The organism is Streptomyces sp. NPDC001339 (genome assembly GCF_042895955.1).
In the GTDB taxonomy this organism is placed as follows: Bacteria; Actinomycetota; Actinomycetes; order Streptomycetales; family Streptomycetaceae; genus Streptomyces.
Window position 1 is genome coordinate 57672 of sequence record NZ_JBIAWT010000001.1, and the last position, 57671, is coordinate 115342.

A 57671-nucleotide genomic window follows, 5' to 3' on the forward strand; every position below is an offset into this window, starting at 1 on the left:
GCAGCCACTCGGCGAACTCCTCGTGCGCGAAGCGGTATCCGGGGCCGGCGGCGACCAGCAGCCCCTCGGCGAGTACCGCGGCGGCCCAGCCGGAGCCGGCCGGGAAGACCTCCTCGAAGGCGGTACGGTCCAGCGCGCCGGCGCCGGAGCCCAGGCAGCGGCGGGCGGCCTCGTGGACCTGGCCGGCGACCTGGGCGGCGAGCCGGCGTACCGCGGTCCCGCGGGGCCCGGGGCGGTGGGCGGCCGCGATCCGCCGGGCGACGCGCAGGCACATCAGGCCGAGGTAGGCGTCGAAGATCTCGTGGCGGTCCGGACTGCCGAGGACCGGCGGCCCCTCGGCGGCCCGCCCGTCCCCGTCGCCTCCTCCGTCATCCCCTCCGTAATCCCCTCTGTCATTCCCTCCGTCATCCCCTCCGTCGTCCTCCATGAGCGCCGCCCGGACCTCCGCGAGCAGCCGCAGGGCCAGAGGATGGCGGGCGTCCGGCGCGGCCGGCGCACCGGACGGCAGCCCGTAGCGGCGGCGGGCGAGCTCCGCCGCCGCCTCGGGCAGCTCTCCGATGCCGGCGCAGGCGGGCAGGCCGGGCAGCGGGCGGTGCGGCTGGTGCAGCAGCCCGGGCGGGAAGAGCGGGCCGGCCTGCTCCCAGTACGAGGGGCGGCAGGCGAGGACCAGCCGTACGCCGGCGGTGCGCAGCCAGTCGGCGGTGGCGGCGGTCCAGGCGGCCAGCCGTTCGCGCCGCGCCAGGTCCGCCGGCATCTCCTCGGGCGCGTCGAGGAGGACGAGCAGCGGACGGCCGGTCGCGGTCGCCAGCCGGGCCACGGCGTCGGGGGTGAGGTCCGCCGGGTCGCCGGCGGTCCGGCCGGCCGCGGCGAGGGTGCGGCCCGCGGAGCGCAGTGCGCGCCCGACGGCGGCGCGTACCCCGTCGTCGTCGGCCCGCAGCTCCGCGCCGCGCAGCCGGACGGCGGGCCCCGCGTCCGGGCCCGTGGCGCGCCGGGCCGTGAGCCGGGCCAGTTCGGTGCTGCGTCCGGTGCCCGGCTCCCCCACCAGAGCCAGCACGCCGGGCCCATGGCCGTCCGTGAAAGAGGTGAACTCCGCTGCCACATCGGGCCGTTCGACCGCTTCGGGGCCTCGGGGGGACCGCTCGGCCGGGCCGGCGAAGACCGCGGTGAGCCGTAGCGCTCCGGCCGGATTCAGCTCGCCGCCGTACGCGGGGACGGTCCGGGCGTTGTGCTCCAGCAGCGCGGCGAGCGCGCCCCCGGGCGCGGCCTCGGCGACCGCGCGCAGCGGGACGGCGAAGCCGCCCGCCCGGCGCCCGGAGTGCAGTGCGGTGCCCAGGACGCCGAGGACGGTGCCGGTGCGGGCGTCCAGTACCGGGCCGCCGACCGCCGGGCCGCCCAGCCGCAGCGCCTCCCGGCCGCCGGCGCAGAGGCCCAGCTCCAGTGTCTCGTCGAGGAGGTGGACGCGGTCGGTGGCCGTGTACGTCACGCCGGAGGCGGGTCCGGTGACCGTGCCGTCCAGCCAGCCGCCGGCCCAGATCCGGGCGGCGGTGCCCGGGGCGGGGCGGCCGGTGGCGACGGGCAGCGGTACCAGCCGGCGCAGCCGGTGGTCGTCGGTCCGTACGAGGGCGAGCCCGGTCTCCGGAAGGGGCGTGATCGCGGTGGGCTCCGCCGGTCGGCCCCACCCGGCGGCCCCGGAGACGCTTCCGCTCGCGGCCATCGGCTGCAGCATCAGCCGCTCCGCTCCGTCCACCGCCTCGTGACTGGTGACGATCGTGCCGTCGTGGTCCGCGAGGAACCCCGTGCCGCGCGTGCGACCTGCCAGATCGCGGATGCGCACCAGCGCCGCGTCCGCATCGGCGTCCAGCAACGCCATTGCCGATCCTCCCCGCCTGTGCCGTCCTCCGACGGTAGGCAGGTGGTGATCGTTACGGGAGAGGACCCTGGTAACGCGCCCCCGTCCGCGCCTTGATTCACTCCGAGCGCCTCACCGAATGAGTGAAAGCTCCAGGCCCGCTGGATAGAGATCCAGCGGAGGGGGATGGTGGAGCGCGGACCGCCGCTCCGCTCGCGCCGGGCGGCCCGCGTTCCACCACCCTCAGACGAGGGCCCAGGGGGTGTCTCCCCGGGGCCTCAGACGGCGAAGACCGCCAGGCTCTTGGCCTTGCCGCCCTGGTTCTCCACCAGCGCCAGGAACGCGCCGTCCGGCCCGAAGGCCGCGACGGGGCCGTCGCCCTCGAAGCGCGGTATGGCGATCCGCGCGCCGTTCAGCAGCAGCCGGGCCTGTGCCTCGGTGACGTCCCAGCGGGTGAACGCCGCGTCGGCGGCCTCCCCGACGGGCATGACGGGCAGCCCGCCGCCCTCGGGGTCGTCCACCGCGGCCTGCAGCTGCTCCAGGGTGCGCGCCCGGTCCAGCTTGTACGGGCCGACGCGGGTACGGCGCAGCGCGGTGAGGTGCCCGCCGACGCCGAGCCCGGCGCCCAGGTCGCGGGCGAGGGCGCGGATGTACGTACCGGAGGAGCATTCGACGGAGACGAGCAGGTCGGTCACCGGGGTGCCGTCCTCGGCCTCGGTCTCCTGGACGGAGTGCACCGCGAACGAGGAGACGGTCACCGGGCGGGCCGGGATCTCCACGTCCTCGCCCTTGCGGACCCGCGCGTAGGACCGCTTGCCGTCGATCTTGATGGCGCTGACCTTGGACGGGACCTGCATGATCGCGCCGGTCAGCTGTGCGACGCCGGCGTCGATGTCCTCGCGGGCGAGGCCGTGCGCCGCCTTGGCCTCGGTGATCTCGCCCTCGGCGTCGTCGGTGATCGTCGTCTGGCCGAGCCGGATCGTGCCGACGTACTCCTTCTCCGTCAGCGCCAGGTGGCCGAGGAGTTTGGTGGCCCGCTCCAGGCCCAGGACGAGCACGCCGGTGGCCATCGGGTCGAGGGTGCCGGCATGCCCGACCCGGCGGGTACGGGCCATCCCGCGCATCTTCGCCACCACGTCGTGCGAAGTGAAGCCGGACGGCTTGTCGACGATGACAAGACCGCCCGGCTTGTTGCTTTGCTGCCGCTTCATGCTCCCGCTCGGCCCTCGTCCTCTGCCTCGTCGGCGTCTTCGCCCGGCTTGCGGTACGGGTCGGCGTCGCCGGCGTACTGGGCGCCCGAGGAGACCTCGCGCACCTTGGCGTCCGAGGCCCGCGCCTTGTCGAGCAGGTCCTCGATCGTCTTGGCGTTCTCCGGCAGGGCGTCCGCGACGAACGCCAGCGTCGGCGTGAACTTGGTGCCGGCCGCGGCGCCGACCGCGGAGCGCAGGATGCCCTTGGCGCTCTCCAGGCCGGCGGCGGCGCTGGCGCGGTCCTCGTCGTCGCCGTAGACCGTGTAGAAGACCGTAGCCTCCCGCAGGTCGCCGGTGACCCGGGTGTCCGTGATGGTCACATGCGAACCGAGCCGCGGGTCCTTGATTCCGCGCTGCAGCTTCTGGGCGACCACCTCCCGGATGAGGTCCGCCAGCTTCTTCGCCCGCGCATTGTCGGCCACTGGTCCTTCTCCTTCTTGTCTTTCACGATTGTGCTTCCACCGGCGGTGACGTGCCCCGTCATCAGGTCAGTCGTCGTCGCCGTGCAGCCGCCGGTGTACCGACAGCAGCTCCACTTCGGGCCGTGCGGCGACCAGGCGCTCGCAGCGGTCCATGACTTCGGTGAGGTGTCCCGTGTCCCCGGACACCACCGCCAGGCCGATCCTGGCCCTGCGGTAGAGGTCCTGGTCCCCGACCTCCGCGACGCTCACCGCGAACTTGCGGTGCAGCTCGGCGACGAGCGGGCGGACGACGGAGCGCTTCTCCTTCAGCGACCGTACGTCGCCGAGGAGCAGGTCGAAGGACAGTGTCCCTACGTACATGCAAAAACAGGTCAAGCCACCTGTGGGGCCTTAGGTGTACGTGTCATTTCGAACCGTACACGCAACGGCCGGGGCCGATCGACGGAGTTTTTCACCCCGCCGACCGGCCCCGACCAGAGGTGCGTGATCAGCCGCGCGGCTTCTCCCGCATCTCGTACGTCGCGATGACGTCGTCGACCTTGATGTCGTTGAAGTTGCCGAGGTTGATACCGCCCTCGAACCCTTCGCGGATCTCGGTGACGTCGTCCTTGAAGCGGCGCAGGCCCTCGATGTTGAGGTTCTCCGCGACCACCTTGCCGTCGCGGATGAGGCGGGCCTTGGTGTTCCGCTTGACCTCGCCGGAGCGGATGATGACACCCGCGATGTTGCCCAGCTTGGACGACTTGAAGACCTCGCGGATCTCCGCCGTACCGAGCTCGACCTCCTCGTACTCCGGCTTGAGCATGCCCTTGAGGGCCGCCTCGATCTCCTCGATCGCCTGGTAGATGACCGAGTAGTAGCGGACGTCGACGCCCTCGCGCTCGGCCATCTGCGTGGCGCGGCCCTCGGCCCGCACGTTGAAGCCGATGACGATCGCGTCGGAGCCGGACGCCAGGTTGATGTCGGACTCCGTGACCGCACCGACGCCGCGGTGCAGCACGCGGATGTCGACCTCTTCGCCGACGTCGAGCTGGAGCAGCGAGGACTCCAGGGCCTCGACGGAACCAGAAGCGTCACCCTTGATGATGAGGTTGAGCTGCTGGACCTCGCCGGCCTTGAGCACCTTGTCCAGGTCCTCCAGGGAGACCCGGCGGGTGCGCTTGGCGAAGGCGGCGTTGCGCTCGCGCGCCGCGCGCTTCTCGGCGATCTGGCGGGCCGTACGGTCCTCGTCGACCACCAGGAAGTTGTCGCCGGCGCCCGGGACGTTGGTCAGACCCAGCACCAGGACCGGGGTCGACGGACCCGCTTCCTCGACGGGGTTGCCCTTGTCGTCGAGCATCGCGCGGACCCGGCCGTAGGCGTCGCCGACGACCATCGTCTCGCCGACGCGGAGGGTACCGCGCTGGACGAGGACGGTGGCCACGGCACCGCGGCCGCGGTCGAGGTGGGCCTCGATCGCGATGCCCTGCGCGTCCTGCTCCGCGTTGGCGCGCAGGTCGAGCGCGGCGTCCGCGGTGAGGACGACGGCCTCGAGCAGCTGCTCGATGTTGGTGCCCTGGCGGGCGGAGATGTCGACGAACATGGTGTCGCCGCCGTACTCCTCGGCCACCAGGCCGTACTCGGTCAGCTGACCGCGCACCTTGGTCGGGTCGGCGCCCTCGACGTCGATCTTGTTGACCGCGACCACGATCGGCACATCGGCCGCCTTGGCGTGGTTCAGAGCCTCGATCGTCTGCGGCATGACACCGTCGTTGGCCGCCACCACGAGGATCGCGATGTCGGTCGACTTGGCACCACGGGCACGCATGGCGGTGAACGCCTCGTGACCCGGGGTGTCGATGAAGGTGATCGCACGGTCTTCGTCGTTGACGTTGGTCGTGACCTGGTACGCACCGATGTGCTGCGTGATACCGCCGGCCTCGCCCGCGACCACGTTGGTCTTGCGGATGGCGTCCAGCAGTCGGGTCTTACCGTGGTCGACGTGACCCATGACGGTCACCACCGGCGGACGGGAGACGAGCATCTCCTCGCCGCCCTCGTTCTCGCCGAACTCGATGTCGAAGGACTCGAGCAGCTCGCGGTCCTCCTCCTCCGGGCTGACGATCTCGACGACGTAGTTCATCTCGTCGGCGAGCAGCTGCAGCGTCTCGTCGGAGACCGACTGGGTCGCAGTGACCATCTCGCCCAGGTTCAGCATGACCTGGACCAGCGACGCCGGGTTGGCGTTGATCTTCTCCGCGAAGTCCGTCAGCGAGGCACCGCGCGACAGGCGAACCGTCGCACCGTTGCCGCGCGGCAGCATGATGCCGCCGACCGACGGGGCCTGCATGGCCTCGTACTCCTGACGGCGCTGCCGCTTCGACTTGCGGCCACGACGCGCCGGACCGCCGGGACGGCCGAACGCACCCTGCGTGCCACCACGGGCACCGGGGCCGCCGGGACGGCCACCGAAGCCGGGACGGCCGCCGCCGAAGCCACCGCCACCACCGGGGGCGCCGCCGCCACCGGGACGACCGGCGAAACCGCCGCCGCCACCCGGACGACCGCCGCCGCCACCGGGACGACCGGCGAAGCCACCGCCGCCACCCGGACGACCGCCGCCGCCACCGGGACGACCGGCACCGCCGGGACCACGACCGCCGCCACCGGGGCCCGGACGCGGGCCGGCAGCCGGACGCTGCGGCATCATGCCCGGGTTCGGACGGTTACCGCCGCCGGGACGCGGGCCGCCGCCACCGGGAGCCGCACCCTGCGGACGGGGCATGCCGCCGGGGGTCGGACGCGGGCCCTGGCCCTGCGGACGGGGGCCGCCCTGGCCGCCGCCCTGCGGACGCGGCGCACCGGGACCGCCCTGGCCGCCGGGGCGCGGAGCGCCACCGGGCCGGGGGGCCTGCGGACGGGCCATGCCCGTGGAGCCGCTGGAGGTGAAGGGGTTGTTGCCCGGACGCGGACCGGACGGCCGCGCACCAGGACGCGGGCCCGGACGCTCGCCGCCGGAACGCGGGGCACCGCCACGGCCCTGACCGCCCTGGGCGGGGCCGCCGGGACGGGCGCCGGGGCGCGGAGCCGGACGCTCGGCGCCGGGGCGGGGAGCCGACGGAGCCGCGGGCGCGGACGGCGGGGCCTGGAACTCGGGCTGCGCGGGGGCGGCCGGAGCGGGCTTGGGGGCCGCGGGGCGCGCCGGGGCGGGGCGCGGGCCCGGGGTGGGACCGGCGGCGGGAGTGCTCTTGGGGGCCACCGGGGTCACCGGGGCCTCGGGGGTCGCCGGAGCCGCGGGGCCCGGCTTGGGGGCGCCCGGCTTCGGGGCAGCCGGACGGGCCGCCTGCGCCGGAGAGGGCGCCGACGGCTTCGCGGGGGCCGACTTGCGCGGCGCCGCGGGCTTCCCGGCGGCGCGGCCGCCGCCGCTGCCTGCCTGGAAAGCGTCGGTCAGCTTGCGAACAACCGGCGCCTCGATCGTCGAGGACGCCGAACGGACGAATTCACCAAGTTCTTGGAGCTTGGCCATGACGACCTTGCTCTCAACGCCGAACTCCTTGGCGAGTTCGTATACCCGGACCTTAGCCACTTCGCTCCTTCTGGTCCGGGGTGTCCACCGGACCGTCGCTACTTCATGGGCGTACTCATCGCGTACTCATCGAGTGCTCATCGCAATCTCGACCTACTTCCGACTCGCGAGGTACCTGACCGCACGGTTCTCCGTGCGCTGTGCGTTTCTTGCTGTGCTCTGTTGCAATGGCGGCTTCAACCAGCGCCCCGCTCGAGGTACCGGCGCAAGTCCGTCGTATCGAACGGTCCCCGGCCCCGGAAGGCCCGGGGGAACGCCCGGCGGCGAACCGCCAGGTCGAGGCAGACCAGTGTCGGGTGCACGTATGCACCCCGGCCGGGCAGCGTACCGCGAGGATCAGGAGTGCACTCACCCTCGATCACCACGATGCGCAGCAAATCGCCCTTGGCCGTCCGCTCCCGGCATCCCAGACATGTGCGCTCAGGGCATGCGCGGGCATGCGTCCGGCCAGACACTGCTTAAGTCTACCTCCCCGCGCCGACCCGGCCCCTATGGGGTAAAAGGCCGGAGCGCTGCTCAGAATTCCCGGCGGACCGCCGCGGCGCCACCGAATTTCCGGTGCGCGCCGCGACCCCCTCCGACTACCTCGGGTTGCACCCCGTTCTACGGTGCGTGCCGCCTCCCGGACCTCACTGCCCGGCGGGCGCTGCCACGGTGTCCGGCCGGATGTCGATCCGCCAGCCGGTGAGCCGCGCCGCGAGCCGGGCGTTCTGCCCTTCCTTGCCGATGGCCAGCGACAGCTGGTAGTCGGGGACGGTCACCCGGGCGGAGCGCGCCGCCAGGTCCACGACCTCGACCTTGCTGACCCGGGCCGGCGACAGCGCGTTGGCGACCAGCTCGGCCGGGTCGTCCGACCAGTCGACGATGTCGATCTTCTCGCCGTGCAGCTCGGCCATCACGGCCCGGACCCGGCCGCCCATAGGCCCGATGCACGCACCCTTGGCGTTCAGCCCCGAGCGGGTGGACCGCACGGCGATCTTCGTACGGTGCCCGGCCTCGCGCGCGATGGCGGCGATCTCCACCGACCCGTCGGCGATCTCCGGCACCTCCATGGCGAAGAGCTTCTTCACCAGATTGGGGTGGGTGCGCGACAGTGTCACGGACGGCCCGCGGACACCCTTGACGACCCGGACGACGTACGACCGCAGCCGCGTCCCGTGCGTGTAGTCCTCACCGGGGACCTGCTCCTGCACCGGCAGGATGGCCTCCAGCTTGCCGATGTCGACCAGGACGTTCTTGGGGTCCTTGCCCTGCTGGACGACGCCGGTGACGACATCGCCCTCCCGTCCGGCGTACTCGCCGAAGGTGATCTCCTCCTCGGCGTCCCGCAGCCGCTGCAGGATGACCTGCTTGGCGGTGGTCGCCGCGATCCGCCCGAAGCCGGAGGGGGTGTCGTCGAACTCGCGCGGCTCGGCGCCCTCCTCCAGGTCCTCGGGGTCCTCCTTCGCCCACACCGTCACATGGCCGGTGTTGCGGTTCAGCTCCACCCGCGCCCGCCGGCGGCTGCCCTCGGTGCGGTGGTACGCGATGAGGAGGGCCGACTCGATCGCCTCGACCAGCAGGTCGAACGAGATCTCCTTCTCCCGCACCAGTCCCCGCAGGGCACTCATGTCGATGTCCACGGCTACGCCTCCTCCTTGTTCTCGTCGGTCTTGTTCTCGTCGATCCTGCCGCCGCGCCCCGCGTCCCGCGCGCCGGACGCATCGGACGCATCGGACGTATCGGCCTTATCGGACTTGCGGCTGAATTCCAGCTCGACGCGCGCCTTGGCGATCTCCCCGAAGGGGAGCCGGCGGGCGGTCGGCTTGCGGCCCTTGACACCCGGCACCTCGAGGTCGAGTCCGTCCTCGTCCACGGCGGTGATCCGGGCCACCAGCTCCCCGCCCTCGTGGAGTTGGGCCTTGATGAGGCGGCCGGCGGCGCGGCGGTAGTGCCGCGGCTCGGTCAGCGGCCGGTCGGCGCCCGGTGAGGTGACCTCAAGGGTGTACGGGGCGCCGCCCATCACATCGGAGTCGTCCAGGACCTGGGAGACCTCGCGGCTCAGCTCGGCACACTCGTCCAGCTGGACGCCCTCGTCGGAGTCGACCACGATCCTCAGCACCCGCCGCTTTCCCGCCGGTGTCACCTCGATCTCTTCCAGATCCAGGTCTCGCGAGGCGACGAGCGGTTCAAGCAGTCCGCGCAGCCTCTCGCTCTGGGTGGTGCTCATCCGGGTGACTCCTCGGCCGCGTGTGCTGTTGTGGGTAGGTCGCGTGTCGGGTCAAAGCCTATCTGTTCCGGCGGGGTACTGACGATTCGGTGGGTGGTCACGGATAGTCTCGCCTGCGGTGATCACGACGGAAGACCCCGGGAAGTGCAACGTGCCGAACGCGGCGTTCATGCGCAGAAGGACCCTGCTGGCCGGCGCCGCCCTCGGAAGCGGGGCGCTGCTCACCGGCTGCTCCGCGGAGGACCGCCCCGGCCGGGACGAGTCCTCCGCGGCGGCCGACCGGCTGCGCGAGCGCGCCGCCCGTGACAGTACGGCCCTGCTGGCGCGCTACGACGCGACACTGGCCGCCCACCCCGCCCTGGCGGAGCGGCTGCGCCCGCTGCGCTCCGAAGTGGCCGCGCACGCCCGGGCGTTCACCGATGACGGCGCCACGCCCTCCGCCGGTGGCGCCCCGTCCGGCGAGCCGGTGCACAAGGCGGGCACGCCCTCGGTACCCGGGGAGGAGCAGGCCGCCCGGAGCGCGCTGGCCGACGCGGAACGCCGGCTCTCCGGCACCCGCACCCGGGAGCTGCTCACCGCGCCCCCCGAGCTGGCCCGGCTGCTCGCCTCGGTGGCCGCCTCCGGCGCAGCCCACGCGTATCTGCTCACGGAGCCGGCCGGGTGACGGACACCGGACGACGGAACACGGCACGACGGACGGCACCGACCAGCGAAGGGGCGCAGCCATGAACGAACACGGTGCGGAGGTCACGCGGCGGGACGAGGCGGACGGCCGGGACGAGCTGACGGCGGTACAGGCGGCACTGGCCGCCGAGCACGCCGCGGTCTACGGCTACGGCGTGGTCGGCGGCCGGATCGCCGACGACCGGCGCGCGGAGGCGAGGGCGGCGTACGACGCCCATCGCGCCCGCCGCGACGCGCTGCACCGCGAGGTGCGCGCGCTGGGCGGCACACCGCCGGCCGCGGCCGCCGCGTACAAGCTGCCCTTCCCGGTCCCGGACGCGGCCGCCGCGGCACGCCTGGCGGGGGAGCTGGAGGACCGGCTGGCCGCCGTGTACGCGGACCTGGTACGCGCCGGCGGCCGGACCCGGCGCGCGGAGGCGGCCGCCGCGCTCCGCGAGGCGGCGGTGCGGGCGGTGCGCTGGCGCGGCAGCGGCGCGGCCTTCCCCGGCCTCACGGAGCGGTCCGCGGCCGCCACTCCGCCCGGCTCCGCGAGCGCCTCCACGGGCGCGCTCTGACCGGCCGACGGCCCCGCGCCCCGAGACAGACGAGCCCGAGACAGACGGGCCCTGGACAGACGAGCAGAAAGACGCGCCGGGCGGTCGCGGTATCCCGCACGCGCCCGGCTGAAGGGACAGCTCAAGCATGGCAACGGCACCCATCGAACCGCCGCAGCGGTTGGTGAGTTCCCTCAGCGGCGATCCGGACAGCCCCGCCCAGCGGTGGCTGCGCGGACTTCCGACGCTGGTTCAGCAGCTGCTGGACACCTGGGAGCTGACCCTGGAGCGGGTGCACGCCCCCGGTGGCCGCGGCAGCCTGCTGGCCCTCGTACGGGAGCGGGACGGAACCCCCGCGGCGCTGAAGCTCCCGGTGCCCGCCCGGCTGCCCGCGCACGAGGGGGCCGCGCTGGCGGCCTGGGACGGGCGGGGCGCGGTACGGCTGCTGCGGTCCGACGACACCAGCGGCGCGCTGCTGCTGGAGCGTCTGCGGAGCGCGGTCTCCCTGCGGTCGCTGCCGGAGGCCAAGGCGCTGCTGGAGGCCGCCGGTACGGTGCGCCGGCTGTGGGTACCGCCGCCCGCCGGCCACCCCTTCGCGACACTGGCCGCGCGTACGGAGGAGGCGGTGGAGTCGCTCCGCCTCGCCGGGGCGCTCACCCGGGCGGCCGGGCCCCTGGTGGACGAGGCGCTGGAGCTGCGGCGCACCCTGCCCGCGGAGTCCGGTGAGGAGTTCCTGCTGCACGGCGCCTTCCGGCAGGGCAAGGTGCTGGCCGGGGAACGGGCGCCCTGGCTGGCCGTCGGCCCGTCACCGGTGGTCGGCGAGCGGGCGTACGACCTGGCGGCGCTGGTGCTGGACCGGTTCGAGGACGTGCTGGCCGGCTCCGGCGCGGCCGCCGCGGCCCGCCGCCGGGTGACCAAACTGGCCGACTCCCTGGACATGGACCGGGACCGGCTGCGCGCCTGGACGCTGTACCGGGCGGTCGACACCGGCGTCCGCGAAGTCGCCGTCGGCGAGCGTCAGCGGGGTGAGCTGCTGTTGGAGTTCGCGGCTTGGCTTTAGCCGCGACCTTGCGGTGCGGTTCTAGCCGCCCCGACCTTGCGGTGCCCCGCACGTTGTCGTCTTTCCCGCCGCGGGGGTTTTCCGCCGTTGCGCCTGCGGCGGGCGTGGGTTGTCGGCTGCGGTGACGGCCCTCCGGGGGAGGGTGTCCGGACTGCTTCGCTTTACGTCCGGACACCCTCCCCCTCCGGCCCGTCCCCTCCCGTGAGTGGGTGGGACGAGGCCGGTGGGGGTTTGCGTGAGTGGTCGGCTAACGGGCCATATCCGTCACAGACCGAGCTTGGCAACGGCCTCGTCGACCGTCAGCTCCTCGCGCTCACCGGTGCGGCGGTCCTTGACCTCGACGATGCCCTCGCCGGCGCGCCGCCCGGCGACCACGATGGTCGGCACGCCCAGCAGCTCGGCGTCGGTGAACTTCACGCCCGGGGAGACCCCGGCCCGGTCGTCGACCAGCACCCGCAGGCCCGCGGCGCCGAGCCGCTCACCGACCTCCAGGGCCAGCTCGGTCTGCTTGGCCTTGCCGGCCGCGACGACGTGGACGTCCGCCGGGGCGACCTCGCGCGGCCAGCACAGGCCCTTGTCGTCGTGGGTCTGCTCGGCGAGCGCGGCCACCGCGCGGGAGACGCCGATGCCGTACGAACCCATCGTGACCCGGACCGGCTTGCCGTTCTGGCCGAGGACGTCGAGCTCGAAGGCGTCCGCGTACTTGCGGCCGAGCTGGAAGATGTGGCCGATCTCGATGGCGCGGTCGATCCGCAGGCCGGCGCCGCACTTCGGGCAGGGGTCGCCGGGCTCGACGACGACCACGTCGAGGTACTCGTCGACCTCGAAGTCACGGCCGGCGACGACGTTGCGGGCGTGCTTGCCCTCCTTGTTGGCGCCGGTGATCCAGGCCGTGCCGGGGGCCACGCGGGGGTCGGCGAGGTACTTGAACGCCTTGCCGGCCAGGCCCTGCGGGCCGACGTAGCCGCGGACCAGCTCCGGGCGGTCGGTGAAGTCGTCGGCGGTGACCAGCTCGACGGTGGCCGGCGCGAGGTGCTCGCCGAGCTTGCCGAGGTCGACCTCGCGGTCGCCGGGCACGCCCACCGCGACGATCTCACCGTCGACCTTGACCAGCAGGTTCTTCAGGGTCGCGGAGGCCGGTACGCCGAGGTGCTCGGCGAGCGTCTCGATGGTCGGGGTGTCGGGGGTGTCCAGCTCCTCGACGGGGCCGTGCCCGGCGCCCTCGGCGGGCTGGAGCGCGAAGGTGACGGCCTCGGTGTTGGCGGCGTAGTCGCACTGCGGGCAGTCGACGAAGGTGTCCTCGCCGGCCGCGGCGGGCGCCAGGAACTCCTCGGAGGCGGAGCCGCCCATCGCGCCGGAGACGGCGGAGACGATGCGGTAGTCCAGGCCGAGGCGCTCGAAGATCCGCTGGTAGGCCGCGCGGTGCAGCGCGTAGGACTGGGCCAGGCCCTCGTCGGAGGTGTCGAAGCTGTACGAGTCCTTCATGTGGAACTCGCGGCCGCGCAGCACGCCGGAGCGGGGGCGGGCCTCGTCGCGGTACTTGGTCTGGATCTGGTAGAGGATCACCGGCAGGTCCTTGTAGGACGTGCACTGGTCCTTGACCGTGAGGGTGAAGATCTCCTCGTGGGTGGGGCCGAGGAGGTAGTCGGCGCCCTTGCGGTCCTTGAGCCGGAAGAGCAGGTCGCCGTACTCGTCCCAGCGGCCGCTGATCTCGTAGGGCTCCTTGGGCAGCAGGGCCGGCAGCAGGACCTCCTGGCCGCCGATGGCGTCCATCTCCTCGCGGACGATGCGGGAGACGTTCTCCAGGACCTTCATGCCCAGCGGCAGCCACGTCCAGATGCCGGCGGAGGAGCGGCGGACGTACCCGGCGCGGACGAGCAGCTTGTGGCTGGCGGTCTCGGCGTCGGCCGGGTCGTCGCGCAGTGTCTTGATCATCAAGCGGGACATGCGCTGGACCTGTGCGGCGTTGGCCATGGGAGTTTCTCCTGCGTAAGAAAAGTGACTCCCTGGAGGTTAGCCGCCCGGGCGCGGCACAAGGAAATGCGTTCCGCCGCGGACCGGGGGCCGCGCAGGGACCGGACGAGCCGGCAGGGGTGCTCAGCGCCGCCGCAACGGCAGCACCGCGCCCATCACCGCATACGGCGTCGGTGCGCTCGGGCCGCATCTCTCCGGGGACAACCCCCGGACCCCCGGCCGACGGTCAGCGCCGCCTCAACGGCAGCACCGCGCCCATCACCGCATAGGGCGTCGGTGCGCTCGGAAAGAGCACCCGGCGGGCGATGTCCCGGTAGCCGAGGGAGCGGTAGAGGCCGCGGGCCGGGCTTTCGATGTCGATGGCGGAGAGGATGGAGCGCGGTTCGGCCGCCTCGTCGGTGATGCGGGTGATCAGCGAGCGTCCGATACCCCGGCCCTGGTAGGCGGGGTGGACGTGCAGTTCGGTGATGGTGAAGGAGTCGTCCAGCCAGTGGTCGAGGCCCTCACTGCGCAGATAGGGCTCGACGACGGTGGACCACCAGTGGGTGCGGTCGTTGGGCATGCCGTAGACGAAGCCGACGAGCCGGCCGGCGGGGGTGGTGGCACCGAGGGCACGCGCGCCGGGGCAGCGGAGGTGGCGCAGCACGATGTGGCGGCGGACGGCGACCTCCTCGTCGCTCAGTCCGAAGGCGAGCGCCTGGACGGCGAGCGCGTCATCCACGCGGGCAGCGAGGTCGAGGGGGCCGACCGCGACGTGATCCATGCTCGGAGCGTACAAGTCCACGGACCGGAACAGTACGCGGCCGTGAGAACGGAACCGGAGCGGGACCGCACACGCACGGTCAGAACAGGACGCTCATGAACGCGCCGACTTCCTGGAAGCCCACCCGCCGGTAGGAGGCGCGGGCGGCGGTGTTGAAGTCGTTGACGTAGAGGCTGACGACGGGGGCGACCTCGTCGAGCGCGTAGCGCAGCACGGCCGCCATGCCGGTCTCCGACAGGCCCTTGCCGCGGTGGGCGGGGTCGACCCAGACGCCCTGGATCTGGCAGGCGCGCGGGGTGGCGGCGCCGATCTCGGCCTTGAAGATGACCTTGCCGTCCTCGACCCGGGCGAAGGAGCGGCCGGCTCCGACGAGTTCGGCGACCCGGGCCTGGTAGAGCAGCCCGCCGTCGCCGGCCATCGGGGAGATGCCCACCTCTTCGGTGAACATGGCCACGCACGCGGGCATGATCAGGTCGATCTCGTTCTTGCGGATCCGCCGGACGTACGGGTCGGGGGCGATCTCGGCGGACGGCGAGCTGGTGACCATCAGGGGCTGGTGGGCGCGGATCTCGCGGGCGGGACCCCAGGACGGCTCCAGGAGCGACCACAGTTCCGCGGTGGGCTCGGCGGGCCCGACGATGGAGGAGCAGCGGCGGCCCTGCCGGCGGGCCCGCTCGGCGAAGCCGTGGACGGCTTCGGAGGTGGCGCAGACCGGGACGAGGTTGGCGCCGGCGTAGCAGAGCGACTCCAGCCGGCCGCCGACGTACCAGCCCCACATCTCTCCGCCCAGCCGCCAGGGGTCGAGTCCGGCGATCTGGACGCGGGCGGCGACGAAGGCGTTGGCGACCGGGTCGCGGTCGAGGACCGCGAGCGCGTCGTCGAGCTCCCCGGGCTCGAGGACCTTGAGGGCGGTGGTCGTCGTCAGCACGTGTCGCAATGCCTCACCATGACGGGCCTGGGAGGCCAGGCGGGAGCAGGTCCTGGCACTGTACCTCCACCCGCGCGGGAGTTCCCGGCCCGCGGGCCGGGACGGGCCCGGACGGCCGTGAGCCCCGCGGCCCGGGCGGGGCGGCGGGGCTCGGCGGAGTGGTGGACCGCCCGCCGGGGCGGGACGGGTGAGAGGTGCCGGGGATCAGCCGGCGGCGGTGACGACCGGCTCACCGGAGGCGACGCCGTCGGCCTCCATCTGCGCGGCGATCTTCAGCGCCTCTTCGATCAGCGTCTCGACGATCTTCGACTCCGGGACGGTCTTGATGACCTCGCCCTTGACGAAGATCTGGCCCTTGCCGTTGCCGGAGGCGACGCCGAGGTCGGCCTCGCGGGCCTCGCCGGGGCCGTTGACGACGCAGCCCATGACGGCGACGCGGAGCGGCACCTCCATGCCCTCCAGGCCCGCGGTGACCTCGTCGGCGAGCTTGTAGACGTCGACCTGGGCGCGGCCGCAGGACGGGCAGGAGACGATCTCCAGGCGGCGCTGGCGGAGGTTGAGCGACTCCAGGATGGAGATGCCGACCTTGACCTCTTCGGCGGGCGGAGCGGAGAGCGAGACCCGGATGGTGTCGCCGATGCCCTCGCTGAGCAGCGCGCCGAAGGCGACCGCGGACTTGATGGTGCCCTGGAAGGCGGGGCCGGCCTCGGTGACGCCGAGGTGGAGGGGGTAGTCGCACTGGGCGGCGAGCTGGCGGTAGGCGTTGACCATCACGACCGGGTCGTTGTGCTTGACCGAGATCTTGATGTCGCGGAAGCCGTGCTCCTCGAAGAGGGAGGCCTCCCAGAGCGCGGACTCGACCAGCGCCTCGGGGGTGGCCTTGCCGTACTTCTGCAGCAGGCGCCGGTCCAGCGAGCCGGCGTTGACGCCGATCCGGATCGGGGTGCCGGCCTCCGAGGCCGCCTTGGCGATCTCCTTGACCTTGTCGTCGAACTGCTTGATGTTGCCGGGGTTGACGCGGACCGCGGCGCAGCCGGCGTCGATGGCGGCGAAGACGTACTTCGGCTGGAAGTGGATGTCCGCGATGACCGGGATCTGGGACTTCCGGGCGATCACCGGCAGCGCGTCGGCGTCGTCCTGGGTGGGGCAGGCGACCCGGACGATCTGGCAGCCGGAGGCGGTCAGCTCGGCGATCTGCTGGAGCGTGGCGCCGATGTCGGAGGTCCGCGTCGTCGTCATCGACTGCACCGAGACCGGTGCGTCTCCGCCCACGGCCACCGGACCGACCTGGATCTTGCGGCTGACCCGGCGGTCGGCGAGCTTGGTCGGTACGGCCGGCATTCCCAGCGAAATGGCAGTCATCTGGCGAGCAACCCCAAGGTATGGATCAAGGCCCCGTATCGGCGGGCTCCGGTCTTCGAGCCTACGACACACGGAACGCCCTCAGCACATCGCTCCCCGGAGGCCGCCCCGAAGAGCACGAAAGAGGCGGCCGGGCACCTCCGAACGCCGCGGAGGTGCCCGGCCGCCGCCCCGTCCGGTGCCACCGGGGAGGGTGCCGCAGCGGGCATCAGGTCAGCTTCACCGGATTCACCACGTCGGCGACGAACACCAGCAGGGTGAAGCAGATGAAGATCCCGGCGACGACGTACGCGGCCGGCATCAGCTTGGCCACGTCGAACGGACCGGGGTCGGGCCGCCGGACGATCTTGGCAAAGGCCCGCCGGACCGACTCCCACAGCGCGCCGGCGATATGCCCGCCGTCCAGCGGGAGCAGCGGCAGCATGTTGAACAGGAACAGCGAGAGGTTGAACCCGGCGACGAGGAAGAGCATGGTCGCCACCCGCTGCTCCGGCGGGATGTTCAGAGAGAAGACCTCCCCGCCGACCCGCGCCGCGCCGACCACGCCCATCGGGGAGTCCTGCTTGCGCTCGCCGCCGTTGAAGGCCGCCTCCCACAGGTCCGGGACCTTGGCGGGCAGGCGGACCAGCGAGGCGACGCCCTGCTCGACCATGCCGCCCATGCGGTCGACGGACTGGCTGAAGGACTGCTTGACGACGCCGCTGGCCGGGGTGAAGCCGAGGAAGCCGGCGGTGACGTACTCGCCGCGGACATAGCCGCCGCGCCCGTCCGTCTTGGCGACCTTGTTCTCTATCAGGTCGGCGTGCAGCGTCCGGCGGGCGCCGTCCCGCTCGACGACCAGCGTGGCCGGGCCCGTGGTGTCGCGGATCCGCTGCTGGAGGGCGCCCCAGTTCGGGACGTCCTGCCCGTTGAAGGAGACGATCTTGTCGCCCGGCTGCAGGCCCGCGGCCTTGGCCGGGGAGTCCTTGGCGCCGGCCGGGCACTTGTCGGTCTTGGCGGCGGCCGAGATCACACAGTCCGAGACCGAGCCGACCTGGGTGGTCTGGGTGTTGATGCCGAAGCCCATCAGCACGCTCATGAAGATCACGACCGCCAGGATCAGGTTCATGAACGGCCCGGCGAACATCACGATGACGCGCTTCCAGGGCTTGCGGGTGTAGAAGAGCCGCTTCTCGTCGCCGGGCTGGAGCTCCTCGAAGGCCGCCGAGCGGGCGTCCTCGATCATGCCGCGGAACGGTGAGGTGGAGCGGGCCTGCAGCTTCCCGTCGTCCCCGGGCGGGAACATCCCGATCATGCGGATATAGCCGCCGAGCGGGATCGCCTTGATGCCGTACTCGGTTTCGCCCTTCTTACGGGAGAAGAGTGTCGGCCCGAAGCCCACCATGTACTGCGGCACGCGGATACCGAACATCTTGGCCGTGGAGAGGTGGCCGAGTTCGTGCCAGGCGATGGAGAACAGCAGGCCGACGACGAAGACGACTATGCCGAGGATGGTCATCCAGGTCGTCATACGCGAGCCTCCGAGGGGGTCCGTGCCGCACGGGCGGCCAGTTCGCGGGCGCGGGCGCGCGCCCAGGTCTCCGCCTCCAGGACGTCCGCGACGGAGAGCGGGGTTCCCCGGGCCGGCGTGCCCTGTTCGGCGACCACCTCGGCGACGGTATCCACAATTCCGTTGAACGGCAGCCCGCCCTTGAGGAACGCGTCCACACATTCCTCGTTGGCCGCGTTGAAGACGGCCGGGGCGGTGCCCCCGAGCTCGCCGACGTGCCGCGCGAGGCGGACCGACGGGAAGGCCACGTCGTCGAGCGGGAAGAACTCCCACGAGGACGCCTTGCTCCAGTCGAAGGCGGGTGCCGCGTCGGGGACGCGCTCGGGCCAGCCGAGGCCGATGGCGATGGGCCCGCCCATGTCCGGGGGCGTCGCCTGGGCCAGCGTCGAACCGTCCGTGAACTCCACCATCGAGTGGACGTAGGACTGCGGATGGACGACGACCTCGATGCGGTCGAAGGGGATGTCGTAGAGCAGGTGCGCCTCGATGACCTCCAGGCCCTTGTTGACGAGGGTCGCGGAGTTGACCGTGATCACCGGGCCCATCGCCCAGGTGGGGTGGGCGAGCGCGTCCTCGACGGTGACGCCGGCCAGCTCCTCCTTCGTACGGCCGCGGAAGGGGCCGCCGGAGGCGGTGACGACGAGCTTGCGGACGTCGGCGCGGGCGCCGGCCGCCAGCGCCTGGAAGAGCGCCGCGTGCTCGGAGTCCACCGGGATGATCTGGCCGGGCCGGGCGACGGCCTTGACCAGCGGGCCGCCGACGATCAGCGACTCCTTGTTGGCCAGGGCCAGGACCCGGCCGGCCTTCAGGGCAGCCAGGGTCGGGGCCAGGCCGATGGAGCCGGTGATGCCGTTGAGGACGGTGTGGCAGGGGGAGGCGGCCAGTTCGGTGGCCGCCTCCGGGCCGGCCAGGATCTCCGGCAGCGGCTCGCCGGCGCCGTACCGCTCGGCGAGCGCCGCGCGCAGTGCGGGCACCGCGTCCTCGCGCGCCACCGCGACGGTGGCCACCCGGAGCCGGTGCGCCTGCTCGGCGAGCAGCTCGGTCCGGCTGCCGGCCGCGGAGAGCCCGGTCACATGGAACCGGTCGGGGTTGCGCAGCACCAGGTCGATCGCCTGGGTGCCGACCGACCCGGTCGAGCCGAGGATCACGATCCGGCGCGGGCCGTCGGGTCCGCCGGTGCCGCCGGGGGCCGGCTCGAAGCGCAGGTGCGGATGGGCGAGGGAGTCCGTCATGGGGTCCATTGTGGCCGGTCGCCGGGGTGCCGTGGGCACGGAGGCGGGCACCGGGGCCCGTCCGGTGGATCCTGGCCGGACGGGGCCCGGTGGGATGGGCTCCGGGCGTACTGTCGTGGGCCTCCCGTCGTGGGCTGACGACCGTGGGCGGCGGATCTTACGGCCGTGGGCGGCGGATGGGGCGGTGGACGTTGTCCTTCCGGCTCTCTCCCGGGGTGGCGTCGGCGATCCACGGGCCCTCGCCGCTCGGGTCGATGATGCCCTCCTCCAGCCAGGTGTAGCGGCCGTCGAGGACGGCGGAGACGACCTTGCGGTCGAGTTCGTCGGTGTTGGTCCACAGCCGCCCGAACAGTTCCTCGACGCGGATCCTGGCCTGGCGGCAGAAGACGTCGGCCAGCCGCTGCGCCTCGCGGCCGTGCTCGCCGGTCTCGCGCAGGTACTCCGCCCGTACGCAGGCCGCGCTCATGGCGAAGAGCTCGGCACCGATGTCGACGATCCGGCCGAGGAAGCCCTGTTTGGTCTCCATTCGGCCCTGCCAGCGCGACATCGCGTAGAAGGTGGAGCGGGCGAGCTTGCGGGAGGCCCGTTCGACGTACCGCAGATGCCCGGCGAGGATTCCGAACTCCTGGTAGGTACGCGGGAGTTGACCGGGCCCGGCGACCAGCCTGGGCAGCCAGCGGGCGTAGAAACCGCCCGCCTTGGCGGCCGCCCGCCCCTTGTCGGCGAGGCTCTTGTCGGGGTCGATGAGGTCGCCGGCGACGGACAGGTGGGCGTCCACCGCCTCCCGGGCGATCAGCAGGTGCATGATCTCGGTCGATCCCTCGAAGATCCGGTTGATCCGCATGTCGCGGAGCATTTGCTCGGCCGGTACCGCGCGTTCGCCCCGGGCGGCGAGCGAGGGCGCGGTCTCGAAGCCGCGTCCGCCGCGGATCTGGACCAGTTCGTCGGCCATCAGCCAGCCCATCTCGGAACCGTAGAGCTTGGCGAGGGCGGCCTCGATACGGATGTCGTTGCGGTTCTCGTCGGCCATCTGGGAGGAGAGGTCGACCACCGCTTCCAGGGCGAAGGTGGTCGCCGCGATGAAGGAGATCTTGGCGCCGACGGCCTCGTGTTTCGCGATCGGCCGGCCCCACTGCTCACGGGCCGCGGACCACTCCCGCGCGACCTTCAGGCACCACTTGCCGGAGCCGACGCACATCGCCGGCAGGGAGAGCCGCCCGGTGTTGAGCGTGGTCAGGGCGATCTTCAGGCCGGCGCCCTCGGGGCCGATGCGGTTCGCGGCCGGGACCCGTACCTGGTGGAAGCGGGTGACGCCGTTCTCCAGACCCCGCAGGCCCATGAAGGCGTTGCGGTTCTCGACCGTGATGCCCGGCGAGTCGGCCTCGACGACGAAGGCGGTGATACCGCCCTTGTGGCCTGGGGAGGCCGGTACACGCGCCATGACCACCAGCAGGTCGGCGACCACACCGTTGGTGGTCCACAGCTTCACCCCGTCGAGGACGTACTCTCCCCCGCTGTCGAAATCGCTCGACCGGGACGTGCCCCCGCCCACCGGGACGGCCGTGGTGGCCAGCCGCGCCGGGTCCGAGCCGACATCGGGCTCGGTCAGCAGGAACGCCGAGATGTCCGTCCGCGCCAGCCGCGGCAGGAAGGTTTCCTTCTGCTGCTGGGTGCCGAAGAGCTTCAGCGGCTGCGGGACGCCGATCGACTGGTGCGCGGAGAGCAGTGCGCCGATGGCCGGGCTGGCCGAGCCGACCAGGGACAGCGCCCGGTTGTAGTAGACCTGGGTGAGGCCGAGGCCGCCGTACTTCGGGTCGATCTTCATGCCCAGCGCGCCGAGCTCCCGGAGCCCGTTGATGGTCTCGTCCGGGATCTGCCCCTCGCGCTCGATCCGGGCGCCGTCGATCTCCGTCTCGCAGAACTCCCGCAGGGTGGCGAGAAACTTCTCACCGCGGCGTACGTCGTCGACCGTAGGAGTGGGGTGCGGATGGATGAGGTCGAGCCGGAACCGCCCCAGGAACAGTTCCTTGGCGAAGCTGGGCTTGCGCCAGTCCTGCTCACGGGCCGCCTCGGCGACCTGGCGTGCTTCGCGCTCGGAAACGTTGCGGATGGATGGAGCGGTCATCAGGAGCTCACCTCGCCGCGGATTCGGTAGTTCTGCGCCGGCGGGCCGGTCGGGCCGCTGGAACAGCGCTCCTTGTGAGAGTTACCCGATCCGCGCGGGTTGCACCACTGGGGGTACAGGGAAGAGCGGGGCGAGGCGGTGCCTCCTGGCCATGCGGGACCAGGGACCGGGCCCGGCCCCGGACCGGGCCGGTGCCCTCGGCCCTTCGGGGGGAACTTCGGGGGAAACCCCGAGGGGAAACGTCGAGGGGAGACGTCGAGGGGAACGTCACGGAAAAACGGAAAACGGAAAAGGGGACGCGGCGCGCTCCGGGAGCAGGGTCCGGAGCGCGCCGTGTCAGGGCTCGCGTCAGGCGTGCGGGCGCCTCATGCGTGCCGGCGCGTCCTCACAGCGCGAGGCCGGTCAGCACCATGACGCGCTCGTAGGTGTAGTCCTCCATCGCGAAGCGCACGCCCTCACGGCCCACGCCGGACTGCTTGACACCGCCGTACGGCATCTGGTCGGCGCGGTAGGACGGCACATCGCCGATCACCACACCGCCCACCTCCAGCGCGCGGTGGGCGCGGAACGCGGTCTGCGTGTCGTGCGTGAACACGCCCGCCTGAAGCCCGTACTTCGAGTCGTTGACGGCCGCGAACGCCGCTTCCACACCGTCCACCTTGGTGAGCGTGAGCACCGGGCCGAAGACCTCCTCGCAGGCGAGGGTGGCGCCGGCCGGCACGTCCGCCAGCACGGTCGGCGCGTACGAGGCGCCGTCGCGCTTGCCGCCGGCCAGCAGCCGGGCGCCGCGCTCGACGGCCTCGTCGACCCAGGCCTCGACGCGCCGGGCCGCGGCCTCGTCCACCAGCGGGCCGACCTCGGTCGCGTCGTCCGAGGGGTCGCCGGTGACCTGCGCCTCGACGGCCGCCACGATCTTCGGCACCAGCCGGTCGTATACGGACGCGTCCGCGATGACCCGCTGGACGGAGATGCAGGACTGCCCGCCCTGATAGTTGGAGAAGATCGCGATGCGCTGCGCCGCCCGGTCCAGGTCCTCCTCGGAGGACCAGTCGGGCAGGACGACGGCCGCGCCGTTGCCGCCGAGCTCCAGCGTGCAGTGCTTGCGCGGCACCGAGTCGAGGATGGCGTAGCCGACCTTCTCGGAACCGGTGAAGGAGACCACCGGCAGCCGCTCGTCCTGGACGAGCGCGGGCATCCGGTCGTTGGGCACCGGGAGGATCGACCAGGAGCCGGCCGGCAGGTCGGTCTCGGCCAGCAGCTCACCGATGAGCAGGCCGGAGAGCGGGGTGGCCGGGGCCGGCTTGAGGATGATCGGGACGCCGGCGGCGATGGCCGGGGCGATCTTGTGGGCGCAGAGGTTCAGCGGGAAGTTGAACGGTGCGATGCCCAGGACGGTGCCGCGCGGGAAGCGGCGGGTCAGGGCGAGCCGGCCGGCGCCGCCCGCGTCGGTGTCCAGGCGCTGCGCCTCGCCGCCGTTGAAGCGGCGGGCCTCCTCGGCCGCGAAGCGGAAGACGGACACCGCGCGGCCGACCTCACCGCGCGCCCACTTGATGGGCTTGCCGTTCTCCGCGGAGATCAGCCGGGCGATCTCCTCCGTACGCTCCACCAGCCGGCGCTGCACATGGTCCAGCGCCGCGGCGCGCACATGCGCCGGGGTCGCGGCGAGCTCGTCCTGGACCGCGACGGAGGCGGTGATGGCCTCCTCGACCTGGGCCTCGGTGGGCACGCTCACCGTGCCGACGAGACGTCCGTCCCAGGGGGAGGTGACGTCGAAGGTGGCCTCGCCGGTGGCCTGGCGGCCGGCCAGCCAGAAGGCGGTGGGGGCTGCATCAGTGGGGATCGGCACAGTGGAACCCGGCCCTTCAGGAGTGGTGAGTGGTGCGGTCGGCTCAGGAAACGCAGTGCCCGGTACGGCACGGCACCGCGAGCCAGGGCGTGGAGCCAGGGCACGACACGGCACTGCGCTGATGAACCTGGCTCCACGGTAGGGGCGCGGGACCGCCACGGCGTTTGTCCGAAGCGGCGTAATCAGGGGGTGTGTCTCTCCGCGGTGGAGGGGGCGCCCCTGTACCGCGGCCACAGGGGACCTGTCGTCACTCCCCCTCCATGGCCGACATCGCCTTGAGCGCCAGCCACAGCTCCATCCGTACGTCCGCGTCGTCCAGCGACCGGCCCAGGATCTCCTCCACGCGCCGCATGCGGTAGCGCAGCGTATGACGGTGAACGCCCAGGTCGGCGGCGGCCGCGTCCCACTGGCCGTGCCGGGCGAGCCAGGCGCGCAGCGACGCCACCAGGTCACCGCGCCCGGTCGCGTCGTGCTCCCGCAGCGCCCGCAGCAGCCCGTCCGCGAAGGCCCGTACCGCGTCGTCGGCGAGCAGCGGCAGTACGGACCCCGCCGCCACGTCCTCGTGCTCGACCAGCGCCCGACCGCGTCGACGGGCCACCGACAGCGCCTGCTCGGCCTGCCGGAAGGCGTTCGCGGCGGCCGTCGGCCCGGTCGGAGCGGACAGTCCGACGGCCACCCACGGCCCGCCGCGGCCCGCGTCGGCTCGTCCCGGCCGGCCGTGCGGACGCGCCTGGGCGCTCGCCCGGGCCTCCGCCTGGGCCTCCGCCTGGGCGGCGTACGCGGCACAGCCGTCCGCTGCCGCGCCGCCGTCCGTGACCAGCGCGATCAGCCGGCCCCCGTCGGGGACCGTGAGCACCGCCTCGCCGGTCCGCGCCGCGGCGGACTCCATCGCGTCGGCCAGTCCGTCCAGCGCCCCGGATCCCGCGCCCGAGGGCCCGGACGCGGACGCAGAGGTGGGCGCGGACGTGGGCGTTGCCGACGACGGGGACGACGGCACTGGTGGTGCGGACGCGCCGGAGGACGAGGAGGTCTCCGCGGCGGCGGCCGCACCGGACGGCACCGGCCGTTCCTCCGCCGCCACCGGCTCGGCGACCAGCATCCGGAACGGAGTGTCCAGCAGGTCTCCGTAGAGCCGCCCCGCCACCGCGCGTGCGTGGTCCGGCTCGCCCGCGAGCAGCATCTTGAGCACCGCGGCACCCAGCCGCTGCTCGGCGTCCTGCAGCGCCCGGGACCGTTCGGTGGTCAGCGTGAGCAGCGCGACCGCGGAGTGCACGGCGTACCGCCCGGCCGTCCCGAGCGGCGCCCCGGTCCCCACCGCGAGCACCCCGCGCGACCGCCGCCCCGTACCCAGCGACTGGAGCTCCACCCGGTCGTCGCCCTCCGCATCGCTGACCACGGCCGTGGCGGGCGCGGGCCGTTCCCGCAGCCGTGCCACGTCCCGCGCGAGCCGGGCCGCCCGGCGCGCGGCCCAGTCGGGAGCGACCGCCACCACGGCCCCCGACGCGTCGTAGAGCGCCGTCCAGCCGTCCAGGTGCGCCGCGAGCCGGGCCAGCAGCCCCTCCGGGCCGTCCGCGCTCAGCGCGGCGCGGGTCAGCTCCCGCTGCGCCTCGAAACCGGCGGTCACCGCCCGGTACTGGTCGGCGGCCACGGCGGCCGACACCGCCTTGCTGATCGCGATGAACGGGGTCCGGCGGGGCACCGCCAGCAGGGGCAGCTCCCGTTCCCGCGCCGCCGCGACCAGCGCCTCCGGAACGTCCTCGTAGTTCACGCCGACCGCGAAGCCCAGGCCGACCACCCCGGCGTCCGCGACCCGCCGGACATAGCTGCGGGTCGCCTCGGGGTTCTCCGCGTCGAGCTTGAGCGCGGTGATCAGCAGCAGCTCGCCGCCCTCCATGTACGGCACCGGATCGATCAGCTCGCTGGCGTGCGCCCAGCGCACCGGGACGTCCAGCCGCTCCTCACCCGCGAGCACGGTCAGCTTGAGCGCGGTGTGGTTGACCAGGGAGGCGAGGGTGTGCGGCATAAGACCTTCGATGGCTCCGATGATTCCGATGACTGCTGGCTGGTGACTGGCGGCTGCGCCGGGGAAATGCGCCGACCCGTACGAACAACCCCTGTCGATTCTGCCTCAGCGGATGAATCCCGGGGAGACCCAGGAGCCTCGGCCACTCCCTGGCCCCGCTCTCAGGGCCGCAGGTCCACGAGCACCGGCGGAGCCGACTCCCCGCTCACCGCGGTCACCGACAGCACCGCGTGCCCGGCCGGGACGGAGTTGGCGAGGTCGGAGGCGGACCAGCGCTCCCGCTCCACGGTGCGGACGGTGATCGCCTTGGCCGTGGCCGCCTTCCCCGTGACCAGGTGGCGGAAGGCGTGGAACACCTTCATCGCGGCGCCCTCGGCAATGATCTGACGGTCCGTCACATCGCGGGTCTCCACCCACTCCTTGCCCCAGACCTCGGCGAACCGCGCACCGTCCCAGGTCGTGACGCCCGCGAACGCCATCCGGCAGCCGACCGCACCCAGCAGCGTGCCGCGCAACGCGTCGGGGACGTCGTCCAGGGAACGCAGGGTGAGCACCGCTCCGGCGTTCGCCGAGCGCAGCCGCTGCAGCCCGCGGAGCGCCTCCGCGGTGAGGGTGCGGGCGGCCTCGTCCAGCACCAGACAGGCGAACAGCGAACGGTCGGTACGGGCGACGGCGCACTCGGTGAACTGCGCGAGGACCAGTCGGGCGAGGATCCGGGAGGCCTCCGCGTGGCCGCGCTCGGGAAGCTCGATCCGGACCCGGAGGGGGTGGTCGAGGGCGCGCAGCGAGACCTGCCGGGTGCGGCCCGTCGGGTCGAAGAAGGCGGCGAAGGCGGGCCGGTCCAGGAGGGCGATGCGGTCGGCCAGGAGGACGGCGAGGTCGCCGGGGCGCTCCGCCTGACGGGCCCGGGCGTCCAGTTCGCGCAGCAGCGTGTGGGCTCCGGCGTGCTCCAGGGCGGTGCGCAGCGCGGCGATCGCCTCGGGCCCGCCGTCCAGCAGTTCGCGGAGCTCGGGCACGGCGGGGAAGCGGTCGTGGGCGGCCCGGAAGGGGCCGAGCAGCTGGGCCAGTACGATCGCCGCCCGGCGGCTGTCGCCACCGGGTAGCTGCTCGGCGAGGTCGCCCACCAGCGCCTCGGCGAGCACGCCCGCCGCCTCGTCGGGATCGGTGGTGCCCCCGTAGAGGTCGAGGTCGCACTCCGGGTCGGGGCGGCCGACCCGGACGACCACGTCGAACGCCTCGTCGGGACCGAGGTCGGACCCGGCCGGCCCGACGGCGATCACCGCGCACTGCCCGGCCAGCGCCTGCAGGCACATCGACTCCACGACCGGTTTGACGACCCGGGTCGTCTTGCCGCAGCCGGCGGGCCCGACGGCGAGCAGCGACGTGCCCAGGACCCCCGGCCCCAGGGCGCAGCCGACGCCGCGGTGCTGGTACGGGTTGCGGGGGTGGTCCACGGCCGTGCCGATGCGGACCTGGTGGGCCAGCAGGTCGTGGTGGGCGGCCCGGCGGGGCAGGTCCCGCAGCCCCGAGGGGTGCGCACAGGCCGCCGCGCCGTACCGGAGGACGGTGTCGGTGAACGAGGCGAGGGAGTTCCGGCCCGACCGGACCGAGCGCCAGGCGCGCTGGATCCTCGCCACGTCCACGTCGTTCATCCGGCCGGCGCGGGCTTCGGCGGCGAGCCTGTCGGCCGCGTCCGGGGCACCGTGGGCCCGCAGTTCGGGCCACTGCGCGGGGTCGGCGGCGGGCTCGGGCACGGCGGCGGGCGCGGTGTCGCGGAGGCGGCGGACGACCGGCCCCAGCACCCGGCGGGCGAGCTCGGGCCAGCGGCCGATACGGCCGAAGACGACCGCGAGGAGGGCCACGACCAGCCCGTAGTAGACATACGTCGCCCAGACGAAGGCCATCTGGCCGCCCGCCTCCCGCCAGGAGTCCGGGGTGAGGACGAGCAGCGGCCAGAGCCAGTAGTCGCCGAGGTACTCGTTCGACAGCAGCGACCACACCAGCCACCCGCACAGGAACGAGATCAGCGCCCCGGCCACCAGCTGGCGCCCCGGTACCCGGTCCGGTTCCTCCGGCGGCTTCGGCCGGTGCCCGTACGTCCAGATGCCGGGCGCCGCCGCCGGCCGCGGGGTGCGCAGCCAGCGGAGCACCGGCGGCTCGGGGGCGGCGGCGCCACCGGGCGGCGCGGCGGGCCCGGCCACCACCGGGACGGGCGGAGTACGGGGCGGGGCCGGAGTGCCGGGCGCCGCGGCCGGGGGGACCGGCGGGGCCGCGGGGCGCGGCACGGTGGGTTCGGACCGGTGCGCTCCGCCGGGCGGCCGGGAAGCGGGGTGCTGTGCGTCGTGCGTGCCCTCGGTGTCCATCCGGTGCCCCTCGTCCCCCTTGAGCCGTGGCCTGTGGTGTGGTCGGGCGGCGGCCCGGCCGGCCGGGCGCCCCGGCCCTCGTCGTCCCTTGTCGTCCCGTGTCTTCCCGTGCTCGCGCCCGCCGGTTCCGGGCACGCCGCCGCTCAATCTACTGGCCGCAGGGCGTCGCTATGTCCGGTGCGGACAACGCAACACGCCCACTTCTCCCGAACGGAACATGCCCCGCCCGCCGGGCCGCCCCTAACCTGCGAGAACAAGACCGAACAAGAGCAACGAACACGAGCACCGCACCAGACCTCGGTACGTTCCTCGCCGCACCCCAGGAGACTGCCATGACCGAACTGTCCGGAGGCCCCGGCCTCCCCCAGGAGCGTCGCGTCGTCACCCCGATCCCCGGCCCGAAGTCGCAGGAGCTGTGGGCCCGTAAGCAGGCCACGGTCGCCGGCGGTGTCGGTGCCGTGCTGCCCGTCTTCGTGAAGCGCGCGGGCGGCGGCGTCCTGGAGGACGTGGACGGGAACTCCCTGATCGACTTCGGCTCGGGCATCGCGGTGACCTCGGTCGGCAACAGCGCCGAGGCAGTCGTCCGCCGAGCCACCGCCCAGCTCGCCGACTTCACCCACACCTGTGCGATGGTGACGCCGTACGAGCCGTACATCGAGGTCTGTGAGCAGCTGGCCGAGCTGACCCCGGGCGACCACGCGAAGAAGTCGGCGCTGTTCAACTCGGGCGCGGAGGCGGTGGAGAACGCCGTCAAGATCGCGCGGGCGTACACCAAGCGCCAGGCGGTCGTCGTGTTCGACCACGGCTACCACGGCCGGACGAACCTGACGATGGCGCTGACCGCCAAGAACATGCCGTACAAGCACGGCTTCGGCCCGTTCGCGCCCGAGGTCTACCGGGTACCGCTGGCCTACCCGTTCCGCTGGCTGACCGGCCCGGAGAACTGCGCGCAGGAGGCCGCCGACCAGGTCATCACGCAGATCACCAAGCAGATCGGCGCGGAGAACGTCGCCGCGATCATCATCGAGCCGGTGCTCGGCGAGGGCGGCTTCATCGAGCCGGCCAAGGGCTTCCTCCCGGCCGTCGCGGAATTCGCGAAGGAGAACGGGATCGTCTTCGTCGCCGACGAGATCCAGTCCGGCTTCTGCCGCACGGGCCAGTGGTTCGCGTGCGAGGACGAGGACATCGTCCCGGACCTGATCACGACCGCCAAGGGCATCGCGGGCGGTCTGCCGCTGGCGGCCGTCACCGGCCGTGCGGAGATCATGGACGCGGCGCACGCGGGCGGTCTCGGCGGCACCTACGGCGGTAACCCGGTGGCCTGCGCCGCGGCGCTCGGCTCCCTGGAGACCATGCGCGAGCTGGACCTCAACGCCAAGGCGCGGCGGATCGGCGAGATCATGAAGGCCCGGCTGACCGCGATCGCCGAGAAGTACGACATCGTCGGCGAGGTCCGCGGCCGTGGCGCGATGATCGCGATCGAGCTGGTCAAGTCCGGTTCCAAGGAGCCGAATCCGGAGGTCACCGGCGCACTGGCGAAGGCCTGCCACCAGGAGGGCCTGCTGGTGCTGACGACCGGTACGTTCGGCAACGTGCTGCGCTTCCTGCCGCCGCTGGTCATCGGGGAGGACCTGCTCAACGAGGGTCTGGACATCCTCGAGGCGGCCTTCGCCAAGATCTGAGCTCCGCCGGGCCGGGCGGCGGACGTGTGCAGGGCCTGTGCCGGACGCCCCTGGCCGAAGGCTCAGCGTGAAGAAGATGTGCGGGGCCGATGGCGGCCGGGTAATGCGGCTGTCGGGTGCGCTCCCCGTGCCGTACGGTTTCTGCAGATGAGAGAAACACCCCGCTCGCAGGGGACTGCGGGCGACGCCCGGTCGGCGCCACCCCGGCTCCGGTCAGGCCGTGCCCTCGCGCACGACTCCGGGACCCCTGGCACAGGCGGCTCCGGGAATCCTCACGGATCGGATGTCCGCCCGCCCCATACCCCCCGGGGCGCGCGGGACACCGGTCACCGCGGCCGCCTCGGAACCACCCCCCCTGTTCCGAGGCGGTCGGCTTCTCGGCGGTCTTTCCGCGGCGCGCGTTCCCCGCACTCCGGTGTCCTGCCCGTGGTTCTCCTCAGCGGGCTGCTCTTCGCGGTGCTCACCTGGCAGGTGGCGGTCCACGGACCGCTGCGTGCGCTCGACGAGCGGCTGGGCCGCGCCGTCGCGGGCAGCGGACTCCCGTCCTCCGTCGCCGAGTTCCTCGCCGATCTCGGCAATGCGGTCGTCGCACTGCCGGTGCTGGTGGCGGCGATGGCCTGGGCCGCCCGGCGCGGGTGGCGGGAGCGGCGGCGAGGCAGGGGGAGGCCTGAGGGGCAGGGGCACCACGCGCGCTGGTGGCTGCCGCCGCTCGCCGCCGGGCTCGCGTTCGCCGCCGTACCCGCGCTGGTGGTCCCGCTCAAACTGTGGCTCGCCCGGCCGGGGCCGCCACGTATGGCGGGCGGCATGCAGGACGGCTTCTATCCGTCGGGGCACGGCGCCACGGCGGCGGTCGCGTACGGCCTGGCCGCGATGCTGCTGGTCCGGGGACGGGAGCCGGGCCCGCGACCGGGACGGGGACCCGGGCCGGGACGGAGGTGGGCGCGGCGCCTGGTGGTGCCCGTGAGCGTCGCCGGGGTCGTCGTGCCGGTCAACGCCGGGGTCGGTGTGGGCCTGGTCCGCAGCGGCTACCACTGGCCGCTGGACGTACTGGGCAGCTGGTGCCTGGCGGGGGTGCTGCTCGCGGTGTGGTGCGCGGTGTGCGACCGGTGGGGGCCGGGGCGCGGGCGCCAAGGCTCGCGCTCCGGCCCCCTCTGAGACCCGCGCGCCCCCTCACTGACCTTCCGTCAGCTGTCGAACCCCAGCCCCAGCCGGTCCATCGCCCTCAGCCACAGGTTGCGCCGGCCGCCGTGGGTGTCCGCGCGGGTCATCGACCACTGGGTGAGGCCGATTCCGGCCCAGCGCAGCGGTTCGGGCGGGAAGGGGAGCGGCTTGCTCCGCACCATCTCCAGTTCCGTGCGCTCGGTGTGCTCACCGGCGAGCAGGTCGAGCATCACCTCGGCGCCGAACCGGGTCGCCCCCACGCCCAGCCCCGTATAGCCCACCGCGTAGGCGACCCGGCCGGCGTGGGCGGTGCCGAAGAACGCCGAGAACCGCGCGCAGGTGTCGATGGCGCCGCCCCACGCGTGGGTGAAGCGCACGCCGTCCAGCTGCGGGAAGCAGTGGAAGAAGTGCCGGGCGAGCTTCTCGTAGGTCGCCGGGTGGTGGTCGTACTCGGCCCGTACGCCGCCGCCGTAGCGGTAGACGATGTCGTAGCCGCCCCACAGGATGCGGTGGTCGGCGGTGAGGCGGAAGTAGTGGAAGTGGTTGTTGCTGTCGGAGAGGCCCTGGCGGTTCTTCCAGCCGAGAGCGGCGAGCTGCTCGGCGGAGAGCGGCTCGGTCATCAGGGCGTGGTCGTAGACCGGGACGACGTACGGGCGTACCCGGCGGACCAGTGAGGGGAAGGCGTTGGTGCCGAGCGCGACATGGCGGGCGAAGACCCGGCCGTAGGGGGTACGGACGGCCATGCCCAGGCCTTCGGAGGCCAGCGCGGTGGCGCGGGTGCGCTCGTAGATCCGGACGCCCAGGCCGAGGCAGGCCTCCTTCAGCCCCCAGACGAGCCGGGCGGGGTGGAGCATGGCGACGCCGTCGCGGTCCCACAGGCCGGCGCGGAAGATCGGTGAGTCGACCTCGGCGCGCAGCTGGTCCTGGTCGAGGAAGAGGTGCCGGTCCAGGCCGAGCCGGGCAGCGGCCTCGGCGGTCTCCTGGAGTTCGGCGATCTGGTGGGGCTCGGTGGCGATGTCGATCTCGCCGGTGCGCTCGAAGGCGCAGTCGATGCCGTAGCGGGCGAGGGTGTCCTCGATGGCGTCGAGGTTGCGCATACCGAGCTCTTCGAGCCTGGGGAGTTCGCCGGGCCAGCGGGCCAGGCCGTTGCCGAGGCCGTGGGTGAGGGAGGCGGCGCAGAATCCGCCGTTGCGCCCGGAGGCGGCCCAGCCCACCTCGGCGCCCTCGATGAGGACGACATCGCGCTGCGGGTCGCGCTCCTTGGCGATCAGCGCGGTCCAGAGTCCGGAGTACCCGCCGCCGACGACCAGCAGATCGCAGGTCTCGTCGCCGACCAGGGCGGGCAGCGCTTCGGGGCGGAGCGGATCGTCCAGCCAGAAGGGGGTGGGGGCGGCGTCCGCGAGCGCGTGGACGGGGGACGCTCCGGAAGGGTGCGACATGGCAGCTCGTGCCATGGTTCTCAGCTCCTCTGGCTCCTTTTGCGGCGGTTTCCGGCCAGTTGGCCGACGAGTACGCAGAGCACGGCGACGAGGAACATCGCCGTACCGATGACATTGATCTGAACGGGTGTGCCCCGCTGCGCCGATCCCCAGACGAACATGGGAAAGGTCACGGTGGAGCCGGCGTTGAAGTTGGTGATGATGAAATCGTCGAAGGAGAGCGCGAAGGAGAGCAGCGCGCCGGCGGCGATACCGGGGGCGGCGATCGGCAGCGTCACCCGCAGGAAGGTCTGCAGCGGTGTGGCGTAGAGGTCCTGGGCGGCCTGCTCCAGCCGCGGGTCCATGCTCATCACCCGCGCCTTGACGGCGGTGACGACGAAGCTCAGGCAGAACATGATGTGCGCGATGAGGATCGTCCAGAAGCCGAACGGGATGGCCATGTTGAGGAAGAGGGTGGCCAGCGAGGCGGCCATCACGACCTCGGGCATCGCCATCGGCAGGAAGATCAGGGTGTTGACGCCGGCCCGGGCGCGGAAGCGGTACCGGGCCAGCGCGAACGCGATCATGGTGCCGAGGACAGTCGCGCCGAGGGTGGCCCCGACGGCGATCCGCAGGCTCAGGCCCACCGAGCCGCACAGGTCGGCGACGCCGCACGGATCGGTCCAGGCGTCCGTGGAGAAGCGCTGCCACTGGTAGTTGAAGCGGCCGTTGGGCTTGTTGAAGGAGAAGACCAGCACGATGACGTTGGGCAGGACCAGGTACGCCAGCGTCAGCAGGCCCGCGATGACCACCAGGTTCCGTCGTAGCCGGCGCATCAGACCAGTTCCTCCGTCCCTGACTTGCGGATGTAGAGGGTGACCATGGCGAGGATGGCCGCCATCAGGATGAAGGAGAGCGCGGCGGCGGTCGGGTAGTCCAGGACCCGCAGGAACTGCGACTGGATGACGTTGCCGATCATCTTCTGGTCGGTGGAGCCCAGCAGCTCGGCGTTGATGTAGTCACCGGCGGCCGGGATGAAGGTGAGCAGGGTGCCGGCGACGACACCGGGCATGGACAGCGGGAAGGTCACCCGGCGGAAGGTGGTGGCCGGGCGGGCGTAGAGGTCACCGGCCGCCTCGTGCAGCCGGGGGTCGATGCGCTCCAGTGAGGTGTACAGCGGCAGGACCATGAACGGCAGGAAGTTGTAGGTGAGACCGCAGACCACCGCGAGCGGAGTGGCCAGCACCCGGTGCCCTTCGGTGAGGCCCAGGGCGCTGGTGACGTCCAGGACGTGCAGCGTGTTCAGCACACCGACGACCGGCCCGCCGTCGGCCAGGATCGTCTTCCAGGCCAGCGTACGGATCAGAAAGCTGGTGAAGAACGGGGCGATGACCAGGATCATCACCACGTTGCGCCAGCGGCCGGCCTTGAAGGCGATGAGGTAGGCCAGCGGGTAGCCCAGCAGCAGGCAGAGCGCGGTGGCGACGGCCGCGTAGCCCACCGAGCGGAGGAACTGGGGCCAGTACTCGCCGATCGCGTCCCAGTAGGTGGCGAAGTGCCAGGTGACCTTGAAGCCCTCTTCGAGGGAACCGGTCTGGACCGAGGTCGACGCCTGGTAGACGAGCGGGGCGGCGAAGAAGACGATCAGCCACAGGATGCCGGGCAGCAGCAGCCAGTAGGGGACGAGCCGTCTGCGGACGGGCGGTGTGCGGACGGTGAGCGTGTCCTCGGGGGTGCCGGGAGCCGGCCGGGTGGCGGTCACGCCGCCTCCTCGTCGCGGTCCGCTCCCGCGCCGATGTCCTGGGCGGCGTCGAGCCCGAAGGTGTGCGCGGGGCTCCAGTGCACGACGACCTCGGCGCCGGGGACCAGCCGCCCGTCCCGCTCGATGTTCTGCTCGTAGACGGCGAGGCTGCCCGCGCCCCGGGTGCGTACCACGTACTGCGTGCTCACCCCGATGAAGCCGGCGTCGGTGATGGTGCCGGGGACGCGGTTGCGGCCCTCGGCGACGGCACCGGCGTCGTCGGCGTGCGCCAGCGCCATCTTCTCGGGCCGTACCCCCGCCAGGACCTTGCCGCCGGTGCGCACGGTCGCGGCGCACCGCCCGGCGGGCAGCCGCAGCCTGGCCTCGCCCGCCCTGACGAGGAGGTCGTCGCCACCCGTGTCGACGACTTCGGCCTCGATGAGGTTGGAGCTGCCCAGGAAGTTGGCGACGAAGGTCGTGGCGGGGTTCTCGTAGAGGTCGGCGGGCGCGCCGAGCTGTTCGACCCGGCCGCCGTTCATCACGGCCACGGTGTCGGCCATGGTCATGGCCTCCTCCTGGTCGTGGGTGACATGCACGAACGTGATGCCGACCTCGGTCTGGATGCGTTTGAGCTCCAGCTGCATCTGGCGGCGCAGCTTGAGGTCGAGGGCGCCCAGCGGCTCGTCGAGCAGCAGCACCTGGGGGTGGTTGATCAGCGCCCGGGCGACCGCGACCCGCTGCTGCTGGCCGCCGGAGAGCTGCTGCGGCCTGCGGCGCGCCAGGGGGCCGAGCTCGACGAGGTCCAGCATCTCCTCGACCTGCTTCCTGACGGACCTGATGCCCCGGCGGCGCAGGCCGAAGGCGACGTTCTCGTAGATGTCCAGGTGCGGGAAGAGCGCGTAGTTCTGGAAGACGGTGTTGACCGGGCGCTTGTAGGGCGGCAGGGCGGTGACGTCCCGGCCGTCCAGGGTGAGCGTCCCGGTGGTGGGCTCCTCCAGTCCGGCGATCATCCGCAGGGTGGTGGTCTTGCCGCAGCCCGAGGCGCCCAGCAGCGCGAAGAAGGAGCCCGCGGGGACGGCCAGGTCGAGGGGGTGGACGGCGGTGAAGGAGCCGTAGGCCTTGCTTATCCCCCGGAGGCGGACGTCGCCGCCGCTGCGCCGGGGGGTCGCGGTGTGGGTCATGTCGGTCGTCCCGTGGGTCGGAGGGCAGTACGGCTCGGGCGGGCGTGAGGTGGGGGGGGTGGCGGCTCAGGCACGGGGCGCCGGCAGGGGGCGCGGCCACCGCCGGGGTGTCAGCCCGGGTGACGGCGGTTCAGGCCCCCGTGAGCGCGGCTCATGCCCCGGTGAGGGCGGCGAACTTCTCGCTGAATCGCTGGTTCTCCTCGGTGGTCAGCGTGCGGAAGGTGTGCGACTTCCCGGCCATCTCCTTGTCCGGCAGGATCAGCGGGTTGCCGGCCGCCGCCTTGTCGATTCTGGCCAGCTCCTCCCGTACGCCGTCGACCGGGCAGGAGTAGTGGATGTACGCGGCGAGCCGGGCCGCCACCTTCGGCTCGTAGAAATAGTCGATGAGCCGCTCGGCGTTCCGCTTGTGCCGGGCCTTGTCGGGCACCATGAGGTTGTCGGTGGACGTCATGTATCCGGCCTTCGGGATGGCGTACCGGATGTCCGGGTCGTCCTGCTGGAGTTGGACGATGTCGCCGGCCCAGGCCACGCAGGCGGCGAGGTCGCCCTTGGTCAGGTCGGACGTGTAGTCGTTGCCGGTGAAGCGGCGGATCTGCTTGCCGTCCACGCCCTTCTGCAGCCGGGCGACCGCCGCGTCGAAGTCGTCCTCGGTGACGTCCTCGGGGCGCCTGCCCATGTCCAGGAGGGTCAGGCCGACCGAGTCCCGCATCTCGGAGAGGAAGGCCACCCGGCCCTTGAGCCGCGGATCCTCCAGCAGCTGGCCGACCGAGTCGACCTTCCTCCCGCCGGTGGCCCGCACGTTGTACGCGATGATCGCGGGGATGCCCTGCCAGACGTAGGAGTACGCCCGGCCCGGATCCCAGGTGGGGTCACGGTACTGCGCCGAGAGGTTGGCGTGGGCGTGCGGCAGGTGGGCGGGGTCCAGCCGCTGGATCCAGCCCAGGGAGATCATCCGTGCGCACATCCAGTCGGTGAGCACCATCAGATCGCGGCCGGTGTCCTGGCCGGCCGCCAGCTGGGGCTGGACCTTGCCGAAGAACTCGTCGTTGTCGTTGATGTCCTCGGTGTACTTGACGGTGATGCCGGTGCGCCGGGTGAAACCGTCCAGTGTGGGGTGGCGCTTGCCGTCGTCGCTGACGTCCATGTACTCCGCCCAGTTGGAGAAGCTGATGCGCTTCTCCGCCCGGGAGTGGTCCTCGGTCCGGCCGGCGTCGGTACGGCCCGCGGGCGGGATTCCGCAGGACGCCAGGGCACCGAGGCCGCCGGCCGCGGCCGCCGCGGCACCGCCGGCGCGCAGCAGCGAGCGGCGGGTCATGGCCAGCCGGCCGTTGACGGCGCTCCGGCGCAGGGCGAGGAGTTCGGCCGGTGACAGGGGTCCGGGCTGCCGGTCGTACTCCATGCGCGCTGCCCCTTCCGGACTTCTCGACTTCTCGGGTCTATGGGACGTCCCAGGTCGATGGGGCGTATCGGATCGATGGGACGTCTCAGGTCCACAGGACCTCACCCACGGTCTCCGAAGACGGTGCGGTGCCAGCCCTTCCTGGCCACCGCGGTGTTGTCGTACATGACGTGCTTGACCTGGGTGTACTCCTCGAAGGAGTAGGCCGACATGTCCTTGCCGAAGCCGGACGCCTTGGCTCCGCCGTGCGGCATCTCGCTGATGATCGGGATGTGGTCGTTGACCCACACACAGCCGGCGTTGATCTCGCGGGTGGCACGGCCGGTGCGGTAGACGTCGCGGCTCCAGGCGGAGGCGGCCAGCCCGTACGGGGTGTCGTTGGCCAGCGCGATGCCCTCGTCGTCGCTGTCGAAGGGCAGTACGGCCAGCACGGGTCCGAAGACCTCGGACTGGACGATCTCGCTCTCCTGCGCGGCCCCGGCGATCAGGGTCGGCCGGTAGTACGCGCCCTTGGCCAGCTCCCCCTGCGGCGCCTCACCGCCGGTGACGACGGTGGCGTATCCGCGCGCCCGGTCGACGAAACCGGCCACCCGGTCGCGCTGGGTGTGCGAGATCAGCGGGCCCAGGTCGGTGGACGGGTCGAAGGGGTCGCCGACCCGTACCGTCGCCATCAGGTCGGCGACACCGCTGACGAACGCGTCGTGGAGCGGGCGCTGGACGTAGGCACGGGTGGCCGCGGTGCAGTCCTGTCCGGTATTGATCAGCGCCCCGGCCACCGCCCCGTGGACGGCGGCCTCCAGGTCCGCGTCGTCGAAGACCACGAACGGCGCCTTGCCGCCCAGCTCCAGATGCAGCCGTTTGACGGTGCCGGTGGCGATCTCGGCGACGCGCTTGCCGACCGCGGTCGACCCGGTGAAGGAGGTCATGGCGACGGAGCGGTGGCCCACCAGGTGCTCACCGGCGTCCCGGCCGGCCCCGGAGACGATGTTGAGCACACCGTCCGGGAGCCCGGCGCGCCGGGCGGCCTGCGCGAACAGCAGCGAGGTCAGCGGGGTGATCTCGGCGGGCTTGAGGACGATGGTGTTGCCCGCGGCGATGGCCGGCAGCACTTTCCAGGCGGCCATCTGCAGCGGATAGTTCCACGGTGCGATGGAGCCGACGACGCCGATGGGTTCCCGGCGGATGACGGAGGTGTGGTCGGCGCTGTACTCGCCGGCCGCCCTGCCCTCCAGATGGCGGGCGGCACCGGCGAAGAACGCGGCGTTGTCGACCGAGCCCGGCACATCGAACTCGCTGCTGAGCCTGATCGGCTTTCCGCAGTTCAGCGATTCGGCGAAGGCGAGGTCGGCGGCGTCCTCGGCGAGCGCGGCGGCGAAGCGGTGCAGGACGTCGGAGCGTTCCCCCGGCGTGGCCCCGCCCCACTCCGGAAAGGCCCGGGCGGCCGCCTCGACCGCCGCGTCCACGTCCGCCGGACCGGCGAGAGCGTACGAGTACACCGTCTCGCCGGTCGCCGGGTCCACGACCGCCTGGGTCCGGCCGGAGGTGCCGCCGCGAAGACTGCCCGCGATGAACTGCGCGCCCCGGCCGAAGCGCTCGGTGACGTCGAATCGGTGCTCCATGGTGCTCTCCTCCGCCGGGCGCCAGGACCGCTCCGCGGCACTGCCTGGCGTAGCTGCTTCCGGAAGTGATGGCCGATCTTGACAGAGCAAAGCGGCCCCAACAAGTGATTCCGTTGTTGCCTTTTGGTTACGCGACGAATTCTGCGGTTCTCCGCAATGCCTGCCCCTGACAGCCCCGACACGTTGTCAGTACCCGCTGACAGAATCCCGGCATGATGCACGACAGTACGGGGGCGATCATGGGGATCACGGACGGACAGGCCGCGAACGAACGGCCCGCGGACGGACAGGCCGCGGACGGACCCCGCTCGGTCGAGGACCTGCGCCGCGGGTCCGCCGCCGGCACACGCTGGAAGTACGTCCATTTCTGGGGGCACAGCCCACGGCGCGACGGGAGCCTGGGCCCGAGCTGCTTCAGCCAGTGGTGGCCCGCCCCGTTCACGGTCGACGGGGTCACCTACGCCACCGCCGAGCACTGGATGATGGCCGGCAAGGCCCGGCTCTTCGACGACACGGAGGCGGAACAGCGGGCGATAGCGGCGGGCCACCCCCAGCAGGCGAAGAACGCCGGGCGCATGGTCCGCGGCTTCGACGAGGAGACCTGGCGGCGGCACCGCTTCGGCCTGGTCGTCGAGGGCAGCGTCCACAAATTCGGCGGACACCCCGAGCTGCGGGAGTTCCTGCTGGGCACGGGCTCCCGGGTACTGGTCGAGGCGAGCCCGCTGGACCGGATATGGGGCATCGGCCTCGCCGCCGATGACGTACGCGCCACCGACCCGGAGCGCTGGCGGGGGCTCAACCTGCTGGGCTTCGCGCTGATGGAGGCGCGCCGGCGGCTGCGCGCACCGGCGAGCCCGGGGCAGTAGCGCCGACGCGGCCTTCCCGACGGGACGGCAGGACCTCGCCCGGTGCCTCCGTCCTCCGCCCGGCCGCCCCCTGACCACCACCCACCTGGCCGCCTCCGCCGCCCCGGGCCCGCATAGCATGACCGGGCCATGCCGTCCCGCGTGCACCGAGCCGCCTTGCGCGCCCCGGCGGACAACCGACCGCGCAACACCGGACCGACGCCACGCACCACCGACCGACCAGGAGGATCCGTTGTCCGATCTCGATGCCTTCATCGCGGGCCTGCCCAAGGCGGAGCTGCACGTCCACCACGTCGGATCGGCCTCACCCCGCATCGTCGCCGAGCTCGCCGCCCGGCACCCGGACTCGACCGTCCCCACCGACCCCGAGGCGCTGGCCGACTACTTCACCTTCCGCGACTTCGCGCACTTCATCGAGGTCTACCTCTCCGTCGTGGACCTGATCCGCGACGCCGAGGACATCCGGCTGCTGACGTACGAGGTCGCCCGGGACATGGCCCGGCAGCAGATCCGCTACGCCGAGCTGACCGTCACGCCCTTCAGCTCGACCCGCCGCGGCATCCCCGACGCGGCGTTCGTCGAGGCCATCGAGGACGCCCGCAAGGCCGCGGAGGCCGAGCTGGGTGTCGTGCTCCGCTGGTGCTTCGACATCCCGGGCGAAGCCGGCCTGGAGTCCGCGGAGGAGACCACCCGGATCGCCTGCGACCTGCAGCCCGAGGGCCTGGTCTCGTTCGGCCTCGGCGGCCCCGAAATCGGCGTCCCCCGCCCGCAGTTCAAGCCGTACTTCGACCGTGCGATCGCCGCCGGCCTGCACTCGGTACCGCACGCCGGTGAGACCACGGGCCCCGGCACCGTCTGGGACGCCCTCAACGACCTGCGCGCCGAGCGCATCGGCCATGGCACCAGCGCCGCCCAGGACCCGAAACTGCTGGCACACCTCGCCGAGCACCGCATCCCGCTGGAGGTCTGCCCGACCTCCAACATCGCCACCCGCGCGGTGCGCACCCTGGAGGAGCACCCGGTCAAGGCGATGGTCGACGCGGGCGTACTGATCACGATCAACAGCGACGACCCGCCGATGTTCGGCACGGACCTCAACACCGAATACAGCATCGCCGCCCGCCTCCTGGGCCTCGACACACACGGCGTGGCCGCCCTCGCCAAGAACGCCGTCGAGGCCTCCTTCATGGACACCCCCGCCAAGTCCCGGCTGACAGCCGAAATAGACACCTACACGGCCTCCTGGCCAACCTCCTGACGAGAAGTCACGACGAAGATGACGATGACGACGATGACAAAGAGCAGGAACAAATAACTCTCCGTAATCGTTGCCGGAAAAGAAGGAAGGAGGCACCACACGGCAAGGGCCGGACACCGCACCACACGGCGAACAAGGACAAGGAGCGGGCGGCGCTCGCCGAGCACAGGACACCTCACCACACACACGCCCCCTCACAAACCAAACCCACGATCCGCCGCGCTCACCCGCCCACGATGCTCACAGACCCACGATCGCGTTCCACTCCTTGGCGAACACCGCCCGCTCCTCGGCGGTGATGTCCCGGGCGATCGCCAGCCGCTCGCGCATCGCGTCGTCGGGGAAGATCAGCGAGTCCTCGGCGAGCGCCGCCCGCTCCTTGTCCTTGGCGGAGGCCAGAACGTCGCGCGCGGCCGGCACGGGGCAGACGTAGTTGACCCAGGCGGCCAGCTCCGCGGCGACCTCCGGCGCGTAGTAGTAGTCGATCAGCCGCTCGGCATTGCGCTTGTGGTCGGCGCGGTTGGGGATCATCAGGCTCTCCGCCCACAGCTCGGCACCCTCCTGCGGCACCACGAACTCGATGTCCGGGTTGTCCGCCCGGAGCTGGACCACGTCACCCGAGTAGGCCTGCGCGGCGAGGACGTCACCGGAGTCCAGGTCCTTGATGTAGTCGTTGCCGGTGAACCGCCGGATGTGGCCCTTGCCGACGAGGCCGCGGACCTGGTCGGTCATGCGGTGGAAGTCGTCGGCCGTCCAGCGGGTGATGTCGGCCCCGTTGCCCTGCATCAGCATGGCGAACGCCTCGTCGAGCCCGGCGAGCAGGGTGACCCGGCCGCGCAGATCGTCATGCCACAGGTCGGAGGTGTGCTGGATCTCCCGGCCGAGCTTGCGGCGGTTGTAGGCGATTCCGGTGATCCCGGACTGCCAGGGCACCGAGTGGTTCCGGCCGGGGTCGAAGTGCGGGGTGCGCAGCAGCGGATCGAGGTGCCGGGCGACGTTCGGCTGGGCGGCGCGGTCCATCGTCTGGACCCAGCCCAGCCGGACGAACCGGGCGCACATCCAGTCACTGATGACGATGAGGTCGCGGCCGGTGCCCTGACGGTTCATCAGGGCGGGGCCTATCCTGCCGAAGAACTCGTCGTTGTCGTTGATCTCCTCGGAGTACGTGACCGAGATCCCGGTTCGCCGCTCGAAGGCCTGCAGGGTGGGGCGGCGGTGCTTGTCGTGGTCGTCGACGTCGATGTAGAGCGGCCAGTTGGCGAAGACGATCTTCCGGTCCCGCGCCGAGTGGTCGGTGCCGGCGCGGTCCGCCGCCTTGATGTAGGCGGGCGGCACCCCGCATCCCGCCAGGGCGGCCAGTGCCGCGGCCGCCCCGATTCCGCTCGTACCCCGGAGCAGCGCCCGCCGCGAAAGATCAGCCATGGCGAGCACTCTGACGTGGCGCGGGCGGAGGCGGCAAGCGACAGAGCGTCAGCTGCCGGGCCTCCGCCCGCGACGGTGTGTCGAGCGGGACGGTGAGGAGATCGGGCGAGGAGATCAACGGGCGGCAACGGGGCGGCGACGGCCCGCCCCCATCCCGACCTGTCCCGCCCCCGTCCCGACCTGTCCTGACCTGGCCTGTCCTGTCCTGACCCCACCTGGCCTGTCCTGACCTGTCCTGGCCTGTCGGCTCAGCCCTCCAGTGAGACATCAGCCCGGCCGGCTCAGCCCTCCAGTGAGGCCATCAGCCCGGTCGGCTCAGGCGTCCAGTGAGGTCATCACGTGCTTGATGCGGGTGTAGTCGTCGAAGCCGTAGGAGGAGAGGTCCTTGCCGTAGCCGGACTTCTTGAAGCCGCCGTGCGGCATCTCGGCGACCAGCGGGATGTGGGTGTTGATCCACACACAGCCGAAGTCGAGGCTCTTGGACATCCGCATCGCGCGGGCGTGGTCCTTGGTCCACACCGAGGACGCGAGCGCGTACTCGACACCGTTGGCCCACTCCACCGCCTGCTTCTCGTCGCGGAAGGACTGGACGGTGATGACCGGGCCGAAGACCTCGTGCTGGACGATCTCGTCGTCCTGCTTGAGGCCGGAGATGACGGTGGGGGCGAAGAAGTAGCCCTTCTCGCCGACCTGTTCGCCGCCCGCCTCGATCTTTGCGTGGGCGGGGAGGCGCTCGATGAAGCCCTTGACCTGCTTGAGCTGGTTGGCGTTGTTCAGCGGGCCGTAGAGCACGTCCTCGTCGTCGATCGCACCGGTCTTGGTCTCGGAGGCGGCCTTGGCCAGCGCGGCGACGAACTCGTCGTGGATGGACTCCTGGACGAGCACCCGGGTCGCGGCCGTACAGTCCTGGCCGGCGTTGAAGTACCCGGCGACGGAGATGTCCTCGACGGCCTTGGCGATGTCGGTGTCCTCGAAGACGACGACCGGGGCCTTGCCGCCCAGCTCCAGGTGAACCCGCTTGAGGTCCTTGGACGCGGACTCGGCGACCTGCATACCGGCGCGCACCGAGCCGGTGATCGAGGCCATCGCGGGGACCTTGTGCTCGACCATCAGGCGGCCGGTGTCCCGGTCACCGCAGATGACGTTGAACACGCCGCGGGGGTGGCCGAACTCGTCCAGGACGCCGCCGATGATGTCGGCGATCAGGACCGTCGAGGCCGGGGTGGTGTCGGACGGCTTGAGGACGACGGTGTTGCCCGCGGCCAGCGCCGGGGCGAACTTCCAGACGGCCATCATCATCGGGTAGTTCCACGGCGCGACCTGGGCGCAGACGCCGACCGGCTCGCGGCGGATGAGGGAGGTGAAGCCCTCCATGTACTCGCCGGCCGAGCGGCCCTCCAGCATCCGGGCGGCACCCGCGAAGAAGCGGATCTGGTCCACCATCGGCGGGATCTCCTCGGAGCGTACGAGGGCGATCGGCTTGCCGCAGTTCTCGGACTCGGCGGCGATCAGTTCCTCGGCGCGCTCCTCGAAGCGGTCGGCGATCTTGAGCAGGACCTTCTGGCGCTCGGCGGGGATGACGTCACGCCAGACGGGGAAGGCGGCCTCGGCGGCGGCCATCGCCGCGTCCACGTCGGCGGCGCCGGAGAGCGGGGCGGTGGCGTACGGCTCGCCCGTCGCGGGGTTGACCACCTCCGTGGTCCGTCCGTCGGCGGCGTCCCGGAACTCCCCGTCGATGTAGTTGCGCAGACGACGCAGTGCGGTGGTCACTGTGCGCCCCCTTCATTCAGATGTCCGGTGGTGTGTGAGTCCACCCTAGCCAGGAGCACCACGTTTTCGACATACCCGCCACTCAGGAACAACGGAATCAGTGGATATTCGAGCCCAGCGCAACTGATTTCATCGATTCGGGGTTGCGGGACCGACGAGGCTCGTGCAGAGTGAAGGACGTGGCCACACGTGACAGAAACGGCACCCCGTCGATCGATTCCGTCTCCTTGGCGATCATCGAGCAGCTCCAGGAGGACGGGCGCCGTCCGTACGCCGCGATCGGCAAGGCCGTCGGCCTGTCCGAGGCGGCGGTGCGGCAGCGCGTACAGAAACTGCTCGACCAGGGCGTCATGCAGATCGTCGCGGTCACCGACCCCCTCACGGTCGGTTTCCGCCGGCAGGCAATGGTCGGCATCAACGTCGAGGGCGACCTCGATCCCGTGGCCGATGCCCTGACGGCCATGGAGGAGGTCGAGTACGTCGTCATGACGGCCGGCTCCTTCGACCTCCTCATCGAGATCGTCTGCGAGGACGACGACCACCTGCTGGAAATGATCAACAAACGGATCCGCACGCTTCCCGGCGTGCGGTCCACCGAGAGCTTCGTCTACCTCAAGCTCCGGAAGCAGACCTATACCTGGGGAACGAGATAGCAATGAGTCGCGACCTCTCGAAGACGGCCTACGACCACCTGTGGATGCACTTCACCCGCATGTCGTCGTACGAGAACGCCCCCGTGCCCACGATCGTGCGCGGTGAGGGCACCCACATCTACGACGACAGGGGCAAGCGCTACATCGACGGCCTCGCCGGCCTCTTCGTGGTCAATGCCGGCCACGGCCGGGCCGAACTCGCCGAGACCGCCTACAAGCAGGCGCAGGAGCTCGCCTTCTTCCCCGTGTGGTCCTACGCCCACCCCAGGGCCGTGGAGCTGGCCGAGCGGCTGGCCCACCACGCCCCCGGCGACCTCAACAAGGTCTTCTTCACCACCGGCGGCGGTGAGGCAGTCGAGACCGCCTGGAAGCTCGCCAAGCAGTACTTCAAGCTCACCGGCAAGCCCACCAAGCACAAGGTGATATCCCGCGCGGTGGCGTACCACGGCACCCCGCAGGGCGCCCTGTCGATCACCGGCCTGCCCGCCCTGAAGGCCCCCTTCGAGCCGCTGGTCCCCGGCGCGCACAAGGTCCCCAACACCAACATCTACCGCGCCCCGATCCACGGCGACGACCCCGAGGCCTTCGGCCGCTGGGCGGCCGACCAGATCGAGCAGCAGATCCTCTTCGAGGGCCCGGACACCGTGGCCGCGGTCTTCCTGGAGCCGGTGCAGAACGCCGGCGGCTGTTTCCCGCCGCCGCCCGGCTACTTCCAGCGGGTCCGCGAGATCTGCGACCGCTACGACGTGCTGCTCGTCTCCGACGAGGTCATCTGCGCCTTCGGCCGGCTGGGCACGATGTTCGGCTGCGACAAGTTCGGCTACGTGCCGGACATGATCACCTGCGCCAAGGGCATGACCTCGGGCTACTCCCCGATCGGCGCCTGCATCGTCTCCGACCGCGTCGCCGAGCCGTTCTACCGGGGCGACAACACCTTCCTGCACGGCTACACCTTCGGCGGCCACCCGGTCTCCGCCGCCGTCGGCCTGGCCAACCTCGACATCTTCGAGCGGGAGGGCCTCAACCAGCACGTCCTCGACAACGAGGGCAACTTCCTGAGCGCCCTGCGGAAGCTGCACGACCTGCCGATCGTCGGCGACGTCCGCGGCACCGGCTTCTTCTACGGCATCGAGCTCGTCAAGGACAAGGCCACCAAGGAGTCCTTCAACGAGGAGGAGACCGAGCGCGTCCTCTACGGCTTCCTCTCCAAGGCGCTGTTCGACAACGGTCTCTACTGCCGCGCCGACGACCGCGGCGACCCGGTCGTCCAGCTCGCCCCGCCGCTCATCGCCGACCAGTCGGTCTTCGACGAGATCGAGCAGATTCTGCGGACGGTCCTCACCGAGGCCTGGGCCAAGCTCTGAGTCCTGAGTTCTGAGTCCTGAGTCCTGAGTTCTGAGTTCTGAGCTCTGAGTTCTGAGTCCTGAGTTCTCAGCTCTGAGCTCTGAGTTCTCAGCCCTGAGTTCTGAGCTCTGACGGCCACGCCGTCTTCCGGCGCCGGTCCGCCTCGTCTTCGCCTCGCCGGTGCACGGCTGACGTACAACTCGTCCCCCGGCGGCCCGGGTTCGCTCACTTCAAGCCATACGAGTGAATCTGGGCCGTTGTGCTGCCAAGCGGCGAATACCGGGGGTCACCAGTAATTACCGTGCTAGTGACCGATACCGTCCATGGTCGTTCACCCGCCTGGGGGAACGAATCGATGCGAACGATCACGAGGTGCGCAGATGGTGGCCCCGCCCGACAACGACGTCCTCTGGGCCCGCGGCCTGCACCACACGTATGGCGGTACCACCGCCCTCGCGGGGGTCTCCCTCGGCGTCCGCGAAGGCGAGATCCTCGCCGTCACGGGCCCGCGCGGCAGCGGCAAGACCACGCTGCTGAAGTGCCTGTCCGGTCAGCTCGTCGCCACCGAGGGCGAGGTGTGGTTCAACAGCGCGCCCGTGCACACGCTCTCCTCCCCCAGCCGAGAACGGCTGCGCCTCGACCGGTTCGGCTGGATCGACACCGAACCCCACCTCGTGCCCGAACTCACCGTCTGGGAGAACGCCGCGCTCCCGCTGCTGCTGCGCGGCACCGGCAGCCGCACCGCGAAACACACCGCCCTGGAATGGCTGGACCGCCTCGACGTCGGCACCTGCGCCCGCCGCCGCCCCGGGCAGCTCGACCAGTCCCAGCGCCAGCGCGTCGCCATCGCCCGCGCGCTCGCCACCACCCCGCAGGTGCTCTTCGCGGACGAGCCGACCGCCCCGCTGCACCGCACCGACGGCACCCAGGTACTGCGGACGCTCACCACCGCGGCCCGCTCGCACCAGATCACCGTGGTCCTGGCGACGCACGACCCAGAGGCCGCCGCGCTCGCGGACCGGTCCGCCGCGCTCCTCGACGGCCGTCCGTCGGCCGTCACCTCCGCCGCCGGCTCCTCCGATGAGGAAAGCAGGGCAGAGTGCTCGCTCTCCGTCTAGCCCGCGGCTCCCACCCCGTCGTCCTGCTGCGCCGGCTCTGCGTCGCCGCGGCGGCGGCCGGCACCGGCTTCCTCCTGCTGTCCACCGTCGGGCACGCCGCCGGCCACCCGGCCGCGGCCGATGAATCGCTGGTGCGCCTCCTGTGGTGCGCCGCCCCGCTCGCCGCCACTGCGCAGTTCGCGGTGTCCACGGCCCGTACGGACCCCGCCGCCCGGCCGCAGCGCGGAATGACCGCCGCCGGCCTGGGCCCCCTCCGGCTCACGCTGCTGGCCACCGCCTCCACCGCGCTGACCTGCCTCTTCGGCGCCGTCCTCGCCCTGGTCGTCTTCTTCCGCCTCCGCGGCGACCTCGGCGGCTCCGCCGGCGCTTCCTTCGGTTCCTTCGGTATCGGCTCCGATCAGCTCGGCGCCGGCCATCCGCTGCCGCTCGCCGGCGCCCTGATGCTGCTCGCGCTCGTCCCGCTGACCGCCGCCGCCGCGACCGCCGTCGCCCTCCGCCCCCACGACGAGACCGGCGCCCCGGAAACCGAGCCCCTCCCCCGGACCGCCCCGCCCTCCGGCCTGCCGTGGGGCATCGCGGTGGCCGCGGCAGGCCTGGCGATCGAGGCCTACGCCGGTCCGGCCACCGCGCCCCACGGCGGGCTGCTGCCCCTGCCGGGCCGGCTGGTCGGCAGCCCCCCGGGCGTGCTGGCCGGCTGGGCCCTGTCCGTCTTCGGCCTCGTCCTGGCCGGTTCCGGTCTGGTGCACCTGTGCGGCCGCCTCCTGTGCACCGGACGCCCCGGTGCGCTGCGCCTGCTGTCCGGGCGGGTCCTCCAGGAGGAGTCGCACCGCCTGGGCCGTCCGCTGGGCGTGCTGTGCGCGGTCGCCGCCGCCGGCTACGCCGCCGCGAAGATCTACGACGCCTCGCCCGCCCGTCCGTTCGGGCCGCTCACCGTCATCGGCGCGGCGGTCGTCCTCGCCTGTGTCACTGCCAGCGCCCTCACCGCGGCCGTCGAGTCCCGCGCGGCCCGCGCCCGCACCACCGCCGCCCTGCGCCGCCTGGGCGCCTCCGCCTCGGTGCTCCGCGGAGCCGCGGCCCTGCGGGTGCTGTCCCTGGTGATCGTGATGGCTCCTCTGACCTGGACCGTGGCCGAGATGGCGACGCTTCCGCTGACGCGTTGAGCCGGCGCCGCGAGGAGCCCCCGTTCACGGCCGGAGGAGCCCCCGTTTCACGGCCGGAGGAGACTCCGCTCACAGTCGGAGGAGACTCCGCTCACGGCTGTACGAGTTGTTTGCCCGTCTGAGGCAACTCCCGTCCCGAAATGAGCGTCTGCCAGGCCAGGTAATGAACAGGTAATGCTGGCGACGGGCGAACGGAGCTCTTGGTGATCATCGGCCTTCTGACAGCTGTGGCGGCCTCGGCCTGCTACGGCACAGGTTCGGTCCTGCAGGCGGTGGGGTCGCGCAAGTCCGCCCGCCGGGAGGCGGCCAAGGCTTCCACCACCGGTGTCACCCAGCACGGCGGCCCCAGCCTCTCCTCCACCGCGAAAGCCGCCGTGACCTGGGAGTTCATGGTGGGCACGGTGCTGGACTTCATAGGCTTCGGGCTGGGCGCGTGGGCGGCCCGGCTGCTGCCGCTGTTCCTTTCCCAGACCGTGATCAGTGCCAACCTCGTGATCACCGCCGTCCTCAGCATCAAGCTGCTCGGGATCCGGCTCAGCCGGGCCGAGTGGGGCTCCATCGCCGTGGTCTGCTCGGCGCTGGTGCTGCTCGCCACGGCCGCCGGTCCGGAGGGCAGCGGCCACACCCCGATCGAAACGCACTGGTGGCTGCTCGTCGCGGCCGTCGTGCTCATGGGAGGCGGCACGCTGATCGTGCGCCTCATGGGGGCACGGGCCGCGATCCTGGCCGGTCTGCTCTCCGGTCTGGGCTTCGGCGCGCTCGGCGTCGGAGTCCGGGTGCTCAACGGCATCTCCCCGTTCGACCTGGGCACGCTGCTCCGCGATCCCGCCCTCTACGCGATTCTGGTCGCGGGCATCGGGGGCATGTACCTGCACACCGTCGCCCTGCAGATCGGTTCGGTGAACGGCGCCACGGCGGCGCTGGTGGTGGGCGAGACCGTGGTCCCCGGCATGCTCGGGGTGCTGTGGCTCGGTGACGCGTCCCGGCCGGGCTTCGCCTGGGTCGCGGTCCTGGGCTTCGTGGTGGCGGTGGCCGGGGCGGTCGCGGTCGCCTGGTTCGGCGAACCGGAGCCGGGGCCGGAGGCGGACGCATCACCCGAAGCGCCGGAGTCCGAAGCGCCCGAGTCCGGCGGGGCGCAGGCGACGGCCGCCCAGCCCCTGCACACGGGACGCTAGGGCCCTAGGCCTCCAGCACCACGACGTCCTCGGCGGTGAAGGCGATGCCCGTCCGCTCCCCCACCTCCGGGGCGTCCCGCAAAGCGCAGGCCGCTTCCAGCTGCGGCCCGCTGTCCGGCTGGAGCAGCAGGGTGACGTGCGTGCCACGGAAGGTGCGGGCCGTGACCGTACCGGGCAGGCCCTCGGCGGGGGGCGTGAGACGCACCCCGGCCGGCCGGACGAGCAGGCGGCACGACCCGTCCGGGGTGCCGCCCGGGACCGGTACCGTGCCCCAGGGAGTGGCGGCGGCCTCGCCCCGTACCGTCGCCTCGACGACATTGTCGAAGCCGAGGAAGCGGGCGACGAACTCGGTGGCCGGCCGTTGCCAGACCTCCAGCGGGGTGCCGGTCTGGGCGATCCGGCCGTCCTTCATCACCACGACCCGGTCGGCGAGCGCGAAGGCCTCGCCCTGGTCGTGGGTGACGGCGAGCACGGTCGTACCCAACTCCCGGAAGAGCCGCCGGAGTTCGACGACGAGCCGTTCCCGCAGGCCGCGGTCGAGCTGGCCGAGCGGTTCGTCCAGCATCAGCAGACGGGGGCGGGGGGCGAGGGCGCGGGCCAGGGCGACCCGCTGCTGTTCGCCGCCGGACAGGGAGGCCACGGCGCGGCGTTGGGCACCCGGCAGCCCGACGAGGTCCAGCAGCTCGGCGACCGTACGCGCCCGTTCGGCGCGCGAGGAGCGCCGCATCCGCAGCCCGAAGGCGACATTGCCCGCGACGTCGTGCTGCGGGAAGAGCTGGTGGTCCTGGAACATCAGGCCGACGCCGCGCCGGTGCGCGGGCACCGCCGACTGGTCCCGGCCCGCCAGCAACACCCGTCCGGCATCGGCCTGCTGGAGACCGGCCACCACTCTCAGCAGGGTGGACTTGCCGCTGCCGGACGGCCCCAGGACGCACACGATCTCCTGTGCGGCGACGTCCAGGTCCACCGCGTCCAGCGCGGGACGCCCGGACGTGCCGAAGCGGACGGTCACCCCGCCCAGCCGCAGCAGCTCCCGCGCGGTGGTGCCGTCCTGCGGCGTGGTGCCGGCCTGTGCCGCGGTGCCGGCCTGCGCGGCGGTGCCGTCTCGTGCCGTGGTGCCGTTCTGTGCCGTCATCTAGAACTCCCCGGAGTGGTGAGTACGGGCGCGCTCCAGAGCCAGCAGGGCGCCGGCGCACACCACCATCAAGAGGGTCGAAAGGGCCATCGCCTGGCCGTAGTTGAGCTCGCCGGCCCGCCCGAGCAGCCGTGCCACGGCCACGGGGAGTGTCGGACGGTCGGGCCGGGCGAGGAAGACCGTCGCGCCGAACTCGCCGAGCGAGACGGCGAAGGCGAAACCGGCCGCGATCAGCACGGCCCGGCGCACGATCGGCAGATCCACCTCGCGCCACACCCGCCACGGCGAGGCGCCGAGTACGGCGGCGGCCTCGCGCAGCCGCCCGTCGACGGCCCGCAGGACCGGCAGCATCGTCCGGACCACGAAGGGCACCCCCACCAGCGCCTGGGCGAGCGGGACCAGCCACCACGAGGCGCGCAGGTCCAGCGGCGGCTCGTCGAGGGTGATCAGGAAGCCGAAGCCGACGGTGACCGCGGAGACGCCGAGGGGCAGCATCAGCAGGGCGTCGAAGCCGCGGACGAGCCGGCCGGCCGCTCCCCCGTCCGGGCGGGTGCGGACGGTCAGCGCGGCGGCGGCCAGTCCGCCCACCACCAGCGCGATCGCGGTGGCGGCCGCCCCGTAGGCGAGGGAGTTCCCGACGGCGTCCAGGGGGGCGACGGCGAAGGTGCTGTCGGAGTTCGCGGCGGAGCCGAGTGAGGTGTAGAAGACCGCGCTGTGGCCGTCCGGGCCGGCGAACGACCGTTCCACGAGCACGGCCAGCGGCGCGATCAGCAGCAGGGCGATGACCAGGAGCGTCCCCCACAGCAGCGCCCACTGGCCGCGGCCGCGCGGCCGGTGCGCGGTCCGTGCGGCGTCGACCAGCCGCAGCGCGGATTCCCTGCGGCGCACGGTCCAGGCGTGCAGCGCCAGTACGCCCAGTACCGCCGCGAACTGGATCAGGGTGAGGACCGCGGCGGCCGGCAGGTCCAGGAAGTCCGCGGTCTGCCGGTAGATCTCCACCTCGAGTGTGGAGAAGGCGGGGCCGCCGAGGATCTGCACCACCCCGAAGGAGGTGAAGGTGAAGAGGAAGACCATCAGGGCGGCGGCGGCGACGGCCGGTCCCAGGGCGGGCAGGGTCACCCGCCGCCAGGCCGTGAACCATCCGGCGCCCAGCACCCGCGCGGCCTCTTCCTGCCGTGGGTCGAGCTGCGCCCACAGCCCGCCGACGGTGCGTACCACCACCGCGTAGTTGAAGAAGACGTGCGCCAGCAGGATCGCCCATACCGAGGTGTCCAGGCGCACGCCCCACAGGTCGTCGAGGAGTCCGCCCCGCCCGGCCAGCGCCAGGAAGGCGGAACCGACGACGACGGTCGGCAGCACGAACGGGACCGCCACGACCGCCCGCAGCAGCTGTTTGCCGGGGAAGTCGAAGCGGGCGAAGACATACGCGCCGGGCAGGGCGATCAGCAGGGTCAGCGCGGTCGAGGCGGCGGCCTGCCAGAAGGTGAACCACAGCACATGCGCGATGTCCGGGTCGCCGAGCACCGCCCCGAACCGGCCGAGCTGCCACTGCCCGCCGTCCTTGAGCCCCCGTCCGACGATCGCGCCGACCGGATAGCCGAAGAACAGCGCGAAGAACGCGAGCGGCACCGCCATCAGGCCGAGCCGCACCGCCGTGGTCCGCAGGGCCCCCCGGCGCCGGGGGGCGGCTACGTCCGTTGCTTCCGTTGCTTCCGTTGTTTCCGTCACTTCAGTACGAGCGAGGACCACTGCTTGATCCACCGTTCACGGTTCTTGGTGATCGTCTCGGGGGCCAGGGTCATCGGCTTGTCGATCGTCGCGCCGTACCTGGTGAACAGCTCCGGCACCTTGGCGTCCCGGCGTGCCGGGTTGACGAACATCTGGAGCGGCACGTCCTCCTGGAACCGCCGGCTCAGGAGGAAGTCCAGCAGCGCCTTGCCGCCCTTCTCGTTCTTCGCGCCCCGCAGGAGCCCGCCGAACTCGATCTGCCGGAAGCAGGTGCCGGTCGCGACGCCGACGGGGGACTCCTTGGGTGCGGGCTTCTTGCCGAGGACCTCGACGGGCGGGCTGGAGGCGTAGGAGACGACCAGGGGCTTGTCGCCCTTGCCCTTGCCGGCGGCGGAGCCCGAGAACCGCTCGTTGTAGGCCTGCTCCCAGCCGTCGACGACCTCGACGCCGTTGGCCCTGAGCTTCTTCCAGTAGTCCGGCCAGCCGTCGTTGCCATAGGCGGCGACGGTGGCGAGCTGGAAGGCGAGACCCGGTGAGGAGGTCGCGGCGTTCTCGGTGACGAGCAGCCCCTTGTACTGCGGCTTGAGGAGATCGTCGAAGCTCTTCGGCGGCGCGATGCCGTGCCGGGTGAAGTACTCGCGGTCGTAGTTGACGCAGATGTCGCCGTAGTCGAGGGGGGTGACGCGGTTCTGGTCCTGGTCGAGCCGCAGCGCTTCGGGGACGTCGTCCAGCCCCTTGGCTTTGTAGGGGGTGAACAGGCCGGCGCTCAGACCACGGGAGAGGAGGGTGTTGTCGATACCGAAGAGGACGTCGCCCTGCGGGTTCCCCTTGGTCAGGATCGCCTGGTTGACGGCCTTGCCGGCGTCGCCGCCCTTGAGGACCTTCACCTTGTAGCCGCTCTCCTTCTCGAAGGCGGCGAGGACGGACTTGGAGGCATTGAACGAGTCATGGCTGACGAGGGTGACGGTCTTGGCGTTCGTGCTCTCCCCGCCCGTGCCGCCGCATCCGGCGAGCGCGGTCATACCGACCGCGGCGGCGACGGCTGTCGCGGTGATCCTGCTGGTGGTGCTCACTGATGTCCTCCTGGCTGGCCAGGAAGAGACGCGGCCCCGCCTGGTGTCCGCGGCTCACGGCATCCGTACGCCCGGGGACGTACGGATACGGAGGGGACTCCGGGCAGGGCGCAACAGCATGAGTTGACGACCGAACTTCCTACCCGGAATGACCCGGGCGAGGTTCAAGGGTCTGCGGGCACCGTAGGGCTACGACGACTCTACGACGCTTCCGCACTCTCAGCGCTGTGGCGCTCCCCTGTCGGAATGTGCGTTTCGGAATGTGCGTGTGTTCGACCACACCGTACCAGCGGGTGGTCAGCGCTCCGAGGCGGCCAGCTGCCCGCAGGCGCCGTCGATCTCCTGACCACGGGTGTCACGGACGGTCACCGGCACCCCGTGCGCCTCGATGGCCCGCACGAACGCCCGCTCGTCCTCGGGGCGCGAGGCGGTCCACTTCGACCCCGGGGTGGGGTTCAGCGGAATGAGGTTCACATGGACGCGGTTGCCCTTGAGCAGCCGTCCCAGCAGGTCACCGCGCCACGCCTGGTCGTTGATGTCCCGGATCAGGGCGTACTCGACCGAGATGCGCCGCCCGGACTTCTCGGCGTACTCCCAGGCCGCGTCCAGTACCTCGCGCACTTTCCAGCGCGTGTTGACGGGCACGAGGGTGTCGCGCAGTTCGTCGTCCGGTGCGTGCAGCGAGACCGCGAGCCGGCACTTGAAGCCCTCGTCCGCGAACCGTCGCATCGCCGGGACGAGGCCGACCGTGGAGACCGTGATGCCCCGCTGGGACAGTCCCAGTCCGTCCGGTTCGGGGTCGGTGAGCCGCCGGATCGCGCCGACGACCCTGTTGTAGTTGGCGAGCGGCTCGCCCATCCCCATGAAGACGATGTTGGACAGCCGCGCCGGACCGCCCGGCACCTCGCCGTCGCGCAGCGCTCGCATCCCGTCGACGATCTGGTGGACGATCTCCGCGGTGGACAGGTTGCGGTCCAGCCCCGCCTGCCCTGTGGCGCAGAACGGGCAGTTCATACCGCAGCCGGCCTGCGAGGAGATGCACATGGTGACCCGGTCCGGGTAGCGCATCAGCACCGACTCGACGAGCGTGCCGTCGTGCAGCTTCCACAGGGTCTTGCGGGTGGTGTCGTCGTCGCACGAGATGTGGCGTACGACGCTCATCAGGTCCGGCAGCAGTTCGCTCGCCAGCTTTTCGCGCGCCGCCGCCGGGATGTCGGTCCACTGCGCCGGGTCGTGTGCGTAACGGGCGAAGTAGTGCTGCGAGAGCTGCTTGGCGCGGAACGGCTTCTCGCCGATCGCGGCCACCGCCTCGCGGCGTTCGGCGGGGCTGAGGTCGGCGAGGTGCCGAGGGGGCTTCTTGGCGCCGCGCGGGGCGACGAACGTCAGCACACCGGGTTCGGGCGGTGCCATGGGCGGAACTCCTCGTTGCGACGGGGGCGGATGATCTCCGCTGTCGCGGAGCCGGGGGCAGGGCGATGCCGGAACCCGGAGATCTCGCAGGTCAGGGCCGTCCGCGCGGTGGCGGGGCCGGAAAAGGGCCCGCTGCCGACGGCGACGGGCCCTTCCAGGGTACCTGGGGCCGTTCAGCCCGCCCCCACGAAGATCACAAACAACAGCCACACCACCGGGGCCGTCGGCAGCAGGGAATCCAGCCTGTCCATGATCCCGCCATGGCCGGGCAGCAGGGTGCCCATGTCCTTGATGCCCAGATCGCGCTTGATCATGGATTCGCCGAGATCGCCGAGGGTGGCGCTGGTCGCGACCGCGAGGCCGAGCAGCAGACCCTGCCACCACGCGCCATCGGTGATCAGGAACTCCATGCACGGCGCGCCGACGGCCATCGCGAAGAGCACCGCGCCGACGAGCCCCTCGCGGGTCTTGCCGGGGCTGATCCGCGGCGCGAGCTTGTGCTTGCCGAACCGCCAGCCGACCGCGTACGCGCCGGTGTCGCTGACGACCGTCAGCAGCAGGAACATGAACACCCGCCACGGCCCGTCGTCGGCGGCCAGCATCATCGCCACGAAGGTCGCCAGGAACGGCACGTAGAACGCCGAGAAGACGCCGGCGGTGACGTCCCGCAGATAGTTCTCCGGGGCCTCGGTCATCCGCCACACCAGGACGGCGAGTGCGGTGAGCGCCATCGCCACCCAGGCGCCCTCGGCGCCGCGTACATATCCGGCGATCACCATGGCGGTGCCGCCGACCGCGAGCGGCACCAGCGGAACCCGGATGTCCTTGCGCTCCGCCAGCCGCGAGGTCAGCTCCCACAGCCCGACGACGACGGCGATCGCGATCACGCCGATGAAGACGGGCTTGTAGACGAAGAGCGAGGCGAGGATGACCACGCCGAGCCCGACACCGACCCCTATCGCGGCCCGCAGATTGCGGCCCGCGCTCTTCTTCTGGGGCTTCGCTGCGTCCGCCGGACGGTCGGACCCGGGGAAAGAGGTGGGCATGGGCTCCTGCGGCTCTTCATCGCGGAACAGGGGGCCGCTCCGTCGAGCAGCCCCCCGGTCGTCCGGGCGGTCCCGGTCATCCCGGATGTCCCGATGTTCCCGGTCGTCGTCCTGGTGTCCGCCTGGCTCGGGCACGATGGGCATGGGCCGAGTCTGCGCCGCACCGCCCCAGTCGTGCACGGGACCCGCCGAGGCGGGCGGCGCCACCCCGCGAAGCGAGGAGGCCGGTCCATGGTCGGGCGGTCCCCATCGACCGGCACCGGCCGAGGCCCCCCAGGATGACTTGTTCATCAGACCTCGAGGAGCTCGGATTCCTTGTGCTTGAGCAGCTCGTCGACCTGCGCGACGTACTTCGCGGTGGTGTCGTCGAGCTCCTTCTCGGCCCGGCGGACCTCGTCCTCGCCGGACTCCTTGTCCTTGACGAGCTTGTCGAGGGCGTCCTTGGCCTTGCGGCGGATGCTGCGGATCGAGACCTTCGAGTCCTCGGCCTTGTTCTTGGCCACCTTGATGAACTCCCGGCGGCGCTCCTCGGTGAGCTCGGGGAAGTTCACGCGGATGATGCTGCCGTCGTTGCTCGGGTTGACGCCGAGGTCGGAGTCGCGGATCGCCTGCTCGATGTTGCGCAGCGCGCTCTTGTCGAACGGCGTCACCACGGCCATCCGCGGTTCCGGAACCGAGAACGATGCCAGCTGGTTGATCGGCGTCATCGCGCCGTAGTAGTCCGCCACGATCTTGTTGAACATCGCCGGGTGCGCACGTCCGGTGCGAATCGCGGCGAAGTCCTCCTTGGCGACCACGACGGCCTTCTCCATCTTCTCCTCGGCCTCGAGGAGGATCTCTTCGATCACCACTTGCTCCTGGTCTTTTCGGTAAGAAGCAGAGCCTCGCCCCTGCCGCGCGTGTACCTGCACGGTGTCCGACCGGCAGGCCGTTGTCCATCCCCTGCCGAGGTCATCCCCCGGCCGGGGCTGCCGCCCGTACGGGCCGATGCCCGTACGGAATCACGGCAGTTGGGGCCGTCAGGCCCGGGTGCTCTGATCGCTGACGAGCGTGCCGATCTTCTCACCCTTCACCGCACGCGCGATGTTGCCCTCGGCGAGCAGTTCGAAGACGAGGATCGGGAGCTTGTTGTCCCGGCACAGGGTGATGGCGGTGGCATCGGCGACCTTCAGGTCGCGGGTGATGACCTCGCCGTATTCGAGAGCGTCGAACTTGACCGCGTCCGGGTTCTTCTTGGGGTCGGAGTCGTAGACCCCGTCCACGCCGTTCTTGCCCATCAGCATGGCCTCGGCGTCGATCTCCAGGGCGCGCTGGGCGGCGGTGGTGTCGGTGGAGAAGTACGGCATGCCCATACCGGCCCCGAAGATGACGACCCGGCCCTTCTCCAGGTGGCGCACCGCGCGCAGCGGAATGTACGGCTCCGCGACCTGTCCCATGGTGATCGCCGTCTGGACGCGGGAGTCGATGCCCTCCTTCTCCAGGAAGTCCTGGAGGGCCAGACAGTTCATGACCGTACCGAGCATGCCCATGTAGTCGGACCGGGCACGGTCCATGCCGCGCTGCTGGAGCTCGGCGCCGCGGAAGAAGTTGCCGCCGCCGATCACGATGGCGATCTGGTAGCCGTCGCGCACCACGGCGGCGATCTCCCGCGCCATCGCGTGCACGACGTCGGGGTCGACGCCCAGTCCGCCGCCGCCGGCGAACGCCTCGCCCGACAGCTTCAGCAGGAAGCGCCGACCGCCGCCGGTACCGGCGTGGTCCGTGTGCGCGTCGTCACCGTGATTCATTGAGCTCTCCTCGTGCACATACGAAGAAGGCCATTGCCGTGGGTCTGGTCCAGATCCCTGTGCGGCAATGGCCTCCTCGTCACATCTGCGGCCGGCCGTTGAGCGGCCGACTGCGTACGACCCTAGCGGGGTCGTAGGTCATTCGCTGCCTTCGCGGCAGGCTCAGGCGCCGACGCGGATGCGCGAGAAGCGCTTCAGCGTGACACCGGCTTCGTCCAGAACCTTCTGGACGGTCTTCTTGTTGTCCTTGGCGAACGGCTGCGCCAGCAGCGTGTTCTCCTTGAGGAAGCCCTTGACCCGGCCCTCGATGATCTTCGGAAGGGCAGCCTCGGGCTTGCCCTCCTCCTTCGCGGTGGCCTCGGCGACCCGGCGCTCGTTCTCGAGGACGTCGGCCGGGACCTCGTCCTCGGACAGGAACTTCGGACCGAACGCGGCGATGTGCTGCGCGATGTCCTTCGCGACCTCGGCGTTCTCCTTGTCCAGCTCGACCAGGACGCCGACCTGCGGCGGAAGGTCGGGCATGGTGCGGTGCATGTACGCCGCGACGAAACCGTCGGCGAACTGCGCGAAGCGGTTCAGGACGATCTTCTCGCCGAGGGTGGCGTTGGCCTCGTCCACGTACGCCTGGACGGTCTTGCCGGCCTCGATCTCGGAGGCGAGCAGCGCCTCCAGGTCGGCGGGACGGGTCGCGGCGGTGTGCGCGGCCAGCGCGTTGGCGACGGCCTGGAACTTCTCGCCCTTGGCGACGAAGTCCGTCTCGCACTTCAGCTCGACGAGCACGCCGGCGG

General features: G+C 71.9%; 46 protein-coding genes and 1 riboswitch (2 of these 47 cut by a window edge). Of the genes, 12 read left to right on the forward strand and 34 right to left on the reverse strand.

Annotated features, from left to right (window positions below):
* From ACFY12_RS00235 to rimP, 8 genes are all read right to left on the reverse strand, one after another.
* A protein-coding gene (locus ACFY12_RS00235; protein ID WP_390713443.1) for a trypsin-like peptidase domain-containing protein crosses the window boundary here: on the reverse strand, nt 1-1870 show its beginning. It extends 1892 nt beyond the left edge of the window; the window shows 1870 of its 3762 coding nt (coding positions 1-1870); the start codon lies at nt 1868-1870; its stop codon lies beyond the left edge, outside the window.
* 257 nt (nt 1871-2127) lie between these two features.
* Nucleotides 2128-3060, reverse strand: coding sequence for a tRNA pseudouridine(55) synthase TruB (truB, locus tag ACFY12_RS00240; RefSeq protein WP_390713444.1), 933 nt, complete (start codon nt 3058-3060; stop codon nt 2128-2130).
* Nucleotides 3057-3521, reverse strand: coding sequence for a 30S ribosome-binding factor RbfA (rbfA, locus tag ACFY12_RS00245; protein WP_390713445.1), 465 nt, complete (start codon nt 3519-3521; stop codon nt 3057-3059). Before rbfA ends, truB begins: the two co-directional genes overlap by 4 nt.
* A gap of 66 nt (nt 3522-3587) precedes the next feature.
* On the reverse strand, nt 3588-3881 hold the full coding sequence (locus ACFY12_RS00250) for a DUF503 domain-containing protein (RefSeq protein WP_390713446.1): 294 nt from the start codon (nt 3879-3881) through the stop codon (nt 3588-3590).
* Between the two features lie 127 nt (nt 3882-4008).
* The gene (gene infB / locus ACFY12_RS00255; RefSeq protein WP_390713447.1) at nt 4009-7086 is read right to left on the reverse strand and encodes a translation initiation factor IF-2; all 3078 of its coding nucleotides are present in this window, start codon (nt 7084-7086) and stop codon (nt 4009-4011) included.
* A 176-nt stretch (nt 7087-7262) separates the two neighbouring features.
* Entirely contained in the window at nt 7263-7541 is a 279-nt protein-coding gene (locus ACFY12_RS00260) for a YlxR family protein (RefSeq protein ID WP_390713448.1), read from the reverse strand.
* A 174-nt stretch (nt 7542-7715) separates the two neighbouring features.
* A complete protein-coding gene (gene nusA, locus ACFY12_RS00265; protein ID WP_390713449.1) occupies nt 7716-8708 on the reverse strand; it encodes a transcription termination factor NusA in 993 nt (330 codons plus the stop codon).
* A 2-nt stretch (nt 8709-8710) separates the two neighbouring features.
* A complete protein-coding gene (gene rimP, locus ACFY12_RS00270; protein ID WP_390713450.1) occupies nt 8711-9295 on the reverse strand; it encodes a ribosome maturation factor RimP in 585 nt (194 codons plus the stop codon).
* A 169-nt stretch (nt 9296-9464) separates the two neighbouring features.
* Between rimP and ACFY12_RS00275 the strand changes: the two genes are divergently transcribed.
* The 3 genes from ACFY12_RS00275 to ACFY12_RS00285 all read left to right on the forward strand — a co-directional run bounded on the left by ACFY12_RS00275 (nt 9465) and on the right by ACFY12_RS00285 (nt 11572).
* Complete coding sequence (locus ACFY12_RS00275) at nt 9465-9959, forward strand: hypothetical protein (protein ID WP_390713451.1); 495 nt, start codon at nt 9465-9467, stop codon at nt 9957-9959.
* A gap of 61 nt (nt 9960-10020) precedes the next feature.
* Nucleotides 10021-10533, forward strand: coding sequence for a ferritin-like domain-containing protein (locus ACFY12_RS00280; protein WP_390713452.1), 513 nt, complete (start codon nt 10021-10023; stop codon nt 10531-10533).
* A gap of 127 nt (nt 10534-10660) precedes the next feature.
* Nucleotides 10661-11572 (forward strand): aminoglycoside phosphotransferase family protein, encoded by a 912-nt coding sequence (locus ACFY12_RS00285; protein WP_390713453.1) that lies wholly within the window; start codon nt 10661-10663, stop codon nt 11570-11572.
* 264 nt (nt 11573-11836) lie between these two features.
* Here the strand turns inward: ACFY12_RS00285 and ACFY12_RS00290 are convergent, their stop codons facing one another.
* The 10 genes from ACFY12_RS00290 to ACFY12_RS00335 form a co-directional block, all read right to left on the reverse strand.
* Nucleotides 11837-13546 (reverse strand): proline--tRNA ligase, encoded by a 1710-nt coding sequence (locus tag ACFY12_RS00290; RefSeq protein ID WP_390713454.1) that lies wholly within the window; start codon nt 13544-13546, stop codon nt 11837-11839.
* A gap of 226 nt (nt 13547-13772) precedes the next feature.
* Complete coding sequence (locus ACFY12_RS00295; RefSeq protein WP_390713455.1) at nt 13773-14309, reverse strand: GNAT family N-acetyltransferase; 537 nt, start codon at nt 14307-14309, stop codon at nt 13773-13775.
* Nucleotides 14310-14388: 79 nt separating this feature from the next.
* The gene (locus tag ACFY12_RS00300; protein ID WP_390714320.1) at nt 14389-15237 is read right to left on the reverse strand and encodes a GNAT family N-acetyltransferase; all 849 of its coding nucleotides are present in this window, start codon (nt 15235-15237) and stop codon (nt 14389-14391) included.
* 204 nt (nt 15238-15441) lie between these two features.
* Nucleotides 15442-16599 carry a flavodoxin-dependent (E)-4-hydroxy-3-methylbut-2-enyl-diphosphate synthase gene (gene ispG, locus ACFY12_RS00305; protein WP_390713456.1) on the reverse strand — a complete coding sequence of 386 codons (1158 nt, stop codon included), beginning with the start codon at nt 16597-16599 and terminating at the stop codon, nt 15442-15444.
* A gap of 208 nt (nt 16600-16807) precedes the next feature.
* Nucleotides 16808-18109, reverse strand: a complete 1302-nt coding sequence (locus ACFY12_RS00310) for a M50 family metallopeptidase (protein WP_390713457.1) — start codon at nt 18107-18109, stop codon at nt 16808-16810.
* Entirely contained in the window at nt 18106-19380 is a 1275-nt protein-coding gene (gene dxr, locus ACFY12_RS00315; RefSeq protein WP_390713458.1) for a 1-deoxy-D-xylulose-5-phosphate reductoisomerase, read from the reverse strand. The genes ACFY12_RS00310 and dxr overlap by 4 nt, the downstream gene beginning before the upstream one ends.
* A gap of 157 nt (nt 19381-19537) precedes the next feature.
* Nucleotides 19538-21505 carry an acyl-CoA dehydrogenase family protein gene (locus ACFY12_RS00320; protein ID WP_390713459.1) on the reverse strand — a complete coding sequence of 656 codons (1968 nt, stop codon included), beginning with the start codon at nt 21503-21505 and terminating at the stop codon, nt 19538-19540.
* A 385-nt stretch (nt 21506-21890) separates the two neighbouring features.
* On the reverse strand, nt 21891-23351 hold the full coding sequence (locus ACFY12_RS00325; RefSeq protein ID WP_390713460.1) for an aldehyde dehydrogenase family protein: 1461 nt from the start codon (nt 23349-23351) through the stop codon (nt 21891-21893).
* Nucleotides 23352-23598: 247 nt separating this feature from the next.
* Nucleotides 23599-25374: a PucR family transcriptional regulator gene (locus tag ACFY12_RS00330; protein WP_390713461.1), complete on the reverse strand. Its 1776-nt coding sequence runs from the start codon at nt 25372-25374 to the stop codon at nt 23599-23601.
* A 161-nt stretch (nt 25375-25535) separates the two neighbouring features.
* Nucleotides 25536-27737 carry an ATP-binding protein gene (locus ACFY12_RS00335; protein ID WP_390713462.1) on the reverse strand — a complete coding sequence of 734 codons (2202 nt, stop codon included), beginning with the start codon at nt 27735-27737 and terminating at the stop codon, nt 25536-25538.
* Between the two features lie 332 nt (nt 27738-28069).
* On the opposite strand from ACFY12_RS00335, the gene gabT reads away from it, so the two are divergent.
* Entirely contained in the window at nt 28070-29419 is a 1350-nt protein-coding gene (gene gabT / locus ACFY12_RS00340) for a 4-aminobutyrate--2-oxoglutarate transaminase (protein WP_390713463.1), read from the forward strand.
* 426 nt (nt 29420-29845) lie between these two features.
* Complete coding sequence (locus ACFY12_RS00345; RefSeq protein ID WP_390713464.1) at nt 29846-30574, forward strand: phosphatase PAP2 family protein; 729 nt, start codon at nt 29846-29848, stop codon at nt 30572-30574.
* 29 nt (nt 30575-30603) lie between these two features.
* Here ACFY12_RS00345 and ACFY12_RS00350 read toward each other — a convergent pair whose 3' ends face one another.
* The 6 genes from ACFY12_RS00350 to ACFY12_RS00375 all read right to left on the reverse strand — a co-directional run bounded on the left by ACFY12_RS00350 (nt 30604) and on the right by ACFY12_RS00375 (nt 37938).
* Nucleotides 30604-32019, reverse strand: a complete 1416-nt coding sequence (locus ACFY12_RS00350; RefSeq protein WP_390714321.1) for an NAD(P)/FAD-dependent oxidoreductase — start codon at nt 32017-32019, stop codon at nt 30604-30606.
* 20 nt (nt 32020-32039) lie between these two features.
* The gene (locus tag ACFY12_RS00355; protein ID WP_390713465.1) at nt 32040-32834 is read right to left on the reverse strand and encodes an ABC transporter permease; all 795 of its coding nucleotides are present in this window, start codon (nt 32832-32834) and stop codon (nt 32040-32042) included.
* Complete coding sequence (locus tag ACFY12_RS00360; protein WP_390713466.1) at nt 32834-33760, reverse strand: ABC transporter permease; 927 nt, start codon at nt 33758-33760, stop codon at nt 32834-32836. The genes ACFY12_RS00355 and ACFY12_RS00360 overlap by 1 nt, the downstream gene beginning before the upstream one ends.
* Entirely contained in the window at nt 33757-34920 is a 1164-nt protein-coding gene (locus tag ACFY12_RS00365; protein WP_390713467.1) for an ABC transporter ATP-binding protein, read from the reverse strand. The genes ACFY12_RS00360 and ACFY12_RS00365 overlap by 4 nt, the downstream gene beginning before the upstream one ends.
* A 151-nt stretch (nt 34921-35071) precedes the next feature.
* Nucleotides 35072-36319 (reverse strand): spermidine/putrescine ABC transporter substrate-binding protein, encoded by a 1248-nt coding sequence (locus ACFY12_RS00370; protein ID WP_390713468.1) that lies wholly within the window; start codon nt 36317-36319, stop codon nt 35072-35074.
* A 101-nt stretch (nt 36320-36420) separates the two neighbouring features.
* Nucleotides 36421-37938, reverse strand: coding sequence for a gamma-aminobutyraldehyde dehydrogenase (locus tag ACFY12_RS00375; protein WP_390713469.1), 1518 nt, complete (start codon nt 37936-37938; stop codon nt 36421-36423).
* A 212-nt stretch (nt 37939-38150) separates the two neighbouring features.
* Between ACFY12_RS00375 and ACFY12_RS00380 the strand changes: the two genes are divergently transcribed.
* Nucleotides 38151-38804 carry an NADAR family protein gene (locus tag ACFY12_RS00380; protein WP_390713470.1) on the forward strand — a complete coding sequence of 218 codons (654 nt, stop codon included), beginning with the start codon at nt 38151-38153 and terminating at the stop codon, nt 38802-38804.
* A 118-nt stretch (nt 38805-38922) separates the two neighbouring features.
* Nucleotides 38923-40062, forward strand: coding sequence for an adenosine deaminase (locus ACFY12_RS00385; protein WP_390713471.1), 1140 nt, complete (start codon nt 38923-38925; stop codon nt 40060-40062).
* Between the two features lie 240 nt (nt 40063-40302).
* Here the strand turns inward: ACFY12_RS00385 and ACFY12_RS00390 are convergent, their stop codons facing one another.
* A complete protein-coding gene (locus ACFY12_RS00390; RefSeq protein ID WP_390713472.1) occupies nt 40303-41484 on the reverse strand; it encodes a spermidine/putrescine ABC transporter substrate-binding protein in 1182 nt (393 codons plus the stop codon).
* A 315-nt stretch (nt 41485-41799) separates the two neighbouring features.
* Nucleotides 41800-43254, reverse strand: a complete 1455-nt coding sequence (locus ACFY12_RS00395) for a gamma-aminobutyraldehyde dehydrogenase (RefSeq protein WP_390713473.1) — start codon at nt 43252-43254, stop codon at nt 41800-41802.
* Between the two features lie 179 nt (nt 43255-43433).
* Between ACFY12_RS00395 and ACFY12_RS00400 the strand changes: the two genes are divergently transcribed.
* The 5 genes from ACFY12_RS00400 to ACFY12_RS00420 all read left to right on the forward strand — a co-directional run bounded on the left by ACFY12_RS00400 (nt 43434) and on the right by ACFY12_RS00420 (nt 48704).
* Nucleotides 43434-43907 (forward strand): Lrp/AsnC family transcriptional regulator, encoded by a 474-nt coding sequence (locus ACFY12_RS00400; RefSeq protein WP_390713474.1) that lies wholly within the window; start codon nt 43434-43436, stop codon nt 43905-43907.
* Nucleotides 43908-43909: 2 nt separating this feature from the next.
* A complete protein-coding gene (locus ACFY12_RS00405) occupies nt 43910-45271 on the forward strand; it encodes an aspartate aminotransferase family protein (protein ID WP_390713475.1) in 1362 nt (453 codons plus the stop codon).
* A gap of 360 nt (nt 45272-45631) precedes the next feature.
* Nucleotides 45632-46369 carry an ABC transporter ATP-binding protein gene (locus ACFY12_RS00410; RefSeq protein ID WP_390713476.1) on the forward strand — a complete coding sequence of 246 codons (738 nt, stop codon included), beginning with the start codon at nt 45632-45634 and terminating at the stop codon, nt 46367-46369.
* Nucleotides 46351-47529: a hypothetical protein gene (locus tag ACFY12_RS00415; RefSeq protein ID WP_390713477.1), complete on the forward strand. Its 1179-nt coding sequence runs from the start codon at nt 46351-46353 to the stop codon at nt 47527-47529. The genes ACFY12_RS00410 and ACFY12_RS00415 overlap by 19 nt, the downstream gene beginning before the upstream one ends.
* 203 nt (nt 47530-47732) lie before the next feature.
* A complete protein-coding gene (locus ACFY12_RS00420; RefSeq protein WP_390713478.1) occupies nt 47733-48704 on the forward strand; it encodes a hypothetical protein in 972 nt (323 codons plus the stop codon).
* A gap of 4 nt (nt 48705-48708) precedes the next feature.
* On the opposite strand, the gene ACFY12_RS00425 is transcribed toward ACFY12_RS00420, so the two are convergent.
* The 8 genes from ACFY12_RS00425 to tsf all read right to left on the reverse strand — a co-directional run.
* Nucleotides 48709-49839, reverse strand: coding sequence for an ABC transporter ATP-binding protein (locus ACFY12_RS00425; protein WP_390713479.1), 1131 nt, complete (start codon nt 49837-49839; stop codon nt 48709-48711).
* Nucleotides 49840-51489, reverse strand: coding sequence for an ABC transporter permease (locus ACFY12_RS00430; RefSeq protein WP_390714322.1), 1650 nt, complete (start codon nt 51487-51489; stop codon nt 49840-49842). It lies immediately after the preceding gene.
* A gap of 74 nt (nt 51490-51563) precedes the next feature.
* A complete protein-coding gene (locus tag ACFY12_RS00435) occupies nt 51564-52640 on the reverse strand; it encodes a thiamine ABC transporter substrate binding subunit (protein ID WP_390713480.1) in 1077 nt (358 codons plus the stop codon).
* 118 nt (nt 52641-52758) lie between these two features.
* Nucleotides 52759-52890: riboswitch (TPP riboswitch) on the reverse strand.
* 47 nt (nt 52891-52937) lie between these two features.
* Complete coding sequence (rlmN, locus tag ACFY12_RS00440) at nt 52938-54050, reverse strand: 23S rRNA (adenine(2503)-C(2))-methyltransferase RlmN (protein ID WP_390713481.1); 1113 nt, start codon at nt 54048-54050, stop codon at nt 52938-52940.
* Nucleotides 54051-54223: 173 nt separating this feature from the next.
* The gene (locus tag ACFY12_RS00445; protein WP_390713482.1) at nt 54224-55387 is read right to left on the reverse strand and encodes a phosphatidate cytidylyltransferase; all 1164 of its coding nucleotides are present in this window, start codon (nt 55385-55387) and stop codon (nt 54224-54226) included.
* On the reverse strand, nt 55387-55944 hold the full coding sequence (gene frr / locus ACFY12_RS00450; protein ID WP_390713483.1) for a ribosome recycling factor: 558 nt from the start codon (nt 55942-55944) through the stop codon (nt 55387-55389). The genes ACFY12_RS00445 and frr overlap by 1 nt, the downstream gene beginning before the upstream one ends.
* Before the next feature lie 171 nt (nt 55945-56115).
* Entirely contained in the window at nt 56116-56883 is a 768-nt protein-coding gene (gene pyrH, locus ACFY12_RS00455) for a UMP kinase (RefSeq protein ID WP_390713484.1), read from the reverse strand.
* Nucleotides 56884-57045: 162 nt separating this feature from the next.
* Nucleotides 57046-57671 carry the 3' portion of a translation elongation factor Ts gene (gene tsf / locus ACFY12_RS00460; protein ID WP_390713485.1) on the reverse strand. 211 nt of this gene lie beyond the right edge of the window, so 626 of the gene's 837 nt are visible here — the last part of the coding sequence; the start codon falls outside the window, past its right edge — the gene reads right to left on this strand; it ends in the stop codon at nt 57046-57048.

What these genes read in the sequence shown, in the direction of transcription:
- ACFY12_RS00370 (WP_390713468.1), bottom strand. Translation starts at nt 36,319, where the DNA reads ATGGAGTACGACCGGCAGCCCGGACCCCTGTCACCGGCCGAACTCCTC.
- ACFY12_RS00390 (WP_390713472.1), bottom strand. Translation starts at nt 41,484, where the DNA reads ATGGCTGATCTTTCGCGGCGGGCGCTGCTCCGGGGTACGAGCGGAATC.
- dxr (WP_390713458.1), bottom strand. Translation starts at nt 19,380, where the DNA reads ATGACGGACTCCCTCGCCCATCCGCACCTGCGCTTCGAGCCGGCCCCC.
- ACFY12_RS00410 (WP_390713476.1), top strand. Translation starts at nt 45,632, where the DNA reads ATGGTGGCCCCGCCCGACAACGACGTCCTCTGGGCCCGCGGCCTGCAC.
- ACFY12_RS00285 (WP_390713453.1), top strand. Translation starts at nt 10,661, where the DNA reads ATGGCAACGGCACCCATCGAACCGCCGCAGCGGTTGGTGAGTTCCCTC.
- ACFY12_RS00350 (WP_390714321.1), bottom strand. Translation starts at nt 32,019, where the DNA reads ATGTCGCACCCTTCCGGAGCGTCCCCCGTCCACGCGCTCGCGGACGCC.
- ACFY12_RS00275 (WP_390713451.1), top strand. Translation starts at nt 9,465, where the DNA reads ATGCGCAGAAGGACCCTGCTGGCCGGCGCCGCCCTCGGAAGCGGGGCG.
- ACFY12_RS00380 (WP_390713470.1), top strand. Translation starts at nt 38,151, where the DNA reads ATGATGCACGACAGTACGGGGGCGATCATGGGGATCACGGACGGACAG.
- ACFY12_RS00335 (WP_390713462.1), bottom strand. Translation starts at nt 27,737, where the DNA reads ATGGACACCGAGGGCACGCACGACGCACAGCACCCCGCTTCCCGGCCG.
- ACFY12_RS00445 (WP_390713482.1), bottom strand. Translation starts at nt 55,387, where the DNA reads ATGAACAAGTCATCCTGGGGGGCCTCGGCCGGTGCCGGTCGATGGGGA.
- ACFY12_RS00290 (WP_390713454.1), bottom strand. Translation starts at nt 13,546, where the DNA reads ATGGCCAACGCCGCACAGGTCCAGCGCATGTCCCGCTTGATGATCAAG.
- gabT (WP_390713463.1), top strand. Translation starts at nt 28,070, where the DNA reads ATGACCGAACTGTCCGGAGGCCCCGGCCTCCCCCAGGAGCGTCGCGTC.
- truB (WP_390713444.1), bottom strand. Translation starts at nt 3,060, where the DNA reads ATGAAGCGGCAGCAAAGCAACAAGCCGGGCGGTCTTGTCATCGTCGAC.
- ispG (WP_390713456.1), bottom strand. Translation starts at nt 16,599, where the DNA reads ATGACTGCCATTTCGCTGGGAATGCCGGCCGTACCGACCAAGCTCGCC.
- ACFY12_RS00365 (WP_390713467.1), bottom strand. Translation starts at nt 34,920, where the DNA reads ATGACCCACACCGCGACCCCCCGGCGCAGCGGCGGCGACGTCCGCCTC.
- rlmN (WP_390713481.1), bottom strand. Translation starts at nt 54,050, where the DNA reads ATGGCACCGCCCGAACCCGGTGTGCTGACGTTCGTCGCCCCGCGCGGC.
- ACFY12_RS00405 (WP_390713475.1), top strand. Translation starts at nt 43,910, where the DNA reads ATGAGTCGCGACCTCTCGAAGACGGCCTACGACCACCTGTGGATGCAC.
- ACFY12_RS00330 (WP_390713461.1), bottom strand. Translation starts at nt 25,374, where the DNA reads ATGCCGCACACCCTCGCCTCCCTGGTCAACCACACCGCGCTCAAGCTG.
- ACFY12_RS00375 (WP_390713469.1), bottom strand. Translation starts at nt 37,938, where the DNA reads ATGGAGCACCGATTCGACGTCACCGAGCGCTTCGGCCGGGGCGCGCAG.
- rimP (WP_390713450.1), bottom strand. Translation starts at nt 9,295, where the DNA reads ATGAGCACCACCCAGAGCGAGAGGCTGCGCGGACTGCTTGAACCGCTC.
- ACFY12_RS00280 (WP_390713452.1), top strand. Translation starts at nt 10,021, where the DNA reads ATGAACGAACACGGTGCGGAGGTCACGCGGCGGGACGAGGCGGACGGC.
- ACFY12_RS00295 (WP_390713455.1), bottom strand. Translation starts at nt 14,309, where the DNA reads ATGGATCACGTCGCGGTCGGCCCCCTCGACCTCGCTGCCCGCGTGGAT.
- ACFY12_RS00385 (WP_390713471.1), top strand. Translation starts at nt 38,923, where the DNA reads ATGACCGGGCCATGCCGTCCCGCGTGCACCGAGCCGCCTTGCGCGCCC.
- ACFY12_RS00425 (WP_390713479.1), bottom strand. Translation starts at nt 49,839, where the DNA reads ATGACGGCACAGAACGGCACCACGGCACGAGACGGCACCGCCGCGCAG.
- ACFY12_RS00355 (WP_390713465.1), bottom strand. Translation starts at nt 32,834, where the DNA reads ATGCGCCGGCTACGACGGAACCTGGTGGTCATCGCGGGCCTGCTGACG.
- pyrH (WP_390713484.1), bottom strand. Translation starts at nt 56,883, where the DNA reads ATGAATCACGGTGACGACGCGCACACGGACCACGCCGGTACCGGCGGC.
- ACFY12_RS00310 (WP_390713457.1), bottom strand. Translation starts at nt 18,109, where the DNA reads ATGACGACCTGGATGACCATCCTCGGCATAGTCGTCTTCGTCGTCGGC.
- ACFY12_RS00250 (WP_390713446.1), bottom strand. Translation starts at nt 3,881, where the DNA reads ATGTACGTAGGGACACTGTCCTTCGACCTGCTCCTCGGCGACGTACGG.
- ACFY12_RS00320 (WP_390713459.1), bottom strand. Translation starts at nt 21,505, where the DNA reads ATGACCGCTCCATCCATCCGCAACGTTTCCGAGCGCGAAGCACGCCAG.